This window comes from Achromobacter sp. NPDC058515, from assembly GCF_042721735.1.
Taxonomy (GTDB): Bacteria; Pseudomonadota; Gammaproteobacteria; order Burkholderiales; family Burkholderiaceae_B; genus Achromobacter.
Genome location: NZ_JBHXNI010000003.1, coordinates 54863 through 112533 on the forward strand (window position 1 = coordinate 54863; position 57671 = coordinate 112533).

Annotated in this window: 45 protein-coding genes (2 of these 45 running past the window's edge); 20 read left to right on the forward strand and 25 right to left on the reverse strand. The window is 67.3% G+C overall.

The genetic code is table 11. From position 1 onward, the window contains the following. Together ACFWP0_RS06360 and ACFWP0_RS06365 are read left to right on the forward strand one after the other, a co-directional pair. A protein-coding gene (locus tag ACFWP0_RS06360; protein WP_377840562.1) for an amidase family protein crosses the window boundary here: on the forward strand, positions 1-435 show its 3' portion. 975 nt of this gene lie to the left of the window's left edge; only the last 435 of its 1410 coding nucleotides appear in the window; its start codon lies off the left edge, out of view; its stop codon occupies positions 433-435. A 624-nt stretch (positions 436-1059) separates the two neighbouring features. Then, a complete protein-coding gene (locus ACFWP0_RS06365) occupies positions 1060-2151 on the forward strand; it encodes a BamA/TamA family outer membrane protein (RefSeq protein ID WP_377841169.1) in 1092 nt (363 codons plus the stop codon). Between the two features lie 49 nt (positions 2152-2200). On the opposite strand, the gene ACFWP0_RS06370 is transcribed toward ACFWP0_RS06365, so the two are convergent. Beyond that, entirely contained in the window at positions 2201-2971 is a 771-nt protein-coding gene (locus ACFWP0_RS06370) for a Crp/Fnr family transcriptional regulator (protein ID WP_377840564.1), read from the reverse strand. Between the two features lie 147 nt (positions 2972-3118). On the opposite strand from ACFWP0_RS06370, the gene ACFWP0_RS06375 reads away from it, so the two are divergent. The 7 genes from ACFWP0_RS06375 (at position 3119) to ACFWP0_RS06405 (ending at position 11928) form a co-directional block, all read left to right on the forward strand. Continuing rightward, on the forward strand, positions 3119-4336 hold the full coding sequence (locus ACFWP0_RS06375; RefSeq protein ID WP_377841170.1) for an ABC transporter substrate-binding protein: 1218 nt from the start codon (positions 3119-3121) through the stop codon (positions 4334-4336). A gap of 10 nt (positions 4337-4346) precedes the next feature. Further along, the gene (locus ACFWP0_RS06380; protein ID WP_377841172.1) at positions 4347-5261 is read left to right on the forward strand and encodes a 3-keto-5-aminohexanoate cleavage protein; all 915 of its coding nucleotides are present in this window, start codon (positions 4347-4349) and stop codon (positions 5259-5261) included. A 64-nt stretch (positions 5262-5325) separates the two neighbouring features. Then, complete coding sequence (locus ACFWP0_RS06385; RefSeq protein ID WP_377840566.1) at positions 5326-6102, forward strand: SDR family oxidoreductase; 777 nt, start codon at positions 5326-5328, stop codon at positions 6100-6102. Positions 6103-6234: 132 nt separating this feature from the next. Next, positions 6235-6789: a sigma-70 family RNA polymerase sigma factor gene (locus ACFWP0_RS06390; protein WP_377841173.1), complete on the forward strand. Its 555-nt coding sequence runs from the start codon at positions 6235-6237 to the stop codon at positions 6787-6789. Further along, entirely contained in the window at positions 6786-7784 is a 999-nt protein-coding gene (locus ACFWP0_RS06395; RefSeq protein WP_377840567.1) for a FecR family protein, read from the forward strand. Before ACFWP0_RS06390 ends, ACFWP0_RS06395 begins: the two co-directional genes overlap by 4 nt. 174 nt (positions 7785-7958) lie before the next feature. Next, positions 7959-10352: a TonB-dependent siderophore receptor gene (locus ACFWP0_RS06400; RefSeq protein ID WP_377841175.1), complete on the forward strand. Its 2394-nt coding sequence runs from the start codon at positions 7959-7961 to the stop codon at positions 10350-10352. 76 nt (positions 10353-10428) lie between these two features. Next, positions 10429-11928, forward strand: coding sequence for a PLP-dependent aminotransferase family protein (locus tag ACFWP0_RS06405; RefSeq protein ID WP_377840569.1), 1500 nt, complete (start codon positions 10429-10431; stop codon positions 11926-11928). A gap of 20 nt (positions 11929-11948) precedes the next feature. Here the strand turns inward: ACFWP0_RS06405 and ACFWP0_RS06410 are convergent, their stop codons facing one another. The 6 genes from ACFWP0_RS06410 to ACFWP0_RS06435 form a co-directional block, all read right to left on the reverse strand. Continuing rightward, the gene (locus ACFWP0_RS06410; RefSeq protein ID WP_377840570.1) at positions 11949-13157 is read right to left on the reverse strand and encodes a benzoate/H(+) symporter BenE family transporter; all 1209 of its coding nucleotides are present in this window, start codon (positions 13155-13157) and stop codon (positions 11949-11951) included. 141 nt (positions 13158-13298) lie between these two features. Further along, on the reverse strand, positions 13299-15401 hold the full coding sequence (locus ACFWP0_RS06415) for a TonB-dependent receptor family protein (RefSeq protein ID WP_377840572.1): 2103 nt from the start codon (positions 15399-15401) through the stop codon (positions 13299-13301). Positions 15402-15432: 31 nt separating this feature from the next. Continuing rightward, entirely contained in the window at positions 15433-15873 is a 441-nt protein-coding gene (locus ACFWP0_RS06420; protein WP_377840573.1) for a CopD family copper resistance protein, read from the reverse strand. Continuing rightward, positions 15870-16568: an ATP-binding cassette domain-containing protein gene (locus tag ACFWP0_RS06425; RefSeq protein WP_377840575.1), complete on the reverse strand. Its 699-nt coding sequence runs from the start codon at positions 16566-16568 to the stop codon at positions 15870-15872. The genes ACFWP0_RS06420 and ACFWP0_RS06425 overlap by 4 nt, the downstream gene beginning before the upstream one ends. Further along, entirely contained in the window at positions 16561-17346 is a 786-nt protein-coding gene (locus ACFWP0_RS06430; RefSeq protein WP_377840577.1) for an ABC transporter permease, read from the reverse strand. The genes ACFWP0_RS06425 and ACFWP0_RS06430 overlap by 8 nt, the downstream gene beginning before the upstream one ends. Then, positions 17343-18347 (reverse strand): ABC transporter substrate-binding protein, encoded by a 1005-nt coding sequence (locus ACFWP0_RS06435; RefSeq protein ID WP_377840578.1) that lies wholly within the window; start codon positions 18345-18347, stop codon positions 17343-17345. The genes ACFWP0_RS06430 and ACFWP0_RS06435 overlap by 4 nt, the downstream gene beginning before the upstream one ends. Before the next feature lie 56 nt (positions 18348-18403). Between ACFWP0_RS06435 and ACFWP0_RS06440 the strand changes: the two genes are divergently transcribed. From ACFWP0_RS06440 to ACFWP0_RS06450, 3 genes are all read left to right on the forward strand, one after another. Continuing rightward, positions 18404-19117 carry a Crp/Fnr family transcriptional regulator gene (locus ACFWP0_RS06440; protein ID WP_377840580.1) on the forward strand — a complete coding sequence of 238 codons (714 nt, stop codon included), beginning with the start codon at positions 18404-18406 and terminating at the stop codon, positions 19115-19117. Positions 19118-19245: 128 nt separating this feature from the next. After that, positions 19246-19935, forward strand: coding sequence for a DUF1971 domain-containing protein (locus ACFWP0_RS06445; RefSeq protein ID WP_377840581.1), 690 nt, complete (start codon positions 19246-19248; stop codon positions 19933-19935). Positions 19936-20165: 230 nt separating this feature from the next. Next, positions 20166-26318, forward strand: a complete 6153-nt coding sequence (locus ACFWP0_RS06450) for an autotransporter outer membrane beta-barrel domain-containing protein (RefSeq protein ID WP_377840583.1) — start codon at positions 20166-20168, stop codon at positions 26316-26318. A 29-nt stretch (positions 26319-26347) separates the two neighbouring features. Here ACFWP0_RS06450 and ACFWP0_RS06455 read toward each other — a convergent pair whose 3' ends face one another. Next, complete coding sequence (locus tag ACFWP0_RS06455; protein WP_377840585.1) at positions 26348-27028, reverse strand: LytR/AlgR family response regulator transcription factor; 681 nt, start codon at positions 27026-27028, stop codon at positions 26348-26350. 137 nt (positions 27029-27165) lie between these two features. Here ACFWP0_RS06455 and ACFWP0_RS06460 point away from each other — a divergent pair, with 137 nt between their 5' ends. After that, positions 27166-28245, forward strand: coding sequence for a sensor histidine kinase (locus ACFWP0_RS06460; protein WP_377840587.1), 1080 nt, complete (start codon positions 27166-27168; stop codon positions 28243-28245). Between the two features lie 3 nt (positions 28246-28248). Here the strand turns inward: ACFWP0_RS06460 and ACFWP0_RS06465 are convergent, their stop codons facing one another. Genes ACFWP0_RS06465 through ACFWP0_RS06480 form a run of 4 tightly spaced genes read right to left on the reverse strand, consistent with a single transcriptional unit; the run spans position 28249 to position 32894 of the window. Next, the gene (locus ACFWP0_RS06465) at positions 28249-28995 is read right to left on the reverse strand and encodes an SDR family oxidoreductase (RefSeq protein WP_377840589.1); all 747 of its coding nucleotides are present in this window, start codon (positions 28993-28995) and stop codon (positions 28249-28251) included. After that, positions 28992-30002, reverse strand: a complete 1011-nt coding sequence (locus ACFWP0_RS06470) for a Bug family tripartite tricarboxylate transporter substrate binding protein (protein WP_377840591.1) — start codon at positions 30000-30002, stop codon at positions 28992-28994. The genes ACFWP0_RS06465 and ACFWP0_RS06470 overlap by 4 nt, the downstream gene beginning before the upstream one ends. 45 nt (positions 30003-30047) lie before the next feature. Beyond that, on the reverse strand, positions 30048-30911 hold the full coding sequence (locus tag ACFWP0_RS06475; RefSeq protein ID WP_377840592.1) for a patatin-like phospholipase family protein: 864 nt from the start codon (positions 30909-30911) through the stop codon (positions 30048-30050). Further along, a complete protein-coding gene (locus ACFWP0_RS06480; protein ID WP_377840594.1) occupies positions 30912-32894 on the reverse strand; it encodes a flavin-containing monooxygenase in 1983 nt (660 codons plus the stop codon). Positions 32895-33049: 155 nt separating this feature from the next. Here ACFWP0_RS06480 and ACFWP0_RS06485 point away from each other — a divergent pair, with 155 nt between their 5' ends. Continuing rightward, the gene (locus ACFWP0_RS06485; protein ID WP_377840596.1) at positions 33050-33826 is read left to right on the forward strand and encodes an IclR family transcriptional regulator; all 777 of its coding nucleotides are present in this window, start codon (positions 33050-33052) and stop codon (positions 33824-33826) included. Between the two features lie 51 nt (positions 33827-33877). On the opposite strand, the gene ACFWP0_RS06490 is transcribed toward ACFWP0_RS06485, so the two are convergent. From ACFWP0_RS06490 to ACFWP0_RS06500, 3 genes are read right to left on the reverse strand one after another with little or no spacing between them, the layout of a single operon-like run. After that, positions 33878-34843 carry a Bug family tripartite tricarboxylate transporter substrate binding protein gene (locus ACFWP0_RS06490; RefSeq protein WP_377840597.1) on the reverse strand — a complete coding sequence of 322 codons (966 nt, stop codon included), beginning with the start codon at positions 34841-34843 and terminating at the stop codon, positions 33878-33880. 33 nt (positions 34844-34876) lie between these two features. After that, positions 34877-35869 (reverse strand): ketopantoate reductase family protein, encoded by a 993-nt coding sequence (locus ACFWP0_RS06495; RefSeq protein WP_377840598.1) that lies wholly within the window; start codon positions 35867-35869, stop codon positions 34877-34879. Between the two features lie 44 nt (positions 35870-35913). Further along, positions 35914-36672, reverse strand: a complete 759-nt coding sequence (locus ACFWP0_RS06500) for a class II aldolase/adducin family protein (protein WP_377840600.1) — start codon at positions 36670-36672, stop codon at positions 35914-35916. A gap of 292 nt (positions 36673-36964) precedes the next feature. On the opposite strand from ACFWP0_RS06500, the gene ACFWP0_RS06505 reads away from it, so the two are divergent. Next, on the forward strand, positions 36965-38491 hold the full coding sequence (locus tag ACFWP0_RS06505; RefSeq protein WP_377840602.1) for an AMP-binding protein: 1527 nt from the start codon (positions 36965-36967) through the stop codon (positions 38489-38491). A gap of 9 nt (positions 38492-38500) precedes the next feature. Here ACFWP0_RS06505 and ACFWP0_RS06510 read toward each other — a convergent pair whose 3' ends face one another. Then, positions 38501-39409, reverse strand: a complete 909-nt coding sequence (locus ACFWP0_RS06510; RefSeq protein ID WP_377840604.1) for a LysR family transcriptional regulator — start codon at positions 39407-39409, stop codon at positions 38501-38503. A gap of 56 nt (positions 39410-39465) precedes the next feature. Beyond that, positions 39466-40164 carry a response regulator transcription factor gene (locus ACFWP0_RS06515; protein WP_377840605.1) on the reverse strand — a complete coding sequence of 233 codons (699 nt, stop codon included), beginning with the start codon at positions 40162-40164 and terminating at the stop codon, positions 39466-39468. A 71-nt stretch (positions 40165-40235) separates the two neighbouring features. Between ACFWP0_RS06515 and ACFWP0_RS06520 the strand changes: the two genes are divergently transcribed. The 3 genes from ACFWP0_RS06520 (at position 40236) to ACFWP0_RS06530 (ending at position 46615) form a co-directional block, all read left to right on the forward strand. After that, positions 40236-42275 (forward strand): 7TM diverse intracellular signaling domain-containing protein, encoded by a 2040-nt coding sequence (locus ACFWP0_RS06520; protein ID WP_377840607.1) that lies wholly within the window; start codon positions 40236-40238, stop codon positions 42273-42275. A gap of 305 nt (positions 42276-42580) precedes the next feature. Further along, positions 42581-44947: an autotransporter domain-containing protein gene (locus ACFWP0_RS06525; protein WP_377840609.1), complete on the forward strand. Its 2367-nt coding sequence runs from the start codon at positions 42581-42583 to the stop codon at positions 44945-44947. Positions 44948-45100: 153 nt separating this feature from the next. Next, positions 45101-46615: an argininosuccinate lyase gene (locus tag ACFWP0_RS06530; RefSeq protein WP_377840610.1), complete on the forward strand. Its 1515-nt coding sequence runs from the start codon at positions 45101-45103 to the stop codon at positions 46613-46615. Between the two features lie 62 nt (positions 46616-46677). On the opposite strand, the gene ACFWP0_RS06535 is transcribed toward ACFWP0_RS06530, so the two are convergent. From ACFWP0_RS06535 to ACFWP0_RS06550, 4 genes are read right to left on the reverse strand one after another with little or no spacing between them, the layout of a single operon-like run. Continuing rightward, positions 46678-47643: a Bug family tripartite tricarboxylate transporter substrate binding protein gene (locus tag ACFWP0_RS06535; protein ID WP_377840611.1), complete on the reverse strand. Its 966-nt coding sequence runs from the start codon at positions 47641-47643 to the stop codon at positions 46678-46680. A gap of 42 nt (positions 47644-47685) precedes the next feature. After that, complete coding sequence (locus ACFWP0_RS06540; protein ID WP_377840613.1) at positions 47686-48930, reverse strand: CaiB/BaiF CoA transferase family protein; 1245 nt, start codon at positions 48928-48930, stop codon at positions 47686-47688. A gap of 30 nt (positions 48931-48960) precedes the next feature. Beyond that, complete coding sequence (locus ACFWP0_RS06545) at positions 48961-50106, reverse strand: MaoC family dehydratase N-terminal domain-containing protein (protein ID WP_377840614.1); 1146 nt, start codon at positions 50104-50106, stop codon at positions 48961-48963. Positions 50107-50124: 18 nt separating this feature from the next. Next, positions 50125-51702, reverse strand: a complete 1578-nt coding sequence (locus ACFWP0_RS06550) for an acyl-CoA synthetase (protein ID WP_377840615.1) — start codon at positions 51700-51702, stop codon at positions 50125-50127. A 167-nt stretch (positions 51703-51869) separates the two neighbouring features. Between ACFWP0_RS06550 and ACFWP0_RS06555 the strand changes: the two genes are divergently transcribed. Both ACFWP0_RS06555 and ACFWP0_RS06560 read left to right on the forward strand, forming a co-directional pair. Beyond that, the gene (locus tag ACFWP0_RS06555) at positions 51870-52670 is read left to right on the forward strand and encodes an IclR family transcriptional regulator (protein ID WP_377840616.1); all 801 of its coding nucleotides are present in this window, start codon (positions 51870-51872) and stop codon (positions 52668-52670) included. A gap of 4 nt (positions 52671-52674) precedes the next feature. Next, positions 52675-53112 carry a PaaI family thioesterase gene (locus ACFWP0_RS06560; RefSeq protein ID WP_377840617.1) on the forward strand — a complete coding sequence of 146 codons (438 nt, stop codon included), beginning with the start codon at positions 52675-52677 and terminating at the stop codon, positions 53110-53112. A gap of 10 nt (positions 53113-53122) precedes the next feature. Here ACFWP0_RS06560 and ACFWP0_RS06565 read toward each other — a convergent pair whose 3' ends face one another. The 4 genes from ACFWP0_RS06565 to prpF all read right to left on the reverse strand — a co-directional run. Then, positions 53123-53245 (reverse strand): putative transporter small subunit, encoded by a 123-nt coding sequence (locus ACFWP0_RS06565; protein ID WP_213697135.1) that lies wholly within the window; start codon positions 53243-53245, stop codon positions 53123-53125. 31 nt (positions 53246-53276) lie between these two features. Further along, on the reverse strand, positions 53277-54968 hold the full coding sequence (locus tag ACFWP0_RS06570) for a sodium:solute symporter family protein (protein WP_377840618.1): 1692 nt from the start codon (positions 54966-54968) through the stop codon (positions 53277-53279). A gap of 520 nt (positions 54969-55488) precedes the next feature. Then, positions 55489-56793 carry an alpha/beta hydrolase gene (locus tag ACFWP0_RS06575; RefSeq protein ID WP_377840619.1) on the reverse strand — a complete coding sequence of 435 codons (1305 nt, stop codon included), beginning with the start codon at positions 56791-56793 and terminating at the stop codon, positions 55489-55491. Positions 56794-56890: 97 nt separating this feature from the next. Next, on the reverse strand, positions 56891-57671 hold the 3' portion of the coding sequence (gene prpF / locus ACFWP0_RS06580) for a 2-methylaconitate cis-trans isomerase PrpF (protein ID WP_377840620.1). It continues 404 nt past the right edge of the window; the window shows 781 of its 1185 coding nt (coding positions 405-1185); the start codon falls outside the window, past its right edge; its stop codon occupies positions 56891-56893.

Sequence of the window (57671 nt, forward strand, 5' to 3'; positions counted from 1 at the left end):
CGCGAGATCGAGCGTGTCGGGGACCGGGCGATCCAGCGTGCGTACCAGAGCATGCTGGCGCATACGTCGATCCTGGACAAGGACGGCTTCATCGAGGCGATGGCGATGCGCACGACGATCCTGCGCGAGTGGAGCGTGTTCTTTGATCGCTTCCCCGTTCTGCTCATGCCGGTGTCGTTCGAACGGCCGTTCCTGGTCGACGAGGATCAGCAAGGCGACGAGGCCATGGGGAGAATGATCCGCGCCCAGAGTCCGCTGATCTCGACCGCGATCCTGGGCCTGCCGGGCCTGTCGGTGCCGGTCGGCCTGTCGGACGGCGTGCCCATGGGCGTGCAGGTGGCTGCGGGACGGTTCAGGGAAGACCTTTGCCTTGCGGCGGGCGAGGCTATCGAGGCGCGCGCTTCGTGGAATGTCCTGGAGAGGCTTTCCTTCTGATGCCGCCGGCGCATTCGTGATGGCCTTGACGTGTAGACGTGATGGCTCATGCCGATGCGAGTCGCGAGCGCGGCTTTAAGTCATGCGCTCGGCTGGTTCGCGGTGGATGTTTCGTTTGGAGAAATCCCGGAATTACGGCAAACTTCCCATGGCTTTTTTGCAATGCGTACTACCTGTTCAAGTGATGCTCTATTCAGCGTGCGCGCAATGCGCAACGTTTCATCAAGCAGCTTGCCGGTGAATGAATGCGCCGGCGGGCAATCTACTGGATGGTATTCAATGGCAAAGCGCGGTCATGGTCATTGCGATAGGCCCTCGTGCAACACGGGGCCCGCATGTGTCTCCCTGGATTCAAACCGCCTTCCATGGCCGAGTCCTCCCGCTCATCGCCATCTCCTTCCTGTTTTTCCCAGAACGTTTCCGGCCGCTTAGCGTCGGCGTGGTGCGCCTGAGCGGCTGACCCGGCATTCGCGGGCCAGGCGCACGGCAGGAAGTTGCCTTGACGGGAAGCGGCCGTAAGCTGGCGCTGCCCTGTCGCATTCCAATCCGGGATTTCAACAGGAACAACGCGGCATGTTCATCCGAAGTCTTGGAATAGGCCGGCTTGCGGGCGCATTGATCGCCATGGCGGCAATGGGCATGGCGGAAGTCCGGGCGCAGCCAGGCTCGTTCACCGACCCGGAGGATGGCGCTTTCGACATGAGCGACTTTCTTCTGCACCGCAAGGGCGTGCTGCCGGTGCCGATGATCATTACCGAACCCGCGGTGGGCTACGGTGGCGGCCTGATGCTGCTGTACTTTTCCGAATCGCTGGCGGAAGCCGGACAAAAGTCCAAGGAGGCGGGCGGTCCCTTGACTCCCCCGAATATCACAGGCGCGGGCGTCATGGGGACGGAGAACGGTTCGCGCGGCGCGGGGCTGTTCCACTTTCATACCTGGGACCAGGACCGTTACCGGTACATAGGCGCATTGGCGCAGGGCCGGATGAATCTGGACTACTACGGCCTGCTCAACCAGGGCCGCAGCTATGAGCTGAAGGGAACATTCCTGGTTCAGCAGCTGCTCGCCAAAGTCGGCGATTCGCGCTGGTACGTGGGGCCGCGCTATACCTATTTCAAGTCGGATACGACCTTTACCGGCGCCGGCGCCACGGAACTGGGCATCAAGGATCAGCAACTCAGCGTCGGAAAGCTGGGACTCGTCGTCGACTACGACAACCGCGACAATATGTTCTACCCGACCAAGGGCAGCTACGCGGAGTTGGAAGCTCAATTCGCTCGTGGCTGGCTGGGCGGGTCGAAATCCTTCGAGTCCTACCGGGCGCGCGGCTACACCTGGTTGCCGCTGAACCCGAAATGGACGCTTGGCCTGCGCCTGGACGGGCAGACCACCAGCGGATCGGTGCCGTTCTATGCGCAGCCGTATGTCGACCTGCGCGGCGTGTCGCGCGGGCGCTACCAGGACCGGACCGCGCTAGCCACGGAAATGGAATTGCGGTGGAATCTCACGCCGCGCTGGTCGGTGCTCGGCTTTACAGGCGTCGGCAAGGCCTATGGGCGCTGGAGGTCGTTTGGCGAGGCGGATAATGTCGTGAGCGTTGGCACGGGCTTTCGCTACCTGATCGCCAGAAAGCTGGGGCTGACGGTCGGTATCGACGTCGCGCACAGCAAGGACCAGAACGCCTTCTACATTCAGGTGGGGAGCGCATGGCGCTAGGCGGCACAACGGCGCTGCGGCGCCGGGTCCGCTCAGCGCCGAATCTCCTTCATCCCGGACCCTGGTCTGCTCCGGGCTTGCGGCTGATCTTGGCATGCCGGTACAACCCGTCCATATCCAGAACCGTCAGTCCGCCGTAGTGCGTTCGCAGTACGCCCGCGCGCGCCAGGCGCGTCAATGCCGTGTTGCAGCGCTGCCGCGAAACGCCGCACAGGCCGGCGATCTCTTCCTGGGATATCTTCAGGCGCCCATTGGTGCCCGAATGCAGCTCGGCGTCGAGCTGCGCCGCGACGGCGCGGGCCACGGTGGTATCGACGTCGAGCAGCACGTTGCCGGTATAGCAGCCCATCAGCCAGTTCACCCGCTGGGCCAGATGGGTCATCAGCGCCTTGGTGAATTCGATATTGTTGTTCCACAGGCGCTCGCAGGTATCGCGCGGCAATATCACGACCCGGCTCGGCCGCAAGGCCACCACTTCGTATTCAAATCGCTCGCGGCGGATCATGGTGGCTTCGCCGAACCAGCTTCCGGTGCTGAAGCCGGCCAGCGACAGGGACTTGCCGTCGGCGCCGCGGGACGACCACTTCACCAGGCCTTCCACCACCCCATACCAGCCCGGCGACCGCGAGCCCTCGCGAAACAGATACTCGCCGGCGGCCAGCGACACGGTGCGCAGCTCGGCGCGGACCACGTTGCGTTCAAGTTCGGGCAAGCCTTTGTACCAGGGCACCACATCGAGCATCTTGTCCACCGGGCACTGCGCGAGCCGCCGCTTCGCGCTTGACGAGGCGTGGCCGGTATCGGCAGGCAGTCCGCGCATACTTCCCCCCTGTTTCGCTTTGGGATCCTGCTCAGGTAAACCCTAGGATTCTTTGTCAACATGATGACTGTCCGCACGACAGCCCGGTCGCAGAATGGTTGACGCCCTTCGGGTCAAAAACCATAAGAGGAGACCGGTATGTTGTCAATGCCACGCATGATGTCCGCCACCGCCACAGCCTGCGGCATGGCCGTCGCGCTGCTGGGCGCCAATGCCGCCCACGCGCAGATTTCGGATGATGTCATTCGAATCGGCTTCATCACCGACATGTCCGGCGTCTACTCGGGCCCGGATGGCCCCGGGGGCGCGGAAGCCATCAAGATGGCGATCGAGGAAATGGGCGGCGAGATCAACGGCAAGAAGATCGAGCTGTTGACGGCGGACCACCAGAACAAGGCGGACATTGCCTCGGCCAAGGCGCGCGAGTGGTTCGACCAGCGCGGCCTGGACATGCTGATAGGCGGCACGAATTCCAGCACGGCGCTCGCCATGTCCAAGGTGGCCGCGGACAAGAAGAAGCCCTTCATCGTGGTGGGCGCGGGGGCGCCCGCGCTGACCAACGAGCAATGCACGCCCTATACCTTGAACTACGCCTACGACACGGTGGCGCAGGCGCGCGGCACGGGCGCGGCGGTCGTCAAGGCGGGCGGAAAGAGCTGGTACTTCCTGACGGCCGATTACGCCTTCGGCAACGCGCTGCAGGCCGATACCACCACGGTGGTCAAGGCGGGCGGCGGCACCGTCGTGGGCTCGGTCAAGCATCCCCTGGCGTCCAGCGACTTCTCCTCGTTCCTGCTGCAGGCGCAAGGCAGCAAGGCGGACATCCTGGCCCTGGCGAACGCCGGGGCGGATGCGACGAACGCGATCAAGGCGGCCAACGAGTTCGGCATCACCAAGACCATGCGGCTGGCCGGGATGATCATGTTCATCAACGATATCCACGCCATGGGACTGCCGGCGGCGCAGGGCATGTACCTGACCGACAGCTGGTATTGGAACGCGTCGGACGAGACCCGCTCCTGGGGCCGGAAGTTCTTTGACCGGCGCCAGGCCATGCCCTCGTCGCTCCAGGCCGCGGACTATTCGGCGGCGCTGCAGTATCTGCGCGCGGTCAAGGCCACCGGCACGGACGACGCCGACCGGGTGCTTGCCCATCTGCGCGAAAACAAGCTGAACGACATGTACATCAAGGACGGCGTCGTCCGCCCGGACGGCCGCGTCGTGCACGATATGTATTTGTTGCAGGTGAAGACGCCGGAACAGTCCAAGGAGCCCTGGGACTATTTCACCGTGCTGCAGGCCATCGATGGCAATGAGGCCTTTACCAAGCAGGCTGAGAGCCGCTGCGCGCTCTGGAAATCCTAGGAGAACCATGATGGCCAAACGCAAAGTGATCGTGACCATTGCCCCGACCGGGGGCATGGCATTGAAAAGCCAGAACGCGAACCTGCCGACCCAGCCCGCCGAAATCGCCGAGGACGTCTACCGCTGCTACAACGCCGGCGCCAGCGTGGTGGCCCTGCATGCGCGCCGCCCGGACGATCTTGCCACCTGCGACGCCTCGGTCTATCGCCGGATGAACCAGCTCATCCGCGAGCGCTGCGACATCGTGCTGAACAACTCGACGGGCGGCGGAGTGCATGGCGACATGGTGAAGGAGACGTCTCCCGGAACCTGGGAGATCCTGTGGGAGGAGCGGATCAAGGGCATGGATGCCGGCGCCGAGATGTGCACCCTGGACGCGACGACCTTGAACCTTGCGTTCGGCGACCGCGAATACCTGATGAACACGCCATTGAGCAGGGCGCGCGAGCTGGCGGCCGGCATGAAGGCGCGGGGCATCAAGCCCGAGTGGGAGGTGTTCAGCCCGACGCACATCCTGCAGGATGCGACGACGCTGATCAACGAGGGCCTGGACGAAGGGCCCCATTTCATCAACCTGGTCATGAACGTGCATCGGAATTTCCAGAACGCCATGCCGTTCTCGCCGCGCCATCTGCAGATGATGGTGGACCTGCTGCCGAAGAACAGTATTTTCTGCGTCAGCGGCATCGGCCCGTCGCAGCTTGAGGCCAACATCAGCGCGCTGCTGCTGGGCGGCCATGCGCGGGTCGGTCTGGAAGACAACCTGTACTACCGCCACGGGGAACTGGCCACCAACGTCCAGCTGACCGAGCGCATCGTGCGCATCATCCGGGAAATGGACATGGAACCCGCGACGGCGCAGGAGGCCCGCGAGATTCTCGGCTTGCCGCTGCAAAGCGGCATACGCCCCGAGTTCGCGCTCTGACGCGGGATTCCGCCGGCGCGGCGACAAGCCGCGCCAGCACTTATTCATTCACCGGCGAAACGACATGAGCGAATCTTTGAAGGGAAAGCGAGTCCTGGTCACGGCGGGCGCGCACGGCATAGGCCTGGCGATCGCGCGAAAATTCCTGGCCTCGGGCGCCGATGTGCATATCTGCGATGTGAATGCGCAAGCCTGCCAGATCGCCAGGGATATGCACCCGTCCCTGAGCGCAAGCGCGACGGACGTCTCCGATGAAGTCCAGGTCCTGGCCATGTTCGAGGACCTGGCCAGGAAATGGGGGCAGCTTGATGCGCTCGTCAACAACGCCGGCGTGTCCGGGCCGACGAGCCGGCTCGAGGACACGACGCTTGCGGCATGGCAGAACACCCTGGACGTCAACCTGACCGGAGCCTTCCTGTGTTCGCGCAGCGCGGTGCCGCTGCTGCGGGCCGCCGGAGGCGGTTCCATCGTCAATATCTCGTCCGTGGCGGGCCGCCTGGGATTTTCTCTGCGCTCGCCCTATAGCGCCAGCAAATTCGGACTGGCCGGCCTGACGCAAACCTGGGCCATGGAGCTGGGGCCCTGCGGCATCCGGGTCAATTCCGTCTTGCCGGGCGTCGTGTCGGGCGACCGGGTCGAACGCGTGATTGCCGCCCGCGCCGCGGCCGGCGGCGTCAGCAATGACGAGATGCGCGATCAGCTCGTGGAGAAAGTCTCCTTGCGCCGCATGACCAGCCCCGAGGATGTGGCCAATCAGGTCGCTTTCCTGTGTTCGGACGAAGGCGCGATGATCAGCGGCCAGAGCATTTCGGTCTGCGGCAACGTGGAGCATCTGGGGTGAACTGACCAGGTTGCCAAACCGCCGGGCCCCGGTCCATAATCTGCGCTTCATCGTTAATTGATAACCGTTCGCATTACAGGTTGTGCGAAGGGGATGTCGCGAGCAGGCGGGATCGTGAGCGGATCGGAATGTTTGTCCCAGGACTTCGAGCGCCTCTATGGCAACCATCACAGCTGGTTGCTGGGGTGGGTGAATTGGCGACTGGGCAATGCGGCGGATGCGGCGGACCTGGCGCATGACGCTTTCGTGCGCCTGTTGACGCGCCCGTGCCGTTTCGACAACGCGCAGCAGGCCCGCAGCTACCTGCGCAAGATGGCCAATGGCATGTGCGTCGACCTATGGCGTCGCCGCAATCTGGAGCAGGCCTGGCTGGATGCCCTGGCGGCGCAGCCGGAGCCCACCGCCTCGTCCGCCGAACAGCAGGCCATGGTGCTTGAGGCGCTGGGCGAGATCGACGCGATGCTGCGCGAACTGCCGCCCAAGGCGGCTCATGCCTTCGTCATGGCGGTGGCCTGCGAAATGACGGACAAGGAAGTGGCCGGCGTCCTGAACGTGTCGTCCCGCATGGTGCGCAAGTACGTCGCCCAGGCCATGCTGTGCTGCATGAAGCTCGAAGCGCGGCTGGCCGCCGGCCTGCCCGGGGAGCCCGGCAGTCCCCCGCTGGCGGCCGGCAAGGCCGCGCGATGACGGTCGCCGATACGCCGGGGCAAGCGCCTTCCCATCGGGTCATGGAGCAGGCGGCCGAATGGTATGCGTTGCTGCGCACCGGCGAGGCGTCGGCTGCCGAGCGCCTGCAGTGGCAACAATGGATTGACCGGGCGGCCGAGCATCGGCAGGCCTGGAGCTATGTCGAGCGCATCGGCCGCAGGTTCGCGCCGCTTGCGTCCAGTCCGGACCGGGACGCCGCCGTCTCGGCGTTTCGCCAGGCCGCGAGCGTGGCGCCGCGCCGGCGCCGCCAATTGCTGCTGGGCCTGGCCGGGATGCTGGGAACGGCCTGCCTGGGGTGGACCGCCTGGCGCCAGACGCCGTTGCCGGCCATGGCGTCGACCTGGGGCGCGGACCATCGCGCGGGCGTCGGCGAAACGCGCAGGATCGCGCTGCCCGACGGCACCGATGTCTGGCTCAGGGCATTGAGCGCGCTCAATGTCGACTACGGCGACAGGCTGCGCCGGGTGCAGCTGGCAACGGGCGAACTGCTCATTGACACCGCCTCGGACCCCTTGCGGCCCTTCGTGGTCGATACCGCGCAGGGCCGGCTGCGGGCGCTGGGCACGCGCTTTACCGTGCGCCAGGAAGAGGGCGGCGTCCTGGTTGCCGTCCATGAGGGGGCGGTCCGTGTCGATACGGCGGCTTCCGGCGCCACAGGAATCGTGCAGGCGGACCGGCAGGCGCGCTTTACCGCGGATGCGCTCGATGCGCCCATGCCGGCGGACCCGGCGCGGGAAGCCTGGACGCGCGGCGTGCTGGTGGCGGACGACATGCCCCTGGCCGAGGTGGTTGAGGAGCTGCGCCGCTATCACTTTGGCCACCTGGGCATTGCGCCCGAGCTGGAACGCCTGCGCGTGTTCGGCAGCTACCCGATCGATGACACGGGGCGCGCGCTGGACATGCTGGCGTCGGTGCTGCCGATCCGGGTGCGGCGCACGCTGCCCTGGTGGCTGGCCCTGGAGCCGCGCGGCTGAGAAATATTGCCTGCGGCGGTTCCGCATATCGCCGCCTCGTTCGATTAAGGATAGTGAGAGCCCCTTAATTTTCTTGAACGAGAGCACAGGTCCGTCATGTCCCATCGCCTTCCCACCGCCGCCACGGCGTCCGCCGCCCTCCCTGCGCGCCCTTTGACCTTCGCGCGCGGCCGAATGCGGGCGTGGGGCTTGCCCCTGGCGCTGGCCGTGGCCGTGTCGGCGGCATGGGGGCCGGCGGCCCAGGCGCAGAACGCGCCGGCCGGGTCCGGCCTGGCGTCCGAGCTGCTGTCCTTCGACATCCCGCCGGCGCCGCTGAACCAGGTGCTGGCGCGGCTTGCCAATGAGTCGGGGATCTTGCTGGCGGCGACGCCTGCGCTGGTGGCCGACCGCCACAGCAACGGGGTGCGCGGCCGCTACTCCAGCCACGATGCGCTGGGCCAGGCCCTGGCCGGCACGGGGCTGCGCGCCACGCGCGAGGCGCCGAATCAATATCGCCTGAGCGTGGCGCCAGGCGCCGAAGCCGCCATGCTGGAGTCGGTGACCGTCACCGGCAGCGCACTGTCCAGCGGCCTGCCGCCCGCGTATCCGGGCGGCCAGGTGGCGCGCGGCGGCCGTCTGGGACTCTTGGGCAATCGCGACGACATGAACACGCCGTTCAGCGCGACGCAGTACACGTCCAGGCTCATCGAGGACCAGCAGGCGCAGAACATCGGGGACGTGCTGGTCAACGATCCCTCGGTGCGCAACACGTATTCGCGCGGAGCGGGCCGCGACGAGTTCAACATCCGGGGCTTTACGCTCTTTAACTACGACGTGTCATTCAACGGCCTGTATGGCGTATCCCCGCGCAATTCCAGCTCGCTGATCGGCGTGGAGCGGGTGGAAGTGCTGCGGGGCCCCAATGCCTTGCTGAACGGCATGGCGCCTTATGGCTCGGTGGGCGGCTCGATCAATCTCGTGCCCAAGCGCGCGGGCCCCGATCCGCTGAACCGTTTCACGGTGTCCTACATCGGCGACAGCCAGTTCGGCGCGCATGCCGACCTGGCGCGCCGCTATGGCGACAGCCAGGAATTCGGCGTGCGCCTCAACGTGGCCGGCAGCGGCGGCGACCTGCCCATGGATGGCGCCAGGGAGGACCTTGGCGCGGTGGCCCTGGGCCTGGACTACCAGAGCGAGCGCTTTCGCATCGAAGGCGACATCAACTACCAGAACCGCAGCACCGATGCCCGCAGCGGCCTGCTGTTTGCGCCTCCCGCCGGCGTGGAGATCGGCGCGGCGCCGGATGCGCGGAGGAATTTCTTTCCGTCGTGGACCTACTGGAAGACGAAGGAATGGTCGGGAGCGCTGCGCGCCGAGTACGACGTGACGCCGGATTGGACCGTGTACGGCGCCGTAGGCGCGCGCAAGCATGACTTCGAAAGTCTGCAGACGAGCTGGCTCATGCTGGACGACGCAGGAAATATCGGCGCGGTGCCGGCTCGCCTGGACGAATCGCTTACCAGCAAGACGGGCGAGGTCGGGGTGCGGGGGCGCTTGCAGACGGGTCCGCTCAAGCACGAGCCCGCGCTGAGCGCGAGCGTGCTGGATATCGACTACTCGTCGGCCCGCATCCGCTCCAGCACGGTGTTCTCCAATATTTACCGCCCCGCCGACCTGGCCAAGCCGGATATCGCGCGCCCGGACGATCTGCCCAGGACCAGCGAGACCCGGCTCTATAGCATCGCCCTGGCCGACACGATTTCGCTGGCGCAGGACCGGGTGCAGCTCATCGCGGGCTTGCGGCACCAGCGGATAGAGTCCGCCAACTTCGACGCCGCCACCGGACGGCGGTCGTCGGAATATGACGAGTCCGCGATTACGCCGGCCTTCGCGCTGACCGTCCGGCCCACCGAGCGCCTGTCGCTGTACGGGAACTATATCGAGGGCCTGAGCCAGGGCGGCACGGCGCCGGAAGGCTCCGCCAATGCGGGGGAGGTATTCGCCCCGGAAATATCCAAGCAGTTCGAGGTGGGCGTCAAGTATGACTTCGGCGAGTTCGCCACGACGGTCAGCGCCTTTCAGATCGACCGTCCCAGCAGCTATCTGGACCCGGACACGCAGCGATACGTGGCGGACGGGCAGCAGCGCAACCGCGGGCTGGAATTCCTGGTGCAGGGCGAGGCCGCCCGCGGCGTGCGGCTCTTGGGCGGCGTGGCCTACACCGATGCGCGCCTGACCCGCACGGAGGGCGGCGTCAACGACGGCAACCGGGCGCCGGCCGTTCCGCGCTTTCAGTTCAATGCGGCGGCGGAGTGGGACACGACCTTCCTGCCGGGCCTGACGCTGACCGCGCGGATGCTGCGCACCAGTTCGCAGATTGTGGACGTCGGCAATACGCAGGAGATTCCCGGCTGGACCCGCTTCGACGTGGGGGCGCGCTATGCGTTCAATGCCAACGGCAAGCCCGTCGTGGTCCGCGCAATGGTCGAGAACGTGTTCAACAAGAACTATTGGCAATCCGCCGCGCGCGAAGGGCTGACGGTCGGCGCGCCGCTGACGGTGCTGCTGTCGGTGTCGACGGAGTTCTGACCGCCGCAGGAATGCCGGCGCCGTGGATAATATGGCCTGCTTGATCAGGCCATATTTCATATCCAGGGCAGACCGCATGGCAAAGACATTCGAACTTGAGACGTTGAAGATGCGGATGGGCGATGCCGAGTTCCGCTTGTTGGACCTGCACCGGCGCATACAGCGCGCGCTGCGCGCCCTGATCCTGGATGGAGCGCTTGGCCCGGGAGTGAGGCTGCCCGCCACCCGCGGCCTGGCGCTATCGTTGGGCGTTGCCCGCGACACCGTCGAGAACGCCTATGTGCAGCTGCATCGCGATGGCTATATCGCGCGGCGCGAGGGCTCGGGCAGCTACGTGTCCGAGACGGTCGGCGCCGAGTTGCGAGGCGCCGGGCGCAGGCGCATGAAGCCGCAGGACGCCGGCCCCGGTGCGGCGGAGCCTGGGTCGGGCCTGAGCCGGCGCGGCCGGATGATATACGACAGCGGCGGCGTCGCCGACCAGCAGGCGGTCAAGGCGTTTGCCACCGGCCTGCCGGAAACGCGAACCTTCCCGACCGATGTCTGGGAGCGCCTGCAGCGCCAGGCGATGAAGGACTACCGCGCCAATGTGCTGTTGCATGGCGACCCGCAGGGCGCAGAGCCGCTGCGCAAGGCGATTGCCGCCTATCTGAACCTGGAGCGCGGCGCCAAGGTGTCGGCCGAGCAGATCCTGGTGCTGAGCAGCACCCGGCAGGCCCTGTTCCTGTGCGCGCAATTACTGGTGGACGCCGGCAAGCCCATCCTGATGGAGAATCCGGGGTACTTCGGCGCCAGGAAGGCGTTTGAATCCGCGGAGGCCCGGGTCGTGCCGATCGACGTCGACGCGGACGGGATACGCACCGACCTGCTGCGGGCGGACCGCAGCGGCGCCCACTGCGTCTACGTGACGCCCTCGCATCAGTATCCCACCGGGGTGACCCTGTCGCTGGAGCGCAGACTGGAGCTGACGCGCTGGGCCGACGAGAACGGCAGGTGGATCATCGAAGACGACTATGACAGCGAGTTCCACCATGACGGACTGCCGACGGCGTGCGTGCAGGGCGTGGACCGGTATCGGCGAACCCTGTATCTCGGCACCTTTAGCAAGACGCTCTATCCCGGCCTCAGGATGGGGTACATGGCCTTGCCGCGTGAACTGGTCAGCGCGTTTTCCCGCGCGCGCAGCATCATGGACGGGCACACTCCGCAGATTCTGCAGCTGACGCTGGCCCGCTACATGGAAGACGGGCACTACAACGCCCACGTCCGCGCCATGCGCAAGCTGTACGCCGCGCGCAAGGAGGCCATGCTCGATTCGATCGGCAGGCATCTTGCAGGCATCGCGACCGCGGTCAGGCCGGCGGGCGGGCTACAGGTTCCGTGCCTGCTGGAGCCCGGATGGTCGGAGGAGCTGACCATCCGCCAGGCGGCGGCGGCCGGCTTGGTGTTGCCCGGCATCAGTCGCCTGTACGCCGGCGCGGACAGGATGCAGGGCTGGCTGCTGGGCTATGCCTCGCTCACCGAGCATGAGATAGAGGCCGCCGTGCTGCGCCTGGGCAAGGCCCTGAGAAAGCGCTAGCGGGCGGGGCCCCTGGCCTGCTAGGGCTTGGCCGCGCCGCCTATCAACGCGCGGTGTCCGCCGTGGATGAGCAGATGCGCAGTCAGGCCGGCGACCAGTCCCCAGAACGCGCCGCCCACCCCTAGCAGGGTGACGTTCGCCGCGGTGGCCAGGAAGGTGATGAGGGCGGTTTCGCGGGTGCGCGCGTCGGCCATGGCATTGGCGAGGCTGCCGCCGATGGCGCCCAGCAGGGCAAGGCCCGCGAGCGCGGTGATGAACGCCTTGGGCAGCACCATGAACAGCGCGGCCAGCGTGACGCCGAATGTGCCCACCAGGATATAGAACAGGCCGCAGGCCAGGCCCGCGATGTAGCGCTTGCGGGGGTCTTCATGCGCATCCTTGCCGGTGCAGATCGCCGCGGTGATCGCCGCCACGTTGAACGCGTGCGCGCCGAACGGGGCCATGGCGAGCGAGCCCAGGCCGGTGACGACCAGGATAGGGTTCGCGCTGGTCTTGAAGCCATCGTTGCGCAGCACCAGCATGCCCGGCATGTACTGCCCCGTCAGCGTGATGATGAACAAGGGCAGCGCGACGCCCAGCAAGGCGTTCAGCGAAAACCGGGGCATTTCGACAACGGGCCTGGCAAGGCTGAGGTGGACCGCGGAGAAGTCTATCCTGCCCTGCGCGATCAGCAGCGCCAGGCCGACGACCAGGATGCCGACCACGGCGAACCTTGAGGTAAACCGCTTGAGGAGGGCGTACGAGATCACCAGCGCGGTCACCAGCAGCGGGTCGGCGCTGGCGCCGCCGAAGGCGTTGACCCCGAACTGCAGCAGGATGCCGGCCAGCAGGCCCGCGGCAATGCCGCCGGGGATCATGCGGACCAGCTTCTCGAAAGCCCCGGATGCGCCCAGCGCCACAAAGCCCAGCGCCGAAATGACATAGGCGCCGATGACCTCGCCGTAGGGCGTGAACGGCATCACGGTGGCAAGAAACGCCACGCCCGGCGTCGACCAGGCCGTGACGATGGGTTCCTTGTGGCGAAAGCTCAGCCAGGCGCCGGTGACGCCGACGCCGACCGACACCGCCCATACCCAGGAGGCGGTCTGGGCGGGCGTCAGTCCGGCAAGCTCGGCGGCCTGGAAGACCAGCACGAAGGTGCCGCCGTAGTTGACCAGCACCGAAATAAGCGCCGCGACGGTCGGCGAGAAGAAATCGGCGGCGCGAAGGCCTGCCGGCGATGTGCTCATGTATCACTCCACAATGATGAACAGGCCGGCTGACGCATCGGCCAGGATTGATCGTGGAGTGTAGGGTTGGGGCGGCATGGTGATTCATGCCACATCCGGAAGATCGGGCAGACCGCTTTGCGGCCTGCCATTGCCTTTGGATCAGAACTTGTACGCCAGCCCCGCGCTGAACGCGCGGCCGTTGCCCGGCAGGAAGATGGGCATGGCGGGAGTGGCGGTGTTGCGGATGGCGTAGCTGCTGGCGTAGGTCTTGTCAGTCAGGTTGTCGGCCGTCACGTAGCCGCTCCAGTGCGCGTCGTGTTCGTAGGCGATCTTGAACCCGAGCAGCGCATAGGCCTCTTGCTGGGTGCCGGGCGCGTTGGCGTGGTTGGTTTCGGTGTCGCTCATCAGCCAGCGCAGGTTCGGGCCGAAGCGCCATCCGCCGAGGCGGTACATCACTTCGGCGCTGAGCAGATGGCGCGGCACGCCCGCGATCCGGTTGCCCTGATATTCGCCGCTGCGAAAGCGGAAGTCGCTCAGCGTGTAGGCGATGCGGTAGTCGAACATCCCGGCGCCGGGAGAGGGCAGCGTGCCGGAGAGGCCGGCTTCGATGCCCTGATGGCGGGTGCGGCCGCCGTAGTTGTAGGTGCCGGCCGGGGTGCCGTTCTCGCTGGTGACCGACATCAGCTCGTCCTCGACCTTGCTGCGGTACAGCGACACGCTCCATTGCTGGTCGCGGCCGGCCACGGTGAATGCGCCGTCGCCGCCCACCTCGTAGGTGAGGGCGCGCTGCAGGTCCAGCTTGCTCATGGAGGTGCTGGCGGTGGCGGGATTCATGGGGGCGGCCACTTCGCCGTTGACGATTTCCCAGAAGGTGGGGGCTTCGTTGCTGCGGCTGACGTTGGCGTACCAGCGTTGGGACGCGGCGGGCTGCCAGATGATGCCGAGCTTCGGGGTGGCGTAGCGCCAGTCCTGGTCCAGCGTCTTGCCGCTGTTCCGTTCGTGCGCGTCGCGCACCGCCTCGCTGTACTTCAGGTCGCCGACCACGCTGAACTGCGGGCTCAGGTGCCAGTCCAGGCCGATCATCGCGCTGCGGTTCTCGGCGCGCAGGTCGTAGGCGCCGAAGCGTTGCAGCCGCTGGCCGTCGGCGGGGCGGATCGCCACCAGGTCGCGGTCCATGTCGCTGCGCTGCCAGTCCAGCGCCACCCGGTAGTCCACCGTGCCGGCCTTGCCCGCCAATTGCCACAGCAGGCCGTAGGTGTCGCCGTCCGTCAGGTTGGCGACTTGCGGATTGGTGAAGTCGTCTTTGGTGTGCTGCCAGTAGATGCCAGCGGTCTGGTTGAGGTCCTCGGTGCCCCAGAAGCTGCGGTTGGCCAGGCGGAACTGGGTGGTGTCGCGGTGCGGATCGCGCAGGTAGACGTTGTTGGCGAGGTCTTGCGGCGTCTTGCCGTCGCCGAGCACGCTGCGCGGGTCCTCGTACATGCGCGCCTTGGGGATGGGCTGGGGGATGTCGAACTTGAGGTCGGTGTAAGAAAGATAGGTGCGGTTCTCGAAGGCGCCGCGGCGGAATCCCACGTTGCCCTGGAAGCTGGTGCGCTCCGACGCGGAATGGTGGCGGTAGCCGTCCGACTTGTCGTAGCCGAAGCTGAAGCGGCCGTCGAGCCGGTCGTCCTCGAAGCCCTTGGCAAGCGTCGCGTTGCGGGTGCCGAAGCTGCCGCCGCCCAGCCGGACGAAGTCGCCCTGGGCGCCGGTGATCGATTGGAAGTCCACCTCGCCGCCCAGGGTGCTGGCGCCGGGCGACAGCGCGTTGGCGCCGCGCCGCACGCTGATGAGGCCCGCGTTGCGCGGTTCTAGCAGGCTGATGATGAACGAGCCGTCCGCGTCGTTGAGCGGCAGGCCGTCCTGCATCAGCAGGATGCCCCGTGATAGCGGATTGCTCTGGATGCCCGACCCCCGGATGTTCAGGCGCGGCTGGTCCAGGCCGCCGAAGAATTCCTGCACGATCACGCCCGGCTGATAGTCCAGCGCGTCGCGCAGGGTCGTCAGGCGGACCTCCTGCTGGGGCTGGATCAGGTTGGTGCCGCCGGGCACGGCTTGCAGTTCGGCTTGCGTGCGCAGCAGATTGGGCTCGAGCGCGCGCGGGATGGCCAGCCCGTGCACCAGCACGGGAGCAAGCGCGGGCGCTTCCTGGGCAAAGGCCACGGAGAGCCCGAGGGCGGCAAGGGTAAGACTGGACGCGAGTTGTCGCAGGACAGGGGTAGACATCGGAAGAATTCCACGAAGAACGGTCTGGGCGTTACCAGGAAATGTGAAACATGGTCTTGGCCAGCAATACGATGCCGACCATGTGACAGAACACGCTCAGGTGCACCCGTGCGCGCAGGGCGGCATGCAGGCGCTTGCGGCGCGCCAGCGTCATGGCGGTGATGACATGCAGGAGCACGCTCGTGGCCAGGACGATCTTGATGAGCAGCAGGGTGCCGAACGCCGAGCTGCCGGGGCTGGCCAGCACGCTGCGGTACTGCCAGGCCATGCCCAGCCCGGAGCCGTATAGCACCAGCAGCACCCAGGGCATGACCGCCCGCACGCGCGGGGCCAGTTCCCGCCCCAGCGCCTTGCGCACGTCCGCGGACAGGCGCTGTTGCACGGGTTCGAGGAACAGCACCTCGAAGGCGACGGTGCCGATGAAAACCAGGGCGGCAAAGAGGTGGAAGATGTGCAGCAGGACATAGGTCATGGTTGATTCCTTGTGGCAAGCAATAAGTCGCGCAGTCGTCCGGCGTCGGCGGCGCGTTGCGGACTGCCGGCAGGGCCGGTGAGCGGAACGGACGTGACGCGGCCGTGGTCGACCATCACGCAGCGGTCGACCAGGCCCAGCAGTTCCTGCGGGTCGTGGCTGATGCAGAGCAGGGCGGCGCCGCGCCGGGCCAGTTCGTCGCGGCAGCAGAGGGAAAGCTGGCGGCGCAGGGCCGGATCCAGCGCGCTGAAGGGTTCGTCCAGCAGCAGCAGGTCGGGCTCCAGCGCCAGCGCGCGGGCCAGCGAGACCCGCTGCGCCATGCCGCCGGACAACTCGCCGGGCCAGGCCTGCCCCGCCGCGTCCAGCCCGACGCGGGCCAGCCAGTCCCGCGCCATGCGGCGGGCGTCGGCGGCGCGATGGCCGGCGGCGCGCAAGGGCAGCGCCACGTTGTCCAGGGCGTGCCGCCAAGGCAGCAGCCGGGGTTCCTGGAACACCAGCACCGGGTGCCTGAATGTGTTCCCCAGCGTGCCAGCGCTGGGCCGCAGCAGGCCGGCGGCCAGGCGCAGCAGCGAGCTTTTGCCCGCGCCGCTGGGCCCCAGGAGACCCAGCCGCTCGCCCGGCGCCAAGCGCAGGTCCACGTGTTCCAGCACGGTCTGGGTCCCGTACCGCAGGGATAACGCCCGCATCTCAAGCATTGCTAGGCTCCATCCAGCGGCCAAGGCGGCGCTGCAGCGGCTGCAGCAGCGCGAATTCCAGCACGGCGACCAGGGCGAAGATCAGCAGCACCCAGGCGAACAGCTCGGCGGTGTCGAAGGTGCTGCGGGCATTGGCCAGGGCATAGCCCACGCCGTTTTCCGCGCCCAGGACCTCGGCCATGACCACCAGCCGCACGCCGCCGCACATCGCGATCAGCAAGGCCGCCAGGAGCGGCGCGCTCAGCGCGGGCAGGTACAGGTGACGCAGGCGCAGCCACGCGCCAAAGCGGTACACATGCGTCATTTCCACCAGTTGGCGGTCCACGTGCAGCATGCCCTTGACGGTGTTGACGTACATGCCCGGCGCCATCATCAGCGTCGTGATGAAGATGACCATCGGCGATCCCAGGCCGAACCACAGCATCGCCAGCACCACCATGACCACGGGGGGCATGGCCATCAGCAGCCAGCGCACGGGTTCGATGAGCCCGCGCAGGCGCGCGCTGTGTCCGGCCAGCACGCCCAGCGCGAATCCGATGGAGGCGCCGGCCAGCACGCCCACGCCGATCCGCATCAGGCTGATCCCCGCGTTGGCGAAGAACTGCTCGCTGCGCACCAGCGGGCCGATGGCGCGCAGCGCATCCCAGGGCGTGGCCATCAGCAGCGGGCCGAGGCGCAGGGCGGTCAGGTGCCAGGCAAGCAGCAACAGCAGGACGCCGGCCACGCTCCAGCCGCGCGAGGTGCGCGCGGGGCCGCGCTCCATGGCGGGCGCGCTCATGGCCCGTAGAAGCCGACGGGGGGCAGGTCGCCGCCGATGGCTTGGGGATAGCGGCTGGCCAGCAGCCGGTACAAGGCTTCCAGTTCGGGCCGGGCCTCGCGGGCGCTGCGGCTTTCCAGCCGGGTGCTGCGGATCGCGGTCTCGATGGCGGCGGCGGGCAGGTGCGGCAGGTGTACCCGCACCAGGGCCGCGCAGGCCTCGGGGTTGGCGGCGCACCATCGCGCCGATTCCGCATAGGCCTGATTCACCGCGCGGCACAGCTCCGTGTCGCCCGCGACGCCGGCAGCCGCCATGACGCCGGCCTGCGGCAGCGAGGGCTGCTCGGGAAAGCCGCTGCGCCAGGCCTGTTCCAGGCTTTGGGCGCGATACAGCGGCACGCCGCCGGCTTGCGCCGCCCGCCACAGCAGCAGAGAAGCCATGGGCTCGACCAGCAGCACATGTTCGGCCTGGCCGTTGAGCACCAGGGCAATCGCGTCCTGGCCGTCGCGGGTGCGCCGCAAGGCCACGGGCGCCAGTCCGCGGGCGGCCTGCGCTTGCAGCAGGGTATCCAGCAGCACGGCCGGCAGGTCGCGCTGGAACGGCGCCACCAGTTCGCGTCCGGCGAGGTCGGCGAAGGTCTTCACCGCCGGGTCGCGGCTGACCAGCCACAGGATGCCCCATACCGAGATGTTCAGCAGGCGCACGGGCATGCCGCGGTTGTGCAGCAAGGCGGGCAGCGTGCTGGGCGCCGCGCTGAAGTCGATGTCCTGGTTCACCAGCAAGGTGCGCAACTGGTCCGGCGTCTGCCACAGGCGGAACCGCAACTGGTCGGTATGGTCGGACAGCGCGCCGTTGGCCGCCATATGCATCAGCGGATAGCTGACCACGGCGCCGGGCCCGGCCAGCGTCAATTGGGCATGGCGGCGCGGCGTCGCGGCCCGGGCGGGCTGCAGGCGCGGCAGCAGCGCGGCGCCCAGTGCTGCCGCGCAAAGGCGGCGGCGGGTGTGAAGGTCGACAATCATTTTTCTAAATACGAATTATTATCGTTTTATTCTCCCCTCATGCCGAAAGACCCAGAATGACAAATATCAATCTGTCCGAGCCGCTTGCCGCCGCGGCGGCCTTGCTGGAAAAGTATCCGCTGCTGAGCGGACTGCCGGCTGACGTTGCCGCCCATCTAGTGCGCGACGCCAGCGCGCTGCGCGCCACGGCGGGGCAGGTCCTGTTCGGCGAGGGCGACGAGGCGCGCCACTACCTGCTGGTCGCCGCAGGCCAGGCGGAGGTGATGCGCTACAGCTACAACGGCGACGAGCGCGTGTTTCGGGTGTTCGAGCCCGGCCAGCTGATGGCTGAAGCGGCCATGTTCATGCCGCACGGCCGCTATCCCATGCAGGCGCGCGCCCGCAGCGACGTGCAATGCTGGCGGCTGTGCCGCCATCGGCTGCACGAGGCTTGCCGGCGGTGGCCCGACCTGGCGCTCAGGCTGCTGGCCGGGCTGAGCAAGGCCGTCTATGACCAGGTGAACCAGGTCGACTGGATCACCTCCAGTTCCGCGGCCGAGCGGCTGGCCAACTACCTGATGGGGCTGCATGAGCGCCAGGGCGCCGCGCTGACGCTGCCGCTGAACCAGCGCCAGCTTGCCGCGCACCTGGGCATACGCGCCGAAACGCTGAGCCGCCTGCTCAATGACTGGCAGTCGCAGGGCTACATCAGCGGCAAGCGGTGCCAGTGGGTCGTGCACGACCCGGCCCATCTGGCCGGCTTGTCCGTGACGGCGCGGCGGCCGTTCTGAACGCGGGCAGGGGCGCGGCGCCGGCGGCATAGCGCGCCGGCCGCGGCGCGCCAATGACTTGCGTCATGGGAGCCTGCGCCGGGGGACCGGAGAATGGGCGGTTGATCCCGACGCCCGAGCCTTGCGCCATGTTCCATCCCGACCCTGCCGGACCTCCCGCCCCGACGCCGGCGCCCTATACCGAAGACGATATCCGCCGGCTGGTTCACCGTTTCTATGCCAGGGTGCGCCAGGACGAGGCGCTGGGGCCGATTTTCAATGCGCGCGTGGCGGACTGGGATCATCACCTGGAGATGCTGTGCGACTTCTGGTCGTCGCTGGCGCTGGGCACGCGTCGCTTCAAGGGCGCGCCGATTCCCGCGCACGCCCGGATTCCCGACTTGTCCTGGCCCTTGTTCCAGCGCTGGCTTGCCCTGTTTCACGGCGCCTCGGCGGAACTGGGATGCCCGGCCTTGCAGGCGAAGGTCGACGCCATGGCCGAGCGCATTGCCGCCAAGCTATGGAGCGTGTGGCAGCAGCGCGCAGCCATGCCCAGCCTGCCCGACACCTTGCCCGAGGGGGTGCGGCCCTACAAGGACAGTCCGGTGTTCACGCCGGAGAACCTGCCGAATGCGTTGAAGGCGGCGCATTCCACCAAGGCCGGCACCTGGGGCCTGCTCAAGGTGCACGCGGGCGTGCTGCGCTTCACGCAGGACGATCCGCCTGGCGCCGAGGCCGTGCTGACGGCGGGCCAGCAGGTGCTGATCGAGCCGCAGCTGCGGCACCACGTGGCCTTTGAACTGCCGGGCAGCTTCCAGATCACGTTCTGCAGGGCTTGACGCCGGCCCGCCAAGCGCGGGCGGTGGGCGCAATTCGTTACGTTATAGCCGTTCGAATTGAAACATTAATGTTCAAAACCGGGTTCGATCGCATGTGGTCGCGCGCCGCCGACCGTTACGCCGAGGCAAATCGACGTTTCGTCGAAAAAAGCATGCCTTCCTTTTGCGTGGTGACAAAAATCGATACGTCTTCGGTTTAAGCCGTACCGGCTGCCCGCAAAGGATTCGATATGAAGAAGCTGACCGCCAACCTGCCGGCATGCAAGGGTGTTGCAACCGTGCTCGGGCTGATGCTGGCGCAACCCGCGCTTGCCGATATCAGCTGCCCGCAGCCCAACCCTTCCACGTCCACCACATGCACCGTGGATGCCACCCAGAGCGGCAACCTGACCGTCGATTACACCGGCGGCACGGGCACCGGCACCAACAGCGGCGGCTATGGCGGCAACTACATCGTGGTCAACAACGGCTACCTCGGCCCCAACCCGCAGCAGGCCGCGCTGCTGGTGCGCCTGAAGGGCGGCACGGGTTCTCCCGACGGGAAAGACAGCGGCACCTTTGGCGGCTGGGGCGGCGCGATCACCATCACCAACAACGAATCGGTAGAGACCAACGGCTCTCCCGCGGAGTCCCCGCAAGGGGCCGCGCCGGGCGTGTGGGACGATGGCAGCGCACAGTTCGGCATCTACGGCGCATCGGTGGGCGGCAAGGGCGGCACGCCGCCGGACAACTTTGGCGGCGGCAGCGGCGGCGGGGGCGGCAATGGGTCGGCCGTCAACATCGTCAACAACGGGCAGGTCGTGGTGCAAAAGCTGCCTTACGGCGGCGTGGGCATCTACGGAGCCAGCATAGGCGGAACCGGCGGCGATCAGATGAGCGCCGTGGGCAGCGACCAGGTGGGCGGCAATGGCGGAAACAGCGACATCGTCAATATCGCCAATAACGGCTCGGTTTCGGTGTCGTCCAGCAGCGCGGGCCGCTACGCCTGGGGCATAGGCGCCGAATCGCTCGGCGGCGCCGGCGGCAAGGACAACGGCTGGGGCGGCACGGGCGGCGGCGGGAACCCCGCCGCCGCCACGGTCATCACGAACAGCGGGACGGTGCAGGTCAATGTGGAAATTCCTGGCAGCGCCACCAGCAACACGCTGACCAACGGCGTGCGCGGGCTGTATGTCGCCAGCCAGGGCAACGCGGGGTTTACCTCTAGCGACGGCAGCGACAACGGCGGCCAGGGCGGCGGATTCGGCACCATGGCGGCCGTCAACAATGGCCAGATCTCGGTCACCACCAATTCCCTGCCCGAGCCGACGACCTTGGCGTCCCTGTCCGGCGGCATCGTGATGGTGGGCCTGGGCGGCAATGGCGGCGGCGGGCCGATGACCAGCACCAATACCACCGGCGAGCGGGGCGGCAACGGGGGCTCGGCCCTTTCGTCGGCGACCGTCACGCTGAACAGCGGCTCGTCGATCGCCACCAGCGGGTACTACCTGCCCGGCGTCAGCGTGATCAGCCAGGGCGGCAACGGCGGACCCGGACGCGAAAGCAGCAACGGCGCCAACGGCGGCAACGGCGGCACCGTCCAGGTCGGCATGAGCGGCAGCGCCGGCGTTTCGACCTACGGCACTCAATCCCACGGCATCGTCGCGCGCAGCCTGGGCGGCGGGGGCGGCGGCGTGGAGACCAGCAGCGGGCTGGTCGATTTCACGCCGGAGAACGCGGGCGTGGGCGGCGCCGGCGGCACGGTCAATGTGACGACCGGCGATGCCTCGGCGGGAACCGCCGGCGGCACGATCAGAACCCAGGGGGATTATTCGATCGGCATCCTGGGCCAGTCGATGGGCGGCATCGGCGGCGCCACGACGGGCAATTTCGAGATGTTCGGCAATGCCGGCGCCGATGCCGGCAACGGCGGCGCCAGCGGCACGGTCAACGTCGACAGCCGCACCGCCATCACCACCTTCGGAACCTCGTCGCACGGCATCGTCGCGCAAGCCATCGGCGGGGGCGGCGGCACGGCGGGCGCCAGCGCCGGTCTGGTCTCGGTGGGCGGCGCCGGCGGCAGCGCCGTCGCCGGCGGCACGGTGAACATCACCCAGAACGGGAGCCTGAGCGTCAACGGTTCGGCGTCCATCGGCATGCTGGCCCAATCCATCGGCGGCGGCGGCGGCGACGGCGGCAGCGCCAATGGCGTGGCGGTGATCGGCGGCACCGCGGGGGGCGGGGGTGCGGGCGGCCACGCAACGGCCAACCTGAGCGGCGGTTCGGTTTATACCGGCGGCGACCACGGCTACGGCATCGTTTCGCAAGCCATCGGCGGAGGCGGCGGCACGGGCGGCGCGGCGTCCGCCTACGATGCCGGCGTGGGGTTCTCCATGGCGGTCGCGGTAGGCGGCACGGGCGGCAATGGCGGCGCGGGCGGCACGGCGGCCGCCAACGTTTCCAACTCCAGCGTGACGACCGGCGCGAGCGACGCCCATGGCGTGATCGTGCAATCGGTGGGCGGGGGCGGCGGCGCGGGCGGCGCGTCGGTGGCCCAGGCCCTGACCATCGCGGTTCCCGATGAGGATGCCTCGTTCGGCGTGGCGGTCAGCTTTGCCATGGGCGGTTCGGGCGCCACCGGCGGGGCGGGGTCCACGGCCGCGGCCACGCTGGCCAGCGCCGGGATCACGACGCAGGGCGCGAATGCGCAGGGCGTGATCGTGCAGTCCATCGGCGGCGGCGGCGGCATGGGCGGCAGCGCCTCCGCAACGTCCACGGTGATCGGCACGGGCGACTCGGTCGGCGGATCGCTGCAATCCGCGCTGGGCGGTAGCGCCGGCGCGGGCAACACGGGCGGCGCCGCGTCGCTGGTCATGCAGGGCAGCAGCATCGCCACCTCGGGCGATTCCGCCAATGCGATCCTGGTGCAGAGCGTGGGCGGCGGCGGCGGCGCCGGAGGCGTGGGATCGGCCACCGGACGCAGCATCAATACCGATGCCAATGTGTCGATCACGCTGGCCCTGGGCGGCAGCGGCAACTCGGGCGGCAATGGCGGCGCCGCCAGCCTGACGATAGACCCGGGCAGCTCGGTGACCACGCATGGCGACGGCGCGCGCGCCGCGCTGTTGCAGTCCATCGGCGGCGGCGGCGGGGCATCGCAGGGCGGCCAGGTCGGCCTGGAGGTGAGCGCCACCGAAGAAGACAGCACCACGGACGTCCGCGGCTCCGTCTCCGTCGGCCGCGGCGGCGGCGGAGGAGGCAACGGCGGCGCGATCAACCTGAACAGCGACGGCAACATCACCACCTATGGCGCCGACGCGGACGGCCTGCTGGCGCAGAGCATCGGCGGTTCCGGCGGCCTGGGCGGCGCCGTGGGCGGCAATAGCGGCACCCCCTCTCCGCTCCCCCGGGTGGACGATTCCGGGACCACCTATCAGTTCAACGTGGCCGTCGGCGGGACGGGCGGAGCGGGCGGGAACGGCGGCGCCATCGGAAGCAGCGGCGCGCCCGCCATCCTGGGCGCCTACACCCAGACCTACGGGGACTATGCGGACGCGGCCGTGGTGCAGTCCATCGGCGGCGGCGGCGGCGCGGGCGGGGCGTCCGCGGTGTCCTCCAGCGTCTCCCTATCCAATGTGACCCTGGCGGTCGGGGGCAGCGGCGGCAACGGCGGCTCGGGAGGCGAAATCACGGCCTGGCTGAACGGCGACGGCGTCAACGCCTTCAACACCGAAGGCTATGGCGCGGCGGGCGTCGTGCTGCAGTCCATCGGCGGCGGCGGCGGCATGGCGGGATCGGGCTCGCCGCAGGCGCGCGGCCAGATGCAACTGGGCGGCATGCAGGGGAACGGCGGCGCCATCACCGTCACCGGCGGGAGCTGGGCCTCCATCCTGACCAAGGGCGACAGCGCCTACGGCCTGGTCGCCCAATCGATCGGCGGAGGCGGCGGCATCGCCATGGCGGGCAGCGCCAGTTCGGCGGCCAACCCCGGCAGCCAGCAGTTCAGCATGACCGCGGGCAACGCCAGCGGTGGCGGCTATGGCAGCCCCGTCACTGTTGGCGGGGGCCTGAACCTGAACACCTATGGCGCCAGGGCGATGGGCGTCATCGCGCAGTCCATCGGCGCCGGCGGCGGCATCGCGACCACGGGCGCCGCAAGCGGCATGGGCACGATACAGCTGGGCAGCCAGCGGAACAGCTCCTACGGCGCGAACGCCAGCGAGGTGCAGGTCGACCTGAACGGCAGCATTACGACGCGAGGCGCCGGCGCGCACGGCATCGTTGCCCAGTCCATCGGCGGGGGCGGCGGCATCGTGGGCGACGTGTCCCAAGCCATCCAATTCAATCCGGCGGGGTTCGCCAGGCAGTCGGTCTCGGTCAACTCCGATGGCGGCGGGGGCAACGTGGTCAACGTCGCCTTCAGCGGCAACCTGACGACAGGCGGCGCCAATGCGCATGGCATCGTCGCGCAATCGATCGGCGGCGGAGGCGGCCTTGCCGGTGGCCCCCAAGGCGGATTCGCGGGATCCATCGGGCAGGGCGGCAGCGGGAGCAAAGTCCAGGTGCAGCAGTCGGGCGTCTTGCAGGCCACGGGCGCGGGATCGGCGGGCATATTCGCGCAAAGCGACAGCGGCACCGCCTCGAACAGCTCGGTTTCCGTCGTCGTCAACGGCGATGTGCAAGGCGGCTCGGGATCCGGCAGCGGAGTCTGGGTCGCGTCGGGCAAGGCCAACCAGCTGGTCGTGAATGCAGGCGCCTCGCTGGGCGCCTTGTCGGGCGTGGCCGCGCGCTACGACGGGAAGTACGGCGCCGGGTCGGGTTCCATGCTGACCATCGACAACTACGGCACGCTGTCCGGCAGCACGCTGTGCGCCAATGCCGACGGCAGCAATGCCTGCATCCTCAGCAATCACACCGGCGCCGTGGCCACCGACGCCGTGGCCTACAACGGCAACGTCCGCAACGGCGGGTTGATCGTGATCGGCAAGCCCGGCCAGTTCCAGACCCTGACCGTCAGCGGCGGCCTGACCCAGTCCAATAGCGGCGTGCTGCGCGCCGATGCGGACTTCGACACGCTGCGGTCCTCGCACATGGTCATCGAGGGCGACGCCAATCTGGCCGGCGGCATGGATGTGCTGCCCCAAGCGCTGCTGCCGAAACGCGAACTGTCCGTGGTGACGGTGCAGGGGAGCTCGCAGGGATCGCTCACGGCAGTGGACAGTCCGGTGTTTGACTACGAAACGCGCCAGGTCGGGCCGCAAATCCGCATTCGCGTCGAATCGGCCGATTACAATGCGTCTTCCATGGGCCTGAAGGAGAACCAGAGCCAGGTCGCGAGCCACTTGCAGCGCACCTGGGATGCAGGCGGGAATTCCGCGCTGGCGCCGTTGTACGCGCAGCTGGACCTGGCCTCGCGCCAGGGCGCCGGCGCCTATCGCGACAGCGTCGCCAATCTTTCGCCGGGCGTGACCCTCGCGCCGGCGCTGCAGTCCGCCGCGAACATGGGGCAGTTCACCAGCGCCATGATGTCGTGCCCCACATTCACCGGCGCGGATGCAATGACCGGCGAACAGAACTGCTTCTGGGGCCAGGTAAGCGGGCGTGCCACCCGGCAGGAGGGCAGCCGCGGCACGTCGGGCTTCGACTACGACACCGTCACGTACCAATTCGGCGGCCAGCGCGAAGTCAGCCCCGGCTGGTTCCTGGGCGGCTCCCTGGCGTACGAAAACAGCCGCGTGCGCGCGAGCGACGGCAGCGTCAGCGGCAATGGCGACAGTGGCTACGCCGGCGTTGTGCTCAAGCGCCAGGAGGGGCAGTGGGTGTTTTCCGCGGCCTTGGGCGGCGGCTATGGCGGCTACGACATGGACCGCAACATCGACATCGCCGGCTATCGGGAAGCCGTGTCCAGCCAGCCCGACGTGTACGGTTTCAACGCGCGCCTGCGCGCCGCCCGCACGTTCGCGCACGGCAACATGTATGTGAAGCCCTACTTGGACCTGGACTTCAGCTACAGCCGCATGCCGGGGTACAAGGAATCGGGCTCCAACCCGCTGGCGCTGTCGGTCGACGGCAGCGACCAGTTCATCATGGGCGTGTCGCCCATGATCGAATTCGGAGGCCGCGCCGAGCTGAAGAACGGAGCCATGCTGCGCCCGTTCCTGTATGCGGGCGCGTCCTTCCTGTCGCAGGACGACTGGACGTCGAGCGCGCGCCTGCGCGGCGCGCCGGCCGGCGCCGGATCGTTCGACACGTCGCTGCCCATCGACGACGTCATCGGCAAGGTGGGGGCGGGCCTGGCGGTGATGAAGGCGGGAGGCGTGGATTTCCGCTTGCAGTACGAGGGGCAGTTCTCGCAGCATGTGCGCAGCAACAGCGCGTCGCTGAAGGTGATGGTGCCATTCTGAGCGCGGGCGAACCGGTCCCGGGCTGCGTCCTATGCCAGCGCGCGCCGCAGGCGCAGCGACGCGACACGGCCCAGGACGATGGGATCGACGCCATTGTTGAACGTCACTTCGGTCTGCGCGCCGGGCCGCTGCTCCAGCTGGGAAATATGTTCGAGATTGATGATGACCGAACGGGACAGGGCGCAGAAGGGCGGGAAGGGAAGCTGCGCCGCCAGGCGCTTGAGCGTGATGTGCATCAGCTCGTTGGCGCAGGCGACGCCGCACAGGCGCACGTAGTCCCCTTGGGCTTGCATGACCGTCAGTTCCTGGACCTTGATCAGCCGCGTGCCTGCCCGGGTTCGCATGGACAGGTGGCCGGCCGTGCGGGGGCGCAGCCGCGCCAGCGTTTGGCTGAGCCTGTCCGGACAGACCGGCTTGAGCAGGTAGTCGACCGCCTCGACGTCGAAGGCGCGAGCGGCATAGTCGGTGTGCGCGGTAACGAAGACAACGGAGGCTGCGGATTCCTGGCCGTCCAGAAGATCGAATCCCGTGCCGGAAGCCAGTTCGATATCCAGGAAAATGGCGTCCGGGTTGTGGTCCCGGATCAGCCTGCGCGCCTGTTCGACTGTAGCGGCCTCGCCCGCGACCTGGACCGCGGGCGCGGCTTCAAGCAGCCGGCGCAGGTAGCGCCGCGCAGGAGCCTCATCGTCGATGATCAGGACACGTAGCATGGTTCTCTCTGGCGCCAGGGTGTGGCGAGTATATTCTTTCGGTCAAATCCGCAGGTAAATAAAAGGCCATATGCGGTGTCCGGCGGTCCGGCGGTCCGGCGCCTGGCTTGAACAGGGCCCTTTCGGGGGGCGCGTCCATGATATTGACATCGATCGGCCAGGGGCTCAGCCAGGGGGAATCCTCTCCGGGGTTTTGGCGCGCCCAGATAGTGGGCTGGATTTTCCTTGCGGTCATCGGCTACTTCATCCGGCTGGCCGTGTTCGGCAACGCCGTCGCGGCATTCTGGCTCACGCTGTCGCTGGAGCCGTTGGCGTTCGTCCTGACCAGCACGGCCGCCGTGCTGCATGGACGCCGTTCGGCCAAGGCCGACGCGCCCATCCTGGTGCTTGCCTGCGCGGTGTTGCTGTGCCTGGCGGCCTCGGCGCTGCTGGCCACGATTGCCTACGCCATCAATCACCTGCTGTTGCCTGACGTGATCGGCGCGATACCCGGAAACCAATACCGGCTGGGATTCATCTACTACATGGGGATACTCTCCATCTGGACGCTGATCTACTTCGGCGTGTCCGCCGAGCTCGCCGCGCGCGCCGAACGCATGTCCAAGATGAAGGCCGAGACCCGGTCCTTGAGGCTGGAGCTGGAGCATCTGCAGCTGCAGATAGAACCTCACTTCCTCTTCAATTCGCTCAACACCATCGTCGCCGAGATCGCCGACCGCCCAGCCGTGGCCGAGGAGATGACGCGCCGCCTGGCCGATTACCTGCGCTATTCGCTGGACAGGCGCGGGCGCGGGCTGTGCCGGCTGGAAGAGGACATCGAGGCGGCCCAGGCCTATGTGCGCATACAGGCCCTGCGCTTCGAGAGGCAGCTGGAATGCCGGTGCCAGATCGACCCGGCCACGCTGAAGATCAACATACCCCACATGACGCTGCAGGGGCTGGCGGAGAATGCCATCAAGCACGGCATGCGTTCCGAACATGACCGGTTCGTGATTCACATCCGCACCCGGCTTCAGGGCGGCGTACTGATCATCGAGGTGGATAACCCCGGCCAGCTGCAGGCGCCCTTCGATCTGGTGCAAAGCGGCGGCGGGCTCGGCAATCTGTGCCGCCGCCTGGCATTGCGCTACGCCGACCGATACGAATTCTCGCTGGATCAGCGCGGCGACCTGACCGTGGCCGAGATCCGGCTCAGCGGCGAGCCGGCGCCGCTGTAGCGCTTAGCCGTGGTTCAAGCCCACGGTCAGCCCGCCGCAGGCGTAGATGACCTGTCCGGTGATGAAGCCCGCCATGGGATGGGCAAAGAATGCGACAGCGTGGGCGATTTCCTCGGGCAGGCCCAGCCGCCCGACGGGAATGGACTGCATGATCTTGCGCGTCCGCGGGCTGTCTTCGGGATTGGCCGCGCGGAACATTTCCGTGGCGACGGGGCCGGGACCGATGCAGTTGGCCGTGACGCCATGCGGCGCCAGCTCCAGCGCCCAGGTGCGCGTCATGCCGATGAGGGCGGCCTTGGAGGCCGCGTATGCCGAACGCAGCTCCTTGCCCAGCGCCGACCGGCTGCTGATGTTCACGATGCGGCCGTAGCCCCGCTGCTTCATCGCGGGCAGCACGGCCTGCGCGCAGAGCAGGGCCGCGGCGACGTTGAGGTCCACGCTGACCTGCAGGTCGGCCAGCGACAGCGTATCCACGGGCGCAAGCTTGACGATGGCGACATTGTTCACCAGGACGGCAGGGTCGGGGATCTGGCGCAAGATGTCCAGGGCGGCATCGCGCGGGCCGGCATCCAGCAGGTCGGCCTGGATGAAACGTTCGCCGGGCAGCAGGCGCTCGGGCGCCACGCGGTCAAGCGTGACAATCTTCAGGCCGTCGGCCGCCAGGCGCGTCGCCGTGGCGCGCCCGATGCCATGGCTGGCGCCCGTGATGATCGCCGTGCCTGGCGCGGCGGAAAGGCGGGCGGAAGTCATCGGCTGACTCCCGTCTCGGCGGCGCGCGTCTTCCACCGCGCCGATTCCGATTTCAGGAAGGCCAGGTATTGATCCCGGGCGCCGCCGACCGGCTCCGCGCCCAAGTCGCGCATGCGGGCCTGAAAGGCGGGCTGGCGCAGGGACTTCTGCATCGCGGCCGCCAGCTTCTCCACGGCGGGCGCGGGCGTGCCCGCGGGCACGAACAAGCCCAGCCAGACCGGAATCTCATAGCCCGGAAAGCCGCCCTCGGCCAGCGTGGGAATGTCAGGCATCAGCGTCGAACGCTGCGCGCTCAGGAGGCTGATCATGCGGACCTTGCCCGCCTTGATCTGCGGAGCCGCCACCGTCAGCGACATGACCGCCACATCCAGCCGGTTCGCGAGCAAGTCGCCCATCGCCTGGCTTTCCCCCTGATAGGGGATGTGATTCATGCTCAGGCCTTCCCGCTTGGCGAAGTACTCCATGCTGACATGCAGCGGGCCGCCCACGCCTGTGGTCATGTAGCTCAACTGGCCGGGACGCTGCCTGGCCGTGTCGACCAGGTCGGCCGCCGTCCTGAGGGGGCTGCCCGCGCTGACCACCCAGCCGTAATCGTTGTTGGTGATCTGGCCGATGGCCTCGAAGTCCTTCGATGGCCGGTACGGCAGGCTGGGATCCAGTTCCGGCACGACCATGATCGGGCCCACGCCGCCCACCAGCACCGTGTAGCCATCGGGCGCGGCCTTGGCGACCAGTGCCGCGCCCAGGGTGCCCGCCGCGCCGGGCCGGTTCTCGACGATGATGGTCTGGCCCAGGTCCTTGGCCATGGCTTCGCCGAGCGTGCGCGCCGTCACGTCGGTGGATCCGCCGGCCGAGAAGGGCACGATGAACCTGACAGGCCGGTCCGGATAGCCCTGGGCGGCGGCGGGCAGGGCAAATGCGGACACGGCGAGGACCGCGGCGATCCGCGCCTGTCGGGAGATGACGGTGCGCAGCGCCCGGACCGGGCGTCGGAAATTGATGGCCATGTTGTCTCCTTTTGGAATTTTCCGGTGTGAAAAACGGGTGGGAGGTCAGCGCCAGATGTCCCGCACGGCCTGCGCAATCGCGTCGGCCTGCCGGAGCCCGGCGTCGGCGCAATCCGCGCGCCTGGAGGGGTCGAGCACGTTGTCGCCGATGGCCTGCAGGCTTGCCGGGTCGGGCAGCACAGCATGGACCTGTCCGCCGGCCCCGCGCAGCGCCTGGAGTTCCTGGCGCAGATGGCCGCTGACCGGATTGCCGTCGCGGTACCCGAGCGGAGCCAGGACGACCACCTTGCGGAATCCCGCCGCCATGTCGGCGTTGGTCAGCGAACGGATGCCGCCATCCATGTAGGTCGCCGCGCCGATCGGCACGGCCGGCCACGACCCGGGCACCGCGCAGCTGGCGGCAATGGCGTCGACGAAGTCCACCCCGTCTTCGGCGCCGAAGCTGCGCCCCTCGCCCGTCGCCGTATCGACGGCGACGACGCGCAGGGGGCGGGCGGGCCAGTCCGGGGCGGCGAGCCTGGAAGCGATGATGGCGCGGCGCTCGGCCAGCGTCGGGGTGTCGCTGCGCAGCGCATACGCGCCGACGCGCTGACGGGCCAGCGTCAGGTCGGCGCCCACCTTGCCATACAGTTCGTGGTTTTTTTCGTCGGCCGATTGCTGCGAGTACGGACGGAATTGCTCCGCGCTTGCGGCGTCGTCCAGCTGCCGCGCGAGCAGCTGGGCGACGGGCACGCCCTGGGCCAGCTGGGCGCCCACGACGGCGCCCGCGGAGCAACCGATGAAAAGGTCCGCCGCGGCAAGATCCACGCCCAGGCGCGCCAGGCCCGCCAGGACGCCGATCTCCCAGGCCAGCCCGGTCACGCCGCCGCATCCCAGCACCAGGCATCGGCCGCCGTTCAGGCCAGTCATTCAGGCCACCTCTTGCCGGGCGGGGGCGCAGGCGGCCGCCGCTGGACGGAAGAAGTAGTCGCCCATGTCCGTCTTGCGCAGCATGTGCCAGTAGTCGTCATTGCGGAACGGCGTGGGCGCGACCACCTTGCCATGCGCATTGCGATACCAGTTGCTCATGCCCTTGTGCGTCCAGATCATGCGGTCATGGGCAGCCTGCACGCGCGCGTTGTAGGCGTCGTGCCGGTCTTTGCGGACTTCGATCTCGAAGCGTCCGCCGGCGCGCGCCATGCCTTGCTGCAGCAGGCCCATGACATAGCGGACCTGGGTTTCCAGCAGGGCGACCACGCTGCCGCCATGGCCCAGCGCGGTATTGGGGCCCGCCAGGATGAACAGGTTGGGAAAGTCCGGCGCGGCAACGCCCATGAAAGCCTCGGCGCCCTTCTTGTCCCAGACTTCGCGGATGGAGCGTCCGCCGCGGCCGTACAGCTTGAATGAGGACAGCAGGTTGATCGCGTCGAATCCGGTCGCGACGATGAGGACGTCCAGCTCATGCGCGGCGCCGTCGTCGCTGACGACCGCGCCCGCCGTGATCCGGTCGATGCCGCCCGTGACCAGCTTGATGTGATCGCGCGCCATGGTGCGGAACCAGCCGTTGTCCATCAGCATGCGCTTGCCGAAGGGAGGGTAGTCCGGCAGCACGTCGGGCAGCAGGTCCTGGCGCGCGCCGAGCTCGGCCTGTATGTAGCTGGTGAAATGCTCGCGGTGTCGGTCGTTGACCTTGTTGATGGAGCGTTCCGGATGCGGCCATTGCGGGTCGATCTGCAAGGTCGCGTGGACGCGGTCGTTGAAGATCCAGGCCAGGCGCTGCCGATACCACTCCTGGTAGTACGGCACGTCCCGCAGCAGGAAGCGGACATCCCGCGGCACCGGCTTCTGGAACTTCTCGAAGGGGGCGGCCCATTGCTTGGAGCGCTGGAACACGGTCAGCGATTTCACCTCGTCGGCGATGGCGGGCACGACCTGCATGGAGCTCGCGCCGTTGCCGATGATGCCGACCTTCTTGCCGCGCAGGTCGATGTCTTGCGGCCAGTGCGCCGTATGGAAGCAAGGGCCCTCGAAGGTATCCAGGCCCGCTATCGGCGGCAGTTTCGGAACGTTCAGCAGCCCTACCGCGCTGATCAGGATATCGGCCACGAAGTCCTGCTCCTTGCCGTCCTGTCCCACCGCGCGCACGTTCCAGCGCAGGCTGGCTTCGTCGTAGCGGGCGGATTCGACGCGGGTGTTGAAAAGGATGTTGGGGCGAACGCCGTACTGGTCCGCCACGCCTTCGAAGTAGCCCTGGATCTCGCCCTGCAGGGCGAAGTAGCGCGACCAGTCGTGCTTGGCGAACGAGTACGAATAGATGTGGTTGGGCGTGTCGACGCCGGCGCCCGGATAGCGGTTCTCGTACCAGGTTCCGCCCACCTCCGCGTTCTTCTCGATCAGTACATACGGGATACCCGCTCCCTGCAGGCGTATGGCCGCGCACAGGCCAGCCACGCCCGCGCCGATGATCAGCACGCGGTAGCCCTGCGGCACGGAGAACGCGTGGCGCTGCTCCAGCGCGAAGTCGGGATCCAGGCCCAGCCAGCTGGCGATCATCGGGCCATAGGCGTCGGGGACATCCTCGCCGATGCTGGTGCGGAGCATGGCGACCAGCTGTTCGTGCGTGGGGGCGGCAAGCGCCGGCGCCTGGCCCTGCCGGGCGCGGATGACGGCGGAATAGGCCGCCAGGCGGATCTCGTTCTGCACGTCTTCCGGCAGGCCGCCCGGATCGTTGTCTTCCAGGCCCCGGATGCGCGTGCATTGGTAGCGCTCGGACAGCCACTGCGTGTCGCCGGTGAGGTGGACCAGCACCATGAGCAAGGTGGGGATGTTGGCGCACTCCAGAGCGCGCTTGAGCGTGGCCTCCCATGCGTCGTTGCTGAGCGGGAAATCGGAAGCCTGGGTATCGCGATGCATGTAGGGGTCCTTCTATGAATGGCGTAGGGATTCAGTCGGCATGGATTCAAGTCGTTGCCGCCAGATTCGATGATTCCACCGTGAATATTCATGATGCAAACAAAAGAATCGGCAACGTTTAATATGTGCACAACAATAGCGGAACGGCGAAAGCGATGGGTGACGAGAAGAACGTGAAAGGCGCGCAGACGGTGTTTCGCGCGGTGGGCCTGCTCAAGCAGATCGCCGAGCATCACCCATCAGGAGTCCTGCTGAACGCATTGGCGCAGACGGCCGGGCTGGACCGCACGACGGCCTACCGGCTGGCGTGCAGCCTGGCGGAATCCGGCCTGGTGGAACGCGACTCGAACAAGGTGTACCGCCTGGGCCTGGAAGCGATGCAGCTGGGGTTGGCGGCGATGAAGGGCGCGCCCATCCTGGACCGCTGCCGGCCCTTCATGCAGCGCCTGGCGCGCCGCACGGAAGACACGGCGTTCCTGGTCGTGCGTAACGGCGACTATGGGCATTGCCTGCTGTCCGAAGAAGGATCCTTTCCCGTCAAGGCGCTGGTGCTGCAAGTGGGCGGCATGCGGGTGCTGGGGATAGGCTCAGCAGGGATGACGCTGCTGTCCCTGTTCTCGGACGACGAGATCGAGAAGCTGTATGAGCGGCACCGGGATGAATTCCGGCCCAAGGGGCCCACGTTGGCGCAGTTGCGGCGCCTGGTGGCGCAGACGCGCAAACTCGGATATGCAAGCACGGATAACCTCGTCACGGAAGGAGTGAGCGGAGTCGGCATGAACTTCCAGATCACGCCGGGCAGCCATGCGGCGGTCAGCATCGCCGCGATCAACAGCCGCATGCAGGGGGACCGGAAGCTGAGGATCGCTGAGCTGATCGCGGAGGAATTGCGGGCCGAGGGATTTGAGCCCCGGTTCTCGCCAGGTCCATGAGTTCCGGGGCGTGGGCTCGCGCCATCGGCGCCGCCCCGGAACCGGATCGGCTTATTCCGCGGTCGCGCCGGATTTTTGAATCAGCGCCGCCCACTTGGCGCTGTCGCTGACGATGAAGGCGCCGAATTCGTCGGGCTTGCTGAACAGCGCGTCCAGGCCCATTTTCTTGAATTGCTCCTGGATATCGGGAGCCGCCTTCATCTTCTGCAGCGAGGCCTGCAGCCGGTCGATGACGGCCGGCGGCGTGCCGGCCGGCGCGACGATGCCCAGCCAGGGCATGGCGTCGTAGCCCGGCAATCCGGATTCCTCCACCGTGGGAAGGTCGGGCAACACGCTGGACCGCGTCTTGGTGGTCACGGCCAGGGGACGCACCTTGCCCGCGTCGAGGAAGGGCTTGGCGGCCGCGATGTCCACGAACAGAAGATCGACTTCGCCGCCCGCCAGGGACGTCAGCGCGGGAACGCTGCCCTTGTAGGGAATGTGCGTCATCTTCAATCCGGTCAGCGCGGCGAAGAGTTCTCCTTCCAGATGATTGGACGTGCCGTTTCCGGAAGAGGCGAACGTCGCGGGCTTGCCATCCTTCTTGAGCGTCGCGACCAGGTCCTTGACGCTGGCCGCCTTGACCTGGTTTCCGGTCACCAGGATGTGCGGCACGCTGGCGATCAGCGACACGGGCTGGAAGTCCTTGACCGGGTCGTAGTTCGCGGTGGCCTTGTACAGGCTAGGCGCGATCCCCAGCGACGAGGCGGCCATCAGCAGCGTGTAGCCGTCGGCCGGCGCCTTGGCCACGAACGCGGATGCGATCATGGTGCCGGCGCCCGGCTTATTGACCACCACGACGGGCTGGCCCAGGTCGCCCTGCAGCTTGGCGGCGATCTGGCGGGTCATCACGTCGGTCACGCCGCCCGGCGTGAAGGGAACCACGATGTTGATCGGCTTGGCCGGGTAGCCCTGCGCGTGGGCGGCGGCGCCCGCGCAAACCAGGGATGCGGCCAGGAAGTGCGATAGCCATTTCATCTTTTGTCTCCAGAGGTTTTATAGGTTTGGTTTTCAAGTTGAACCGGCGCTGCGGTTCCGGCGCCGGATGAGTCCCCACACCATGCTGGCGCAGGGCATGTCCAGGTCCAGCTTTTCGGCGATTTCCACCATGGAGCCGATCAAGGCGTCGACCTCCAGCGGCTTTCCCTTCAGCGCGTCCTGCAGCATCGACGTCTTCGCGGCGCCGGCGCTGGCGGCGGCCTGCATCCGCTGCTCGACCGTCGTCCGTAGCGGGAGCCCCAGCGCCGCGCCGAGCGTCAGGTATTCGTGCAGCATGGCGCGCGCCAGCCTGCCCAGGTAGGGGTCTTCGACCAGCTCGTTCATGCCGGCGTTGGCCAGCACGCTCAAGGGGTTGAACGTGGCATTGCCGGCCGCCTTGATCCAGACGGCTTCATGGATGTTCGCGCTGATGTCGCATTGCATGCCGGAGGCTGTCAGCAAGCCGGCCAGCCGGGCGGCGCGGCCGGAGATCTCGCCGCCGGGCTCCCCGATGATCAGGTTGTTGCGGGCGTTCTGCACCGCGACGCCGGGCGCCGGCGCATGCGCCGCGATGTACACGACCGAGCCGAGCACCCGTTCCAGCGGCACGGCGCGCTTCAGGATGCCGCGGGCGTCGACGGACCGCAGCGGCGCGTCTCCCAGCGGGGAATCCAGCGTGGGCAGATACCACCAGGGGATGCCGTTCATGGCCGGCACGACCGCGCCGTGCGCCGCCAGCATGGGCGCGAGGTGGCCGCCGATGTCGTCCAGGGCCTGCTGCTTGACGGTCAGGAACAGATAGTCCGCCCCGCGCACGTCGGCCGGATCGTCCGTGGCATGCACGGGATAGCTTTGCGTGGCGCCGTCGACGGTCAGGCTTACGCCGTTTTTCCGCAGCGCGGCCAGGGTCTGGCCGCGGGCGACCATGGATACCTCGCATCCCGCCTTGGCCAGGCGCGCCGCGAGCAGACAGCCGATCGCGCCCGCACCATATACCGCGACGCGGCATTGATGAGAATCTTTCATATCTTCGCTGGAAAATGGGCCGCCGCGAGGCGGCGCCGTTGCCGCTAATCCTGGTATTGAGGCCGGGTCCGCTGCAACATCCTGAGCAGGGGAGGCCAGTGCTTATGGCGCGACGGGCGGTCAAGGCGATCGAACTGGCGGCCCACCTTCTCGGCCACGGCCTCCGGCGGAATCACCAGAGGCATGCCTCCCGCCAGCGCGGCGATCTGCGCCTGGCAGGCGCGCTCAAGGTAGAACATGGCGTCGAATGCGTCCGGCACGCTCGCGCCGCAGACGAGCAGCCCGTGGTTGCGCAGGATCATCGCGCCATGCGGGCCCAGGTCCGCCACCAGCCGCTGCTGCTCGTCCATGTCCAGCGCAACGCCTTCGTAGTCGTGGTAGGCGATGCGCTTGTGAAAGCGCATGGCGTGCTGCGAGATCATGAGCAGGCCCGCCTGCTGCGCGGACACGGCAATGCCGGCGGCCGTATGCGTGTGCATGACGCAGGCGGCGTCATGCCGGGCGCGATGGATGGCGCTATGGATGACGAAGCCGGCGGGGTTGATGCCCAGGCCGGTCTGATCGATGAGGATATCGCCGTCGATGTTCACCTTGACCAGGTTCGATGCGGTGATCTCGTCGAACGTCAGGCCGTAGGCATTGATCAGGAAGTGCGGCTCGTCGCCGGGAACGCGGGCCGAGATATGCGTATAGATGTGGTCGGTCATGCGCATGGCGACCGCCAGGTTGTAGGCGGCGGCAAGGTCGACCCGCAGCGCCCATTCCTCGGCTGAAACCTGTTCCTTTATCGATGCCCCGGTCACGGCGGCTCCTCCTGTCTCTGATTTTTTTGATTGATGGCGCCGGTCATGCGCGGCGTCTTTCAACCGGAGTATAGGTTTTCCCGCCGCCGGAAACTAAGAAAACGTTTTGATGGAAACGCATCAATTCCGTCGATGCGTCCGCCGCGCGCGAATGCATGAGAAACCTTGATCAATACGCATAAAAACGTTTAGCTGGTGCGGCGAAATGCCGCTTCCTATACTCGTTTTCTTACCAAGAGGCGCGCCTGGCCCGGGCCGGGCGGCCGTTGAAAATCAGAAACACGGAGGCTGGATGGACGCTGTAGGAAATCGCACGATCAAGGATTTGCTCGATGAGCAGGCGCTGTGCCACGGGCATCGGTTGGCGATCGTGCATGAGTACCAGAATGGCGACATCAGTCAGCTGAGCTTCATCCAGTTGCGCGAGAGCGCCTTGAGCTACGCGGCGGGCCTGCAGGCCCAGGGCGTGCAGCCGGGCGACCGCGTCTTCGTGTTCATGGGCAATACGGCGGAGTACGTGCCTCTGTGGATGGGCCTGATGCTGGCGGGCGCCGTGCTCGTGGCGGGCAACATCTATCTGACGGCGCCGGAGGCGGCCTACCAGCTCGGGCATTGCCAGCCGGTCCTGGCGCTGGTCGAGCCGGCGCACGAGGCCCTGATACGTGAAGTCTGCGCGGGGATGGAACATGCGCCGGACATCATCCCGGTGGCGCGCGCGGACGGGTTGGCCGGCGGCCTGTCGGCGCCGCCCGGGAAATTCCAGGCGCCGGAGATGGACAGCGACGACCTGGCGCAGATCCTGTACACCTCGGGCACGTCGGCGCGGCCGAAAGGCGTGATGCTCACGCAGGCCAATCTGCTCTGGTGCGGCCAGGCGGGCGCGGCCAACAGCGGCCTGTCCCGCGCGGACCGGGTGTTCAACAACAAGCCGCTGTTCCACGCGAACTGCCAGGAAACGGTGCTGTCCTGCCTGACGGCGGGCGCCACCGCGGTGATCGGCGAACGCTATAGCGCGTCGCGCTACTTGCGCCAGCTGATAGAGCACCGCATCACCGTATGCAGCCTGTCGGGCATGCTGTGCCGGACCTTGCTGAACCAGCCTCCCACGCCGTTCGACACGGCGCACCAGGTCCGGTTCGCGGGGTATGCCATCAATATCTCCGAGCCCGAGATCGAGGCGTTCATCGAGCGCTTCCGCATTCCGCTGCGCAATGGCTACGGACAGTCCGAATCCATGCTCTACATCACCTTGCAGCCGCATGCGTCGCCGTCCGCCTATCCGTCTATCGGCCGTCCGGCGCCCGACCGCGAAGTGTTCGTGGTGGACGACGACAACCAGCCGGTGGGCGTCGGGGAGGTGGGAGAGATCGTTGTGCGGGGCCGGCCCGGACGCACGCTGACCTTGGGCTACTTCCAGGATCCGGCCGCGACGCAGGCGGTGTTCGAAGGAGGCTGGCTGCACACGGGAGACCTGGGGAGCCAGGACGCCAAGGGAAACTTCTTTTTCTTCGGCAGGAAGAAGGAAGTGATCAAGCGGGCCGGCGAGAACATCTCCGCGGCGGAGGTGGAAGAGGCGCTGATGGGCCACCCCGACGTGCGCGACGTGGCCGTGGTCGGCATTCCCGATCCGGTCCGGGATCAGTCGGTTAAGGCGTTCATCGTGCTGCACGGCAACCGCGCGGAAGACGCCGCGGCCATCCGGGCATACTGCGCCGAGCGGCTGGCGTACTTCAAGGTGCCGGAGCACGTGGAATTCATCGCGGAGCTGCCCCGCAACGCCAGTGGGAAGGTGCTCAAGCGCGCGCTGCTCGATGCGTGAAGCGTCCGCCTAGGCCTTGCTCGTGGCGGCCTTGCCCAGCCGCGTCAGGGCCTGCGCCACCTGCTGGACGACCGCCTGGCCCTGATTGCGGTGGGTGGCGATGGTGAACTCCAGCGTCAGCGGCTCCAGGTCCGGGTCCACCGGGACCAGCGTGCCGGCCTTCACCTGATCGGCCACCATCATCTCGGGCAGCTGGGCAATGCCGCCGCCCGCCTCGACCACGTCGATCAGGCTGTTCAGGCGATTGCAGCTGCAGATATTGTCGAGGTTGGCGCCCATGTCGCGCAGCTCGTCTTGCGCGGGGCCGAAGAACCCGGACGGGCGGGAGACGCACCAGAGGGGCACGGTCTGCAACAGCGACTGCATCGGGCGCGGCTGGCCATGGGCGTCGGTCAGCAGCCGGGACGAGATCATCCAGGACATGCGGGTCGTGCCCAGCGAGGCACAGGTGAACTGGTCGTCGCGCAGGTGATTGGCCACGATCGCGATATCCAGCGCGCCCGACGCCAGGTGCTCTTGCAGCTTGACCGCGAGGTCCAGTTCGATCTCGTAGGAGACGCGCGGCAGGGCGCGGCGCAGCTCGGGCACCACGCGCGAGAACCATGTCATGGAAATCTCGCCCATGCCTATGCGCACCGTGCCGGCCGCATTGGTGACGGCTTCGGCATCGGTGAAGGCGTCTTCCACCGCCAGCAGCAGGGGTTCGACGCGTTCGGCGAAGCGGCGCGCGGGCACCGTCAATTCCAGCCGGCGTCCCCGCTTTTCAAATAGCGGGAAGCCCAGCGCCTGTTCCAGTTCCTTCATGCGCGCCGACACGGCGGGCTGCGATGTGTGCAGCCGTTCGGCCGCGGCGCGGAAGCTGCCCAGCTTGGCGATCAGGCACAGGGTTTCGGCATTGACCAGATTCGGACGCGGCATGGGAAAGGGTGTGGTGACTTTCGCCGGTATGTTATAGGAAAGGGCCCGGGCGCTGGCTACGCCCGCACTTGCGCCGGCAGATAGAAGCAGTAGCCGCTGTTGCGCAGCGTCTTGACCGGCAGCGTCTGGCCGCTGGCGGCTTCGACGCGGCGGCGCAGGCGCCGCATCTGCGTATCCAGGCGGCGCTGGTCGTATTCCAGGTAGTCGGCGCCCAGGGCTTCGATGATCTGCCGGCGGCTGATGTTCTCGCCGGGCTGGCTCATCAGGCAGCGCAACACCATCAGGTCTTGCTGCGACAGCGGCACGGCGGGCGCGCCGGGGATGTGCAGCCGGCGCGGGCCGACCTCCAGCAGCCAGTCGGCGGGCGGCTGGCCTTGCGGCGGCTGCCGCAGGCCCAGCCGGCGCACCAGGGCCGCCAGCGTTGCCGCCAGCTCATCGAGATCGCAGCCCTTGCCCAGGTAATGGTCGGCGCCCATGCCCAGGCCCTGGATCTTGTCGGCGCCCGTGTGGCGCGCGCTGAACACCACGATGCCCACTTGCTGGCCGTCCCGGCGCAGGCGCTGGATCAGGTCCAGGCCGCAGCCGTCGGGCAAACCAATGTCGATGACCGCAAGGTGATGGCGGCTGGCGTCGAAGCGCTGGTCGAATTCCTGCAGGCTGGACACGCACATCGGCGCATAGCCCAACTCTTCGAGAAACTCGCCCAGTTCCTGGCGCAGCACGGGCTCGTCTTCGAGCAGTATCACTTCAGGCATGCGACGCGCCTGCGGAAATGCGGCCCGGGGGGCTGGTGTAATCTGCCTGGTTGCACGGGAAATGCGACTTGATGAAACGGAAATATTACTCCACGGCGCTGGCGTGGCTGGGGATGCTGGCGTTGTTGATGGCAGGCTTGACGGCGGCGGCCGCGCAGGCGCGCGCCGAGCCCCTGCGCCTGGACGGGAAGGTGCGCGTGCATGACGCCGGGGGCCATCTTGAGCGCCTGGACGACGCGGGCGGCGCGCTCGATGCCGCCGATGCGGCCGAGGCCCGCAACTGGACCGCGCTTTCCGGCAATCTCAGCGCGGGTTTCACGCCGGCGACGGTCTGGCTGCGGCTGCCGGTGCAGGTGGACCAGATCCCGCAAGGCGGCTGGATGCTGCGCCTGAGCAACGCGCTGCTGGACGATGTGAAGGTGTACGTGAGCCGGGGCGGGGGCTGGACGCTGCTGGGGCGCAGCGGCGAGGACCTGCCGCGCAGGGACTGGCCGGTGGACTATCGCAGCCCGGCGATCCAGTTCGATCCGCCGGGCGCCGGCAGCTACGTGATCCTGGTGCGCCTGCAAAGCAAGAACGCGCTGGCGACCCGCCTGGAAGTCTGGGAGCGCCTGGCCTTTGACAATCAATCGCGCCGCGAAGGGCTGCTGTTCGGACTGTATTTCGGCTTCTACCTGCTGCTGATCTGCGCGCACGCCGCCTTCTGGCTGGTCACGCGAGCGCCGATGAGCGGCCTGTTCCTGGCCTACATCGGCAGCTGCGTCTTCAACGAAGTCCTGTCGCTGGGGCTCGTGCAGCAACTTACGGGCTTGCCGGTGGGCTGGAGCGACCGCCTGCTGGGCGTGGGCATCGCCATTAGCCTGCCTGTCGCCATGCGTATCGCGTTCCGCCAACTGGACCTGGCGGCGCTTTACCCGCGCGCGGTGCGTTGGCTGGAAGCGCTGTTCTGGGGCATCGCCGTCGCCTGCTCGACGCTGATCGTGACGGGCCACTACGCCTGGGGCATGCAGCCGATCCAGGCGCTGGCCTTGCTGCTGATCGTCGGCTTTTCGTCGCTTGCCGCCTACCTGCTCAAAAGAGGCTGGCGGCCGGCGCGCTTCTTCGCGCTGGCCTTCGGGGTGTTCTATGTCAGCGTGCTGATCGCGTTTCTGCGCAACCTGGGCGTCTTGCCGGTCAATGCCTTCACGGAGTACGTCTCCACGCTGGGCACGATGCTGCACATGCTGCTGCTGAGCCTCTTCATCGTGGGGCGCTATGAACGGCGGCGCCGCATCCGGGAGCGGCAGCAGGCCAACGTGGCGGCGGACCTGGCGCGCCAGCACAGCCAGCGGCTGGAACAGGAAGTCGCCTTGCGCACGGCCGAAATGCAGAGCGAGATCGAACGCAGGGTGGAGCTGGAGGGCGAGCTGCGCACCTCGCTGGATAAGGAGCGGCAGGTGTTCGTGGAGCAGCGCGACTTCGTGGCCATGGTGTCCCACGAATTCCGCACGCCGTTGGCCATCATCACCACGTCGGCGCAGCAGCTCGGCCGCAACCTTGCCGCGCCGGTCGAGAAGAGCCTGGCGCGCTGCGGCAACATCCGCGACGCCGCCATGCGCCTGCTGGCGCTGGTCGATGAATACCTGACCCACGACCGCATGCGCGAGCCGCGGGCCGCGCTGCGCATGTCCCGGTGCGACTTGCCTGCCTTGCTGGAGGATCTGGACCGCGAATTCCCTCCCGGGCGCATCCGGTGCGAGTACGGCCCGGGCGAGCATGTCCTGGACTGCGACGCGGGCATGCTGCGCATTGCGTTGCGCAATCTGCTGGCGAACGCGGACCGGCATTGCGCGGACGGCGGGACGGTGCTGGCGTCCGTGCGCGAGGAGGGCGCGATGCTGCGCATCGAGGTCGCCAACCCGGGCAGCCGGATTCCGCCGGCCGAGCAGGAGCGCCTGTTCCAGAAATACTACCGGGGGCAGAACGCGCTGCGTCATCCGGGCGCCGGCCTGGGCCTGTACCTGGTCAGTTCGATTGCCGAGCGGCTGGGCGGCTCGGTGATGCTGAAGACCGCCGGCGGCGACGAGCCGGTCTGTTTTTGCCTGAGCCTGCCGCAGCGCCGGGCGGGCTGATAGGGTCCGCGGGTTTCGCGGATCCTGGTTCTCGATAGCCGACAATTGTTGCGATAAAGCATCTATTTGTATCTTTCTAGCCTTGCAGGGAAATGCGAATTTTCCTTCAAATTCGGCTTTCGTCGTTCTTTATGGCGCTAATTTTGGAAAGAAAATCCGGGCTTTACAAATCGCTCAGATTTGCTCAGGTTTGAGAATGCAAGGATCAGTATATTTCAGACACGAAATTTACATGGTTCATACAAATGTCTCGCCGTTTCCAGCTCACTCCCCTCGCTCTTCTGCTTAGCCTGAGTTTTTCGCCTTTGGCGACGCCGTCCGCATTTGCAGCTGGAGGAGGCGACTATATCCTGCACAACGGGGTGGAGCCCGGCGACATCACGAACACCGGCGGCTATAACTCCATCAGCGTGGTCACCAATTCAACGGTGGGCGGCAGCATCATCAACGATGGCGAGCTATGGCCAGCGATCGGCGGGAACGACGGCATCAAGGTCCGGTCCTCAATGGTGTTTGGTTCGATCGTTAACAATCCTGGCAAGCAGCTGACTGGAATACGCGCCATCAGCATCGTGGATGGAGCCGAGATTGTTGGCGACATCTCCAACAACGGCAAAATCTCGGGTAGCTATGGCCTGGGCGTCGGCATTGAAGTGACCAATGGCAGCTCGGTTCTCGGACGCATCGTCAATACGGGAACACTCGAGGCCGGCATCGTGGTTTCCGGCGGCATGGTGGCCGGCGGCATTTTGAATACCGGCACCATCGACCGCAAGCTTGATGATGCCGCGGTGGATATCGCGAACGCGGCCGGGCCGATGGTTCTCACGAACTCCGGCACTATCAAAGGCAATGTGCGGCTGGGAAGCTCTACGCTGGACGTGCAGGGCGGCGAGATCACGGGCAGCGTGACCGGCAGCGGCGCCGTCAACATCAACGCCGACTACACCCCGTCGTCCACCATCAGCGTCCAGCACGTCAACGTGGCCGCCGGCAAGACGCTGACGATCGCCAACAAGGAAGTGAAGGGCCTTATGGCGATCTCCGGCACGCTGGCCGGCTCGGGCGACGTGGGCCCGACCACGCTGCTGGCGGGCTCGACGCTGTCGCCCGGCACCGCCGCAAAGCCGGTCGGCGCCCTGACGGTGAACGGCAACCTGACGTTCGACGCGAACTCGACCTATCGCGTCGATGCCACGGCGGACGGCAAGCATGACAGCGTGCATGCCATGGGCGCGGCCAACCTCGCGGGTTCGGTGCTGCACGTGGGCGCGGGCGGCTCTTATGCCCCGTCTACCGCCTACACCATCGTGACCGCGGACGGCGGCCTGAACGGGCAATTCGACAGCCTCTCCAGCAACCTGGCGTATCTGGATCCCAAGCTGGCCTATCAGGGCAATGACGTCGTGCTGACGGTCAACCTGAAGACAGTTCCGGTGGATCCCGTCGCCCCGCCCGAGGACAATGGCGGCGGCACCGGCAACACGGGCGGCAACACCGGCAACACCGGCGGCGAAACCCGTCCGATCCAGTTCGCGGACCTGGCCGTCACCGGCAACCAGCGTTCGGCCGCGAATGCGGTGCAGAGCCTGCCCGCCTCCAGCTCGCTGTACAAGCGCGTGCTCAACCTGCCCAGCGGCGCTCCGGCCGGCGTGTTCGCCGACCTGGCGGGCGAATCGTTCGGCAGCAGCGTGTCGGCGATGCAGAACGTAAGCAACAACGTGGCCAGCCTGCCGACGGCGCAGCTGCGCGCCAACATGAACGCCGGCTGGCTGCCCGGCCCGGCCACGGCCCAAGTGGGCCGCGGCGATGCCTCCACGCTGCCGCGTTCCGCCGCGCAGCCGATGTGGGCGCAGGTCTTCGGCAACTGGCGCACCATGGACGGCAACGGCAACGTGGCCAAGACCCGTGAAACCGACGCCGGCGTGTTCGTGGGCGGCGACCATGGCGTGGGCGATGGCTGGCGCCTGGGCGGCGCGTTCGGCTACACCGACAGCCGCATCACTGTCGACGACCGTTCCGCGAAGTCCGACGTGAACAGCTACAGCGCGATCATCTACGGCGGCAAGGGTTTCCAGGCCGGCCAGGGCAAGATCAACGTGACCGCCGGCCTGGCCTACACGTGGCACGACATCAGCAGCAAGCGCAACATCAACGCCGCCGGCGAGCGCCAGGAGCTCAAGGCGGACTACAGCGCGAGCACCGGCCAGATCTTTACCGATGTGGGCTATGCGATTGCGTTGAACGACCGCGTCACGCTTGAGCCGTTCGTCGGCGCGGACTTCAGCGACCTGCGCACCCGCGGCTTCTCTGAATCGGGCGGCGACGCGGCGCTCAGCGGCAAGAGCAGCACCAGCCACGTGGGCACGACCACGCTCGGCCTGCGCGCGCAGACCACCTTCAACGTGAAGGAAACGGCCGGCCGCCTGCGCGGCATGCTGGGATGGCGCCATGCCTACGGCGACGTCAATCCGGAAGCCACGATGTCGTTCGACGGCAGCCAGCCCTTCACGGTGGCGGGCGCGCCGCTGGCGCGCGACGCGGCGGTGATGGAAGTGGGCGTGGACCTGGCGATGAGCAAGAACGCCACCCTGGGCCTGGCCTACTCCGGGCAGTTCGGCGACGGCAACCGCCAGAACACGGGCACCGTGAACGTGAGCTGGCGCTTCTAAGCGCACGCGCCCAGGCGCACGGAAAAAGCTGGCCGCCTCTGGCGCCAGCTTTTTTTTCGCCCTGCGGCTTTGCCTGTTCATCCGTGAAATACAGGATGTCCGCGGGCAAGGCGCTTGGATAAACTGTCCGGCCACCCCTATAACGAGAACGCCATGAGACAGTTTCTACCCGCCCTGGGCGCCGCCCTTGCGCTGACGCTGGGCGCCAACGCCGCGTCCGCCCAGCAGGGCCCGCCCCGCGATCCCTTCTTCTGGCTGGGGGAGATCAACAAGGCCACCGCCGTCATCAACACCGACGAAGGGCTGCTGGACAAGGCCATGGCGCCGCGCCTGGCGGCCGGCGTGGCCAAGGTGATCAGCGACGGCAACCAGCCGGGCGCCAAGCGGCCGGCCAGCGTCATTACCTTCGAGCCCTTGCTGATCAAGGCGGCCGGCGAGGACATCACCCTGCTGCACGCGGGCCGCTCCAGCCAGGACATGCACGCCACCTACCGCAGCGCAATCCTGCGCGACAAGCTGCTGGAACTGGCCGGCCAGCTGAACGCCACGTCCGGCACGCTGGTGGAACTGGCGGCCAAGCACGCCGGGACCATCGTGCCCAACTACACCAATGGCGTGGCCGCGCAGCCCAACAGCTATGGGCATTACCTGCTGGGGCAGGCGGCGGGCCTGGCGCGCGACGCCCAGCGCATCCGCGAAGCCTACGTCCGCATCGACCGCTCGCCCATGGGCACCACGGTGCTCAACGGCACCAGCTGGCCGCTGGACCGCAAGCGCATGGCGCAGTACCTGGGTTTTGCCGCGCTGGTGGACAACGCCTACGACGCCTCGCAGATCTCGTCGATGGACCAGCCCGTCGAAGTCGCCTCCATCGTGACCAGCATTGCGCTGCGCACCGGCAATTTCGTGGAAGACGTCATGACCCAGTACGCCCAGTCGCGTCCGTGGATCCTGCTGGAAGAAGGCGGCGGCAACACTTACGTGTCCAGCGCCATGCCGCAAAAGCGCAACCCGGGCCTGCTCAACGACACCCGCAGCGACGCATCGACCGCCGTGACGCTGGCCATGGGTCCGGTCCTGCAAACGCACAACATCACGCCGGGCATGAGCGACCCCAAGGACGTGAAGCAGAATTCCGCGATGGTCGACAGCGGGATCTCCGCGCTCAAGCGCTGGGACCGCGTGCTCAAAGCCATGGTCATCAGCCCCGAACGCGCGCTGGAAGAGCTGAACAGCGACTGGACCGCCTCCCAGGAGCTGGCCGACGTGCTGATGCACAAGTACAAGCTGCCGTTCCGCGCCGGGCACCATTTCGCATCGGAAGTCGTGTCGTACGCCAAGTCCAACAACATCAAGCCGCTGGACTTCCCGTACGAGCAGGCGCGCCGCATCTATGCCGACGCCATGAAGGGGTCGAAGTACGCCGCCGACCTGCCGATGAGCGAAGCCGAGTTCCGCGCGACGCTGGACCCGGTGGCCATCGTGAAGAACCGCGCCACCAGCGGCGGCCCCCAGCCGGCCGAAATGGACCGCATGCTGAAGGAGGCGCGCGGACAGCTGGCGTCGCAGGACAAGTGGATCAAGGAGCGCCGCGAGCACATCCGCGATTCGCTGGCCGAACTGGACAAGAAGTTCGACGCCCTGGTGGCCAGCGCGCCGAAGCAATAAGGCCGGCAGCGGCCCTGACGGCGGCCAGCGGGACGAAGCTTGCCGCCGTCCGGCCTTGAGGCCTACTCCGCCTTCAAGCCCGCCTGCGCGATCAGCGGCTGCCACTTCAGGCGTTCGCTACGCGCGAACGACGCCAGTTCCTCGGGCGTGCCGCCGCCGGGCTCATGGCCCAGGTCCAGCAGCTTCTGCCGCACTTCCGGGCGTGCCAGGATCTTGGCGAGCGCGCCGTTCAGCGTCTTCACGGCCGCGGGGGGGGTGCCCTTGGGGGCGTAAAGCCCGTTCCAGGCGATGACCTGAAAGCCGTCCAGGCCTTGCGCGGCCACGGACTTGACGCCGGGCAGCAGGGCGGATTCCTTCAGCGAGGTCACGGCCAGCGCGCGCAGCTTGCCGCCGGTGATAAACGAGCGGGCCGCGCTGACGGTGTCGATGCCGACCTGGACCTGGCCGCCCAGCAGGTCCGTCGTGGCCGTGGCGGACCCTTTGTAGGGGATGCCGCGGATGCTGCCCACGCCTTGCTGCTTGAGCAGCTCGAAGACCAGCCGCGCGGTGGTGCTGGGCATGCCCACGTTGACGCTGTCGGGCTTGGCCTTGGCCGCGTTGCGCAGGTCGGCCAGGCTGGCGTAGGGGGATGAGGGCGTGGTCAGCAGCACCATCGGGAAGGAGCTGACCAGCATGATGGGCGCGAAATCCTTTTCGGGGTCGAAGGAGGTGGACGCATACATGTACTGGTTCAGCACATGCGTGCCGTTGGTGCCCATCAGCAGCGTGTAGCCGTCGGGCGCGGCGCGCGCGGCTTCGGAGGCGCCGATGTTGCCGCCCGCCCCGGGGCGGTTTTCAACGATGAAGGGCTGGCCCAGGTCGCGGGCCAGGTATTCGGCAAGATAGCGCGCGGCGACGTCGGTGCCCTGGCCCGCCTGGTAGGGGACGATGATCTTGACGGGCTTGGACGGATAGCCGCCGGCGGCCGCGGCGGGCTGGGCGAACAGCAGCGGCGCGGCCAGCGCGGCGATGAGGCGTAGTGTCTTCATGGTGGTCTCCTCGATTTTCTTATGGGGTGGCGGTACCTGCGTCTATTGCTGGGGAGGAGGCCAGCGCGGCAAGACACCCTGTTCCCGCAGGGCCGCGATTTGAGAGTCGTCGAGGCCGGCCTCCCGGAGGACCTCGACGGTGTGCTGCGCGTAGGCGGGGGGCAGGCGGTCCACGCGGGCGGGCGCCCGCGACAGCCGTACCGGCGTCCCGATGCCGTGATAGCCATCGCGGTCGATGCGCATGCCGCGATGGGCCGTGTGGGCCTGCTCGAAGGCCTCGGGCACGCTGTTGACCGCGCCCGCCGGCACGCCCAGCCGCATCAGGTCGCCGCAGACCGCGGCGCGCGGCCGGGACGACAGCGCTTCTTCGATGGCGCCGCGCAAGGCGTCGCGATGTTCCAGGCGCGAGCGGTTGGTGGAAAAGCGCTCGTCTTCCAGCAGCGCCGCCAGGCCGGCGTAGTCGCAGAACCGGCGGAACTGGCGGTCGTTCACGATGCCCAGGAAGATCGCGCCGTCCTGGCAGGCAAAGCTGTCATACGGCGCGATGTTGGGATGCGCGCTGCCCAGCAGGGCGGGCGGGCGCTGCGTGTGCATCCAGTTGGCGGCATGCGGCACCAGCAGGCTGAGGGCGGTGTCGAACAGCGTGACCTCCACGCGCTGGCCCTGGCCGGTGCGCGCCCGGTGATACAGCGCCAGCAGAATGCCCGATTGCGCGGTGTAGCCGGTCAGGTGGTCCACGATGGGGATGCCGATGCGGGTGGGGCCGCTGGCGGGGTCGCCGTTCACGCTCATCAGGCCGCACATGGCTTGCAGGATGGCGTCGTAGCCGGGCAGGCCGCCCAGCGGGCCGTCGTCCCCGAAGCCCGAGATGGAGCAGTAGATCAGGTGGGGAAAGCGGCGCTTCAGGTTCGCCTCGTAGTCCAGTCCCCACCTGGCCATCGTGCCCGGGATGAAGTTTTCGACCAGGACGTCGGCATCTTCCAGCAGCGCCAGCAGGATGTCGCGGCCGGCGGCCTGGGACAGGTCCAGCCCGATGGCGCGCTTGCCGCGGTTGACGGCCGTGAAGTAGGCGGCGTCGCCATCGGCGTTGACCGGCGGGCCCAGGGCGCGCGTGTCGTCGCCGCCGGGCGGCTCGACCTTGATCACGTCCGCGCCCTGGTCGGCCAGCATCTGGGTGCACAAGGGCCCCGCCAGCACCCGCGACAGATCGATGACGCGCAGGCCGTCCAGCGCGCCCCGGGCGCGAGCGTCCGGGGCGGGTGCAGCATGTTCCGATGAAGCAGACATAGCCGACCTCGCTTTGGTCATGCCCGACGTTTAGCCGCGGGTGGGCAATTCGACCACGCCCGACCCCAGCACGGACAGCTCGTCGTCCTGGTTGCGCGCTTCCTGTTCGATCTCCACCAGGTGGCGGCCGTCTTCCACGTACTTGCGCGTGACGCGGCCCTTGAAGAACAGCATGTCGCCTTCGGGGTTGTGGCGGCGGATCTTGCAGGTGGACTTGCGCAGGAAGCCCGCGTCGCCCATCCAGTTGGTCAGGTGATGCGTCAGCCACGAGTTGCGCTCGGGGCCGTAGTCGTACGCGCCCGGCGCGCCGACCTCCAGCGCGAATTCTTCTTCCCAGTGCACGCGCTCGGGCACGTCGGGAATGCCGAAGCGGTTGGTGATGCCCACGCCGGGGTGCGCGTCGATCAGTTGCCAGGCCAGCTTGTTGGCGCGGATGTACAGGCCGCCCCAGCCCTGCGCGTAGGCGATGAATCCCGTCACCGTCATCGGGCCCTTGAACATCACGGGCAGCTCTTCGCCTTCCTTCACGTCTTCCCAGTAGCGGGGCGTGCCGCCGCGCACTTCTTCCTGCGCATACAGCTTGTAGGCTTCCTTGATTTCCTCGGGGCTGTAGCGGCGCGGTTCGCGCGCGCGCACTTCCTTGTACTTGCTGCCCTGTTCGCGGGCATGGTCGCGTTCGGTCCGGAAGCACCAGCTGTCGGCCTCGGCGACCTTGTCGCCGTCCTGGTTGAAGAAGTCCACGTGATAGATCTGCTGCACCGCGCGGCCGGCGAACCGGGTCTGGTGTTCGATCAGGTTCTTCAGGTGCGCTTCGGTCGAGATGACGTCGTTGCGCTTGACGGTCTTGTGCCAGGTCCAGTCGGCGCCCGACCACATGGCGTGCACGCCGGGCAGGCCGCCCACGTAGCCGGACACGATGCGGCTGGTCGCGAACAGGAAGCTGGGCAGGGCGATGATGCCGCCATGCTGCGTCTTGGCCGCGTACTCGGGGTTGGACCACAGCGGGTTGTCGTCGCCGATGCCGTGGGCATAGTGGCGGATGTTGTCGCGCGTGGCTTCATAGCACCACGGCTCGGCGGTGGCGCCGATCTTCACGCCGATGCGTTCGCGCAATTCGTCCAGGCCGCGCTCGGTGATCTTGGGGAAGCTTCTTTCGGTCTTGGTCTTGGTCAGCATGATGTCTCCTGGGTGTGGTTAGGCGTGCGCGGCGCTGGCGGGCGTCGCGCTGGCGGTTGCAAGCTCTTGCTCGCGCAGTTTCCTGCGATGGATTTTTCCGGCGGGCGTCTTGGGCAGCTCCGCCACGAACACCACCTGGCGCGGGTATTCGTGCTGGGCCAGCCGGCTGCGCACGGCGTTCTGGATCTCTTGCACGAAGGCCTCGCCGCCCGGCCTTGCGGACACCACGAAGGCCTTGACGACCTGGCCGCGCAAGGCGTCGGGCACGCCGATGGCGGCGGCTTCGGCGACGTCGGGATGCTTCAGGATGGCGTCTTCGATCTCGACGGCGCTCATGGTCCAGCCGGCCGAGATGATGACGTCGTCGGCGCGGCCGCCATGCCAGAAGTAGCCGTCTTCGTCGACCCGTCCCAAGTCCTTGGTCGCGACCCATTCGTCGCGGCGCCACAGTTTCAGTTCGCCGGTCACGCCCGGGGCGCAGGGCGCGCCGCCGGCGTCCTGGACTTCCACGCGCAGCCCCGGCACGGGCTTGCCCAGCGAGCCGGCCTTGACCGCGAAATCCGGCGCGCCGGGATAGTTCACCAGGCACACCCCGATTTCCGTGGTGCCGTACATGCTGCAGACGGGCCGCCCGAAGGTGGATTCCACGAAGGCGGAGGTCTCGCTGTCGATGGGTTCGCCGGTGAAGGACACCTTGTCCAGGCGGTAGCGGTATTGGTCCGCTACGCCGGCATTGCGCATCATCCGGTAATGCGTGGCGGCCGCCGAGATGTTGTTGAAGCCGTGGTCCTGCAGGGCCTGCAGCAGGCGTTCGGCATTGAACTTGCCGGCGTAGGCGCCGATGGTCACGCCCAGCGCCAGGGGCGCCAGCGTGCCGTGCCACAGCCCGTGCCCCCAGGCCGGCGACGAGGGGCACATGAAGCGGTCGCCGGGGCGCACGCCGGTGCCGTACAGCGCGGCCAGCATCAGCGTGACCAGTGCGCGGTGCGTGTGCTTGACGGCGTCAGGCAGTTCGCGGGTGGTGCCCGACGTGTACTGGAAGATGGCCAGGTCGTCGGCGCGCGTGCGGCATTCGTAGCGGGACGGGTAGGCGGCCAGCGCATCGATGAACGCGTCGTCGGCGATGACGACGCGCATGTCTACGCCGCCGGCGGCCAGCGGCGCTTTTTCGGCGTTGGTCACCAGCATGCGGGGCTTGCAGTCCTGGACGCGCAGGCGGATGCCGTCGGGCCCGAACAACGTGAACAGCGGCACCGCGATGGCGCCCATCTTCATGGCGCCGAACATGGCCACGTAGAACGGGAGCGAAGGCTCCAGCATCACCGCCACGCGGTCGCCCGCGCGGATGCCCTGTTCGGCCAGGTAGTGCGCGAAGCGCGAGGATTCCTCGGAGATCCGCCGGAAGGAGTACGACTCGTCGCCGCCCGCCGCGCGCACCAGGATGATCGCGGGCTGGTCCTTGTCCGCATGCCGGTCGATGCATTCGTGGGCGATGTTCATCCGTTCGCGATCGCCATCGAAAAGCTCCCAGAGCTTTTCGGGGGAGCAAAGCTCCTGGGCGTCCGCATAAGAAAGGGTCTCGGTCAGCTTCGTCATTTCGTCGCACCTATGTGGGTCGGCAACCTGTTGAAGCGACTATGCGCGCCGGCTTTTAAATTGTCAACTACGTCCATTGATTGTATATATACAATTAATGAGCTGACAGATCCGAATCGTCGGGCCGCGCGCAAGGTATGCTTGCCGCAACAAAAACGGAGAGCGAGATGAGCGAAACCAGTACCCAGGAACCTGCGGCAGCCGCAGGCCCCCGCGTTCGGCCGGTTCCGGCCGTGACGCGGTCGATCGCGATCCTGCGCCTGCTGGGCCGGGGCGGCGAACCGATGACGCTGAAGACGATTTCGCAGGAGCTGGACATGGTGACCAGCACCTGCCTGCACATTCTTCGGGTATTGGTGGAAGAAGGGCTGGTGAAGGTCGACACCGGAACCAAGCGCTACAGCCTGGGCGTGGGCATGCTGACGCTGGCCCGCAGCGTGATCGAAAGCAGTCCGTTTCCCGCCCTGGCGCAACCAGTGCTGGACAAGATCTCCAGCGCGGCCAATGTCACCGCCATCGGCGTCGAAGTCGCGGGCAGCGACCACATGGTCGTGCTGGCGCTGTCGCGCTCAACCGCGCCATTCCGCCTGCATGTGGACGTGGGCAGCCGCTTTCCCGCGCTGATCAGCGCGACGGGCCGCCTGGTGGCGGCGTATTCCGATTTTTCCGAGAAGGAACTGGAGCGCCGCTTCAAGGCCTTGCGCTGGGACCAGGCGCCCGAGTTCGCCGCCTGGAAAGCGGACCTGGACGCGGTGCGCCGCCAGGGCTACAGCCTGGACCGCAACAACTACATCAACGGCGTCGTCGTGATCGCGGTGCCGGTATTCGACAGCCATAAGCGCATGACGCATGCGCTGGTGGCGGCGGGCCTGGCCGAGCAGCTCGACGCGGCCCGCGTCCACGCCCTGGCGCAAGATCTGCAAACCGAGGCGAACGCCTTGTCCCAACTGCTGGCGGCCAGGAACTGATGCCATGAGCGCGACGCCGACAATCGAATCGCTAGGCGCGGACGGATGGCGCCGGAAGTCGCTGCCGGGATTCGCGGGCCTGATCGGTCCGCTGTGGGCGCGCAGGGAAGGGGACGGCTGGGCGTATGGATTGCTGGCGGCCAGCGACCACCTCAATCCCGCGGGCGTGGTTCACGGCGGACTGCTGAGCGCGCTGCTGGACCACGGGCTGAGCGCCATCGCATGGGAAGCGCTGGCGCGGCGCGCCTGCGTGACCGTGCAGCTGGACACGCACTTCCTGGCGCCGGCCCGTGCCGGGCAATTCCTGGAACTGCGCGGGCGCGTGGTGCGCGCCACGTCCAGCCTGGTGTTCATGCAAGGGGAGGTGAGCGTGGCCGGCAATGCGGTGGCGACGGGCGCGGCGGTATTGAAAGTACTGGAAAGCGCGGCGCCGGCGCCGTGAACCGCGCGGATCAGATCATCGACTGCCCGCTGCGCCTGGCCGCGCGGATGTCCTTCCACAGCGTGACGCACAGCAGCGCCAGGATGGCGGCGGATATCGCCGGCCAGATCAGAAAATAAGCGGTCAACCACATATCAATCTCCTCGTTTTTCGGGGGCGGCCATTCAAGCCTTGGCCGGCTCGGCGACGGGGGGCTGCGCGGGCATTCCGGCGACGGCCTCCTGCTCGCGATGGAACGACGTGACGCGCTCGGCCAGCAGGCCGAAGTCGAAGCGCAGCGGATTGCGCAGGCTCAAGGCCACGCAGACGGTCGCGCTGACGCCGTAGGCGGTCAGCGATCCCATCAGCACGATGTAGTCGCGCAGGGTGCCGATGAAGAAGGGCAGCATGACGGCGACGGCGATCGCGGCAATGCCGATCGCGATGCGGCGCCCGAGAAAGCCAAACGCCATCAGTCCCAGGACCACGGCGCCGCCGATGGCGGAAAAGATCTCGAAGAAGACGGCCACGGCGCCCTGGATCGGCACCAGCTCAAAACGCACGATGGTGAACAGGACCACCGCCGACAGCACGGAGCAGACAAAGGCCCGGTTGTCGACGCGGTCCCAGTAGAAGCTGGCGATGACCGGAAAGACGATGGCTCCCCACAGGGCGCCGACGAACACGAGCATGACCAGGATGTCGAGCCGCAAGCTGGCGAAGACGACGCCTACCATCGTGGCGACGATCATGGTGACGCGGCCCCACCAGAGCATGCGCCGCGGATTCGGGCGGCCGCCGGCCAGGTTCTTGGCGTAGACGTCGGTCATGACGATGGCCGACAGCGCGGCCAGGTCGGAGTCGGCGGTGGACGACAGCGAGCCCACCACCAGCAGGAAGAAAAGCGCGATGCCGAAGGGCGGCAGGTAGGTCGACGCCATCTGCGGAATGATGTTGTTCATGTCGCCGTTGGCGGGCTCCAGGCCCACGAACAGCGCCAGCAGGCCCAGCATGCCCAGCCCGATCACGACCGCGCCGTATCCGACCGTCGCGGTCAGGAAGGTCGGCTTGATCAGGTCTTCGCGCACCGCGAAGAGGCGCTGGGCGATGGTCTGGTTGCCGATGGCGTACGCCAGCACCGCCACGAAGTACGGGGCGCCCTGCTCCAGGATGGCCTTCATGGAATAGAAGCTGGCCTGCTCGGCATCCAGCCGCCACATGTTCGCCTGCAGCACGTCGGGGCCGCCCGCGTTGAAGAAGATCATCGGGATGATGATGACGGCCGCCACGATCATGGCGGCAAGCTGCGCGAAGTCCGTCATGACGGAGGTGCGAAAGCCCGACCACAGCGTGTACGACAGCACGCCCAGGCCGGCGATGAGCACGCCCTGGATGAACGTGAGCGGGCTCAGGATGGAGACCAGCGCGCCGGCCGCGGTGAAGTTCACCATGAGGCTGATGCAGCTGCCCACGATGTTGGACACCGCCATGATCATCTGGCTGGAGGTGCCGTGCCGCGCATGGATGACCTCGGCCAGCGTGTGGGCCTTGGGCGCGAGCTGGCGGAAGCGTTTGCCGAAGGGATAGATGAAGAGAATCATCAGCGCGCCCCAGAATCCGTAATGGAGCGGGCCTGACAGTCCGTACTTGAAGCCGGAAGTCGCGCTTGCATAGAAGGAGGCGGCCCAGATCCAGGTGGCGATCATGCTGGCGGTCGACAGGCCGAAGCCGACCGCGTTGTTCGACACCATGAATCCGTCGACGTTTTCATTCTTCTGGCCGATGAACAGCGACATGAGGAATGTCGCTCCGTAGAAGCCGGCAAGCAACAGGATGGCGGTTGTCGCCGACAACTGAAAAAATGCGGTCTCTTGCATCTTGGGGGTCCTTACTCCTCGACAGCGATGTCATGGCCCGAGAGGCCATGGCTGCGTGAACGCCATTTCCGCGAAATGCGATGGGCGGCATGCCTTCCCAGGGCGCCGCGCGAAACACCAGTTGACCGTTGTTTGCTATGGACGATCGCACGCCTGCCCGGCCGGGCAGAGACAAGCAAAGCCGGAGTCGGACAGAGACAAGACACACCTGTTCGGTGTCATCTGCAGCCGCATTGCGCTGGGTGGTCGTGGCTGGGACGCGGCCCAATGCGGTGAGCAATGGCCCTGCTGGGTAAGCAGGAAAATTTGTTCCGCAGCCATAAGGCTGGGTTTTGGTGTTTCGGCGCGAGCGCCGGGCCGCTGTGCGCGGCCTTGTGACGGGTCACCCTCGACGATATGGCGCCGAGCGGGTCCGGTTAATGAATGACAACAGTCGGCAAGTATAGGGCCATACGCAGCGAGCGTCCACCCGCGCTGGCGTGGGGGCGGTTACAAGCGGCCGTGATTCGCGGCTGGAGAATCAGCGCGCAAGCATGAGTTCCCGCACGCGCTGCTCGTAGTCGGCCGGGAAGCTCCAGAAGCGCATTCCCGCTGGCGTGAAGCCTTCCTGCAAGCCGCGTTCCGCCGGCGATTTATGCCAAAGAAACTGCATCAGCACATCGCTGCTGACCCACGAGTTGCTGTACCAGAAACTGTGCGCGCGGCGGCCCAGGCCGGGAATCATGTTGGGGTCCACCCGGATCATGTCGAAGTTCAAGCGCTGGGAAGCGGCGTTCACGAAGGCCACCTGTTCCTCGGTCAGGTCGTCGGCGTTGGGCCGCCCGGCCCTGGACGCGCGCTGATGGCGCGCCGCGAATCGCAAGGCGCGGTCCCCCAGGTTGGCGCCCAGGCTCACCCGCTGCGTCAGGTCGATGTACTGGCGCAGATCGGTCACGAAGCGGTAGGTGTCTTCGTCCGGCGCCGCGAAATAGATTTGTCCCAGGCGCAGGCGCGCGCGCAGCGCCTCGCGCGTCTCGCCCTCTTTGGGTTGCGCAAGGGAAGCAAGGCCCTCGCTTGCAATCCGGGCGCCGGCGCTGAAGGCGAGCACGTTGATATGCTCGGCGTTCGTGTTCTGGGAGAGCAGCTCTATCAGGCGGGCAAAGGCCGGAACGGAAGCCCTTGCGGTGCGCACGTCGGTCGCGTAGGCAAGCAGGCTGCCGGCCGAAGGCCACAGGAAGGCCAGGACGACAGCCTGGCGGCCCGTGAAGTGATGGAATTGCGCGGCCTGCGCCGTGCCGCGCCATACCGCATTGTTAAAGCCATGCACGTAGATGATCAGGTCGCGGTGCCGGCTGAGCGCCAGGGCGTTGTTGATGGCGGCGAAGTACGCCTGGGCTTCCGGCGAAGACGCGACCTCGCTTTGCGGCGTAAGCGCAACCAGCTCATCCATGCGTTCCAGGCTGAGCACCGGGCGGCCTCGTTCGCTTGCGGAGGTGGAGAGCTGGCGCAGCTGTTCCCAGTCCAGCGTGCCGTCGCCGACCTGCACCTGCGCCACGCCGAAGCGCAGGGTATCGCTTCGGAATATGGAGTAGAACGGCTGGCGCGATTCGAGAAACACCGCGCGGTTCGTGGCGTACAAGAGCGGTATCGAGGTGCTGTCGCCCTTGGCTTCCTTGTGCTCGAAGGGATCGACGTCGGCCTTGGTGAACTTCAGCGGCGTGGGCATCAGTTGCACGGGCGAAGAGCAGGCAGCCAGCAACGCAAGGCCCGCAGACAGCATTGCGGTGCGCGCAATGCGGCTCATGCAGGCGGACAACGCGGGCGCGCGGGCATTGAAGGCATTCATGCGGTGGGCCGGGTTCGTGTTCAGGGAATTGTCGCCGTGGCTCCCGTCACAATCAAGCGGCAAATGAAGCGGCCCGCAAGCGGGCCGCTTCAGCGGCTCAGAAGCCGGCGCGCGGCACGTGAACGCGGCCTTCCATCAGCACCCGCGCGCTGCGGCTCATGATGGCCTTGGTGACCTTCCATTCGCCGTCCACGAGCTGGGCCTGCGCGCCCACGCGCAAGGTGCCCGAGGGATGGCCGAAGCACACGTTGTCGCGCTCGACGCCGCCGGCGGCCAGGTTGACCAGCGTGCCGGGCACCGCCGCCGCGGTGGCGATGGCCACCGACGCCGTGCCCATCATGGCGTGATGCAGCTTGCCCATGGACAGGGCGCGCACCAGCACGTCGATGTCGCCCGTGCCGATCTGCTTGCCGCTGGACGACACGTATTCCTTCGGAGGGGCGACGAACGCGACCTTGGGCGTGTGCTGGCGGCCGGCGGCCTCTTCGATGTTCTTGATCAGTCCCATGCGCAGCGCGCCGTGGGCGCGGATGGTCTCGAAGCGCGCCAGCGCGGCGGCGTCGCCGTTGATGTCGTCCTGCAATTCCGCGCCGGTATAGCCCAGGGCCGACGCTTCCAGGAAGATGGTGGGGATGCCGGAGTTGATCATGGTGGCCTTGAACGTGCCCACGCCCGGGACCTCCAGGTCGTCCACCAGGTTGCCGGTGGGGAACATGGAGCCGCCATCGCCTTCCTCGGCCGGGTCCATGAATTCCAGGCGCAGCTCGGCGGCGGGGAACGTCACGCCGTCCAGTTCGAAGTCGCCGGTCTCCTGCACCGCGCCGCCGGTGATGGGCACATGCGCGATGATGGTCTTCTTGATGTTCGCCTGCCAGATC

Coding starts and splice junctions, on each gene's coding strand:
- ACFWP0_RS06470 (WP_377840591.1), bottom strand. CDS start 30,002: ATGGCCATCAATTTCCGACGCCCGGTCCGGGCGCTGCGCACCGTCATC.
- ACFWP0_RS06540 (WP_377840613.1), bottom strand. CDS start 48,930: ATGTCTGCTTCATCGGAACATGCTGCACCCGCCCCGGACGCTCGCGCC.
- ACFWP0_RS06385 (WP_377840566.1), top strand. CDS start 5,326: ATGAGCGAATCTTTGAAGGGAAAGCGAGTCCTGGTCACGGCGGGCGCG.
- ACFWP0_RS06520 (WP_377840607.1), top strand. CDS start 40,236: ATGAAACGGAAATATTACTCCACGGCGCTGGCGTGGCTGGGGATGCTG.
- ACFWP0_RS06515 (WP_377840605.1), bottom strand. CDS start 40,164: ATGCCTGAAGTGATACTGCTCGAAGACGAGCCCGTGCTGCGCCAGGAA.
- ACFWP0_RS06465 (WP_377840589.1), bottom strand. CDS start 28,995: ATGACTTCCGCCCGCCTTTCCGCCGCGCCAGGCACGGCGATCATCACG.
- ACFWP0_RS06450 (WP_377840583.1), top strand. CDS start 20,166: ATGAAGAAGCTGACCGCCAACCTGCCGGCATGCAAGGGTGTTGCAACC.
- ACFWP0_RS06570 (WP_377840618.1), bottom strand. CDS start 54,968: ATGCAAGAGACCGCATTTTTTCAGTTGTCGGCGACAACCGCCATCCTG.
- ACFWP0_RS06530 (WP_377840610.1), top strand. CDS start 45,101: ATGAGACAGTTTCTACCCGCCCTGGGCGCCGCCCTTGCGCTGACGCTG.
- ACFWP0_RS06380 (WP_377841172.1), top strand. CDS start 4,347: ATGGCCAAACGCAAAGTGATCGTGACCATTGCCCCGACCGGGGGCATG.
- ACFWP0_RS06425 (WP_377840575.1), bottom strand. CDS start 16,568: ATGCTTGAGATGCGGGCGTTATCCCTGCGGTACGGGACCCAGACCGTG.
- ACFWP0_RS06475 (WP_377840592.1), bottom strand. CDS start 30,911: ATGACTGGCCTGAACGGCGGCCGATGCCTGGTGCTGGGATGCGGCGGC.
- ACFWP0_RS06575 (WP_377840619.1), bottom strand. CDS start 56,793: ATGAATGCCTTCAATGCCCGCGCGCCCGCGTTGTCCGCCTGCATGAGC.
- ACFWP0_RS06410 (WP_377840570.1), bottom strand. CDS start 13,157: ATGAGCACATCGCCGGCAGGCCTTCGCGCCGCCGATTTCTTCTCGCCG.
- ACFWP0_RS06455 (WP_377840585.1), bottom strand. CDS start 27,028: ATGCTACGTGTCCTGATCATCGACGATGAGGCTCCTGCGCGGCGCTAC.
- ACFWP0_RS06365 (WP_377841169.1), top strand. CDS start 1,060: ATGGCGGCAATGGGCATGGCGGAAGTCCGGGCGCAGCCAGGCTCGTTC.
- ACFWP0_RS06460 (WP_377840587.1), top strand. CDS start 27,166: ATGATATTGACATCGATCGGCCAGGGGCTCAGCCAGGGGGAATCCTCT.
- ACFWP0_RS06565 (WP_213697135.1), bottom strand. CDS start 53,245: ATGTGGTTGACCGCTTATTTTCTGATCTGGCCGGCGATATCCGCCGCC.
- ACFWP0_RS06545 (WP_377840614.1), bottom strand. CDS start 50,106: ATGCTGACCAAGACCAAGACCGAAAGAAGCTTCCCCAAGATCACCGAG.
- ACFWP0_RS06405 (WP_377840569.1), top strand. CDS start 10,429: ATGGCAAAGACATTCGAACTTGAGACGTTGAAGATGCGGATGGGCGAT.
- ACFWP0_RS06435 (WP_377840578.1), bottom strand. CDS start 18,347: ATGATTGTCGACCTTCACACCCGCCGCCGCCTTTGCGCGGCAGCACTG.
- ACFWP0_RS06445 (WP_377840581.1), top strand. CDS start 19,246: ATGTTCCATCCCGACCCTGCCGGACCTCCCGCCCCGACGCCGGCGCCC.
- ACFWP0_RS06415 (WP_377840572.1), bottom strand. CDS start 15,401: ATGTCTACCCCTGTCCTGCGACAACTCGCGTCCAGTCTTACCCTTGCC.
- ACFWP0_RS06535 (WP_377840611.1), bottom strand. CDS start 47,643: ATGAAGACACTACGCCTCATCGCCGCGCTGGCCGCGCCGCTGCTGTTC.
- ACFWP0_RS06395 (WP_377840567.1), top strand. CDS start 6,786: ATGACGGTCGCCGATACGCCGGGGCAAGCGCCTTCCCATCGGGTCATG.
- ACFWP0_RS06550 (WP_377840615.1), bottom strand. CDS start 51,702: ATGACGAAGCTGACCGAGACCCTTTCTTATGCGGACGCCCAGGAGCTT.
- ACFWP0_RS06485 (WP_377840596.1), top strand. CDS start 33,050: ATGGGTGACGAGAAGAACGTGAAAGGCGCGCAGACGGTGTTTCGCGCG.
- ACFWP0_RS06440 (WP_377840580.1), top strand. CDS start 18,404: ATGACAAATATCAATCTGTCCGAGCCGCTTGCCGCCGCGGCGGCCTTG.
- ACFWP0_RS06555 (WP_377840616.1), top strand. CDS start 51,870: ATGAGCGAAACCAGTACCCAGGAACCTGCGGCAGCCGCAGGCCCCCGC.
- ACFWP0_RS06560 (WP_377840617.1), top strand. CDS start 52,675: ATGAGCGCGACGCCGACAATCGAATCGCTAGGCGCGGACGGATGGCGC.
- ACFWP0_RS06370 (WP_377840564.1), bottom strand. CDS start 2,971: ATGCGCGGACTGCCTGCCGATACCGGCCACGCCTCGTCAAGCGCGAAG.
- ACFWP0_RS06495 (WP_377840598.1), bottom strand. CDS start 35,869: ATGAAAGATTCTCATCAATGCCGCGTCGCGGTATATGGTGCGGGCGCG.
- ACFWP0_RS06375 (WP_377841170.1), top strand. CDS start 3,119: ATGCCACGCATGATGTCCGCCACCGCCACAGCCTGCGGCATGGCCGTC.
- ACFWP0_RS06400 (WP_377841175.1), top strand. CDS start 7,959: ATGCGGGCGTGGGGCTTGCCCCTGGCGCTGGCCGTGGCCGTGTCGGCG.
- ACFWP0_RS06510 (WP_377840604.1), bottom strand. CDS start 39,409: ATGCCGCGTCCGAATCTGGTCAATGCCGAAACCCTGTGCCTGATCGCC.
- ACFWP0_RS06430 (WP_377840577.1), bottom strand. CDS start 17,346: ATGAGCGCGCCCGCCATGGAGCGCGGCCCCGCGCGCACCTCGCGCGGC.
- ACFWP0_RS06420 (WP_377840573.1), bottom strand. CDS start 15,873: ATGACCTATGTCCTGCTGCACATCTTCCACCTCTTTGCCGCCCTGGTT.
- ACFWP0_RS06480 (WP_377840594.1), bottom strand. CDS start 32,894: ATGCATCGCGATACCCAGGCTTCCGATTTCCCGCTCAGCAACGACGCA.
- ACFWP0_RS06505 (WP_377840602.1), top strand. CDS start 36,965: ATGGACGCTGTAGGAAATCGCACGATCAAGGATTTGCTCGATGAGCAG.
- ACFWP0_RS06490 (WP_377840597.1), bottom strand. CDS start 34,843: ATGAAATGGCTATCGCACTTCCTGGCCGCATCCCTGGTTTGCGCGGGC.